At 59.3% G+C, this 57,458-nt stretch carries 52 protein-coding genes and 1 riboswitch (2 of these 53 running past the window's edge); of the genes, 17 read left to right on the forward strand and 35 right to left on the reverse strand.

Translation table 11 applies throughout. From position 1 onward, the window contains the following. The 7 genes from NG895_RS20375 to NG895_RS20405 all read right to left on the reverse strand — a co-directional run. Positions 1-76 carry the beginning of a TRAP transporter large permease gene (locus tag NG895_RS20375; protein ID WP_252854375.1) on the reverse strand. Its footprint begins 1,229 nt before the window's first position, so the window shows 76 of its 1,305 coding nt (coding positions 1-76); the start codon lies at positions 74-76; its stop codon lies beyond the left edge, outside the window. Positions 77-91: 15 nt separating this feature from the next. Beyond that, complete coding sequence (locus NG895_RS20380) at positions 92-634, reverse strand: TRAP transporter small permease (RefSeq protein WP_252854376.1); 543 nt, start codon at positions 632-634, stop codon at positions 92-94. Then, positions 631-1,647, reverse strand: a complete 1,017-nt coding sequence (locus tag NG895_RS20385) for a TRAP transporter substrate-binding protein (protein ID WP_252854377.1) — start codon at positions 1,645-1,647, stop codon at positions 631-633. The genes NG895_RS20380 and NG895_RS20385 overlap by 4 nt, the downstream gene beginning before the upstream one ends. A gap of 165 nt (positions 1,648-1,812) precedes the next feature. Continuing rightward, on the reverse strand, positions 1,813-3,735 hold the full coding sequence (locus tag NG895_RS20390; RefSeq protein ID WP_252854378.1) for a pectinesterase family protein: 1,923 nt from the start codon (positions 3,733-3,735) through the stop codon (positions 1,813-1,815). Continuing rightward, on the reverse strand, positions 3,735-5,018 hold the full coding sequence (locus tag NG895_RS20395) for a tagaturonate epimerase family protein (RefSeq protein WP_252854379.1): 1,284 nt from the start codon (positions 5,016-5,018) through the stop codon (positions 3,735-3,737). The genes NG895_RS20390 and NG895_RS20395 overlap by 1 nt, the downstream gene beginning before the upstream one ends. Positions 5,019-5,023: 5 nt before the next feature. Then, positions 5,024-6,415, reverse strand: coding sequence for a hypothetical protein (locus NG895_RS20400; RefSeq protein ID WP_252854380.1), 1,392 nt, complete (start codon positions 6,413-6,415; stop codon positions 5,024-5,026). A gap of 209 nt (positions 6,416-6,624) precedes the next feature. Next, positions 6,625-8,022, reverse strand: a complete 1,398-nt coding sequence (locus NG895_RS20405) for a glycoside hydrolase family 28 protein (RefSeq protein WP_252854381.1) — start codon at positions 8,020-8,022, stop codon at positions 6,625-6,627. 693 nt (positions 8,023-8,715) lie between these two features. On the opposite strand from NG895_RS20405, the gene NG895_RS20410 reads away from it, so the two are divergent. Further along, a complete protein-coding gene (locus NG895_RS20410; protein WP_252854382.1) occupies positions 8,716-10,800 on the forward strand; it encodes a beta-L-arabinofuranosidase domain-containing protein in 2,085 nt (694 codons plus the stop codon). Positions 10,801-10,837: 37 nt separating this feature from the next. Here the strand turns inward: NG895_RS20410 and NG895_RS20415 are convergent, their stop codons facing one another. Beyond that, positions 10,838-11,770: a DUF3472 domain-containing protein gene (locus NG895_RS20415; protein ID WP_252854383.1), complete on the reverse strand. Its 933-nt coding sequence runs from the start codon at positions 11,768-11,770 to the stop codon at positions 10,838-10,840. A gap of 427 nt (positions 11,771-12,197) precedes the next feature. Between NG895_RS20415 and NG895_RS20420 the strand changes: the two genes are divergently transcribed. Next, entirely contained in the window at positions 12,198-14,519 is a 2,322-nt protein-coding gene (locus NG895_RS20420) for a GH92 family glycosyl hydrolase (protein ID WP_252854384.1), read from the forward strand. Between the two features lie 111 nt (positions 14,520-14,630). On the opposite strand, the gene NG895_RS20425 is transcribed toward NG895_RS20420, so the two are convergent. Further along, a complete protein-coding gene (locus NG895_RS20425) occupies positions 14,631-15,557 on the reverse strand; it encodes a sugar phosphate isomerase family (RefSeq protein WP_252854385.1) in 927 nt (308 codons plus the stop codon). A 2-nt stretch (positions 15,558-15,559) separates the two neighbouring features. Next, on the reverse strand, positions 15,560-16,321 hold the full coding sequence (locus tag NG895_RS20430) for a PIG-L deacetylase family protein (RefSeq protein ID WP_252854386.1): 762 nt from the start codon (positions 16,319-16,321) through the stop codon (positions 15,560-15,562). A gap of 591 nt (positions 16,322-16,912) precedes the next feature. On the opposite strand from NG895_RS20430, the gene NG895_RS20435 reads away from it, so the two are divergent. From NG895_RS20435 to rpsU, 3 genes are all read left to right on the forward strand, one after another. Continuing rightward, positions 16,913-18,430: a permuted SH3 domain-containing protein gene (locus NG895_RS20435; protein ID WP_252854387.1), complete on the forward strand. Its 1,518-nt coding sequence runs from the start codon at positions 16,913-16,915 to the stop codon at positions 18,428-18,430. Positions 18,431-18,484: 54 nt separating this feature from the next. Next, entirely contained in the window at positions 18,485-19,702 is a 1,218-nt protein-coding gene (locus NG895_RS20440) for a prenyltransferase/squalene oxidase repeat-containing protein (protein ID WP_252854388.1), read from the forward strand. 796 nt (positions 19,703-20,498) lie between these two features. Next, complete coding sequence (gene rpsU, locus NG895_RS20445; protein ID WP_252854389.1) at positions 20,499-20,696, forward strand: 30S ribosomal protein S21; 198 nt, start codon at positions 20,499-20,501, stop codon at positions 20,694-20,696. A 224-nt stretch (positions 20,697-20,920) separates the two neighbouring features. On the opposite strand, the gene NG895_RS20450 is transcribed toward rpsU, so the two are convergent. Together NG895_RS20450 and NG895_RS20455 are read right to left on the reverse strand one after the other, a co-directional pair. Beyond that, positions 20,921-22,126, reverse strand: a complete 1,206-nt coding sequence (locus NG895_RS20450) for an Lpg1974 family pore-forming outer membrane protein (protein ID WP_252854390.1) — start codon at positions 22,124-22,126, stop codon at positions 20,921-20,923. A 684-nt stretch (positions 22,127-22,810) separates the two neighbouring features. Then, complete coding sequence (locus tag NG895_RS20455; protein ID WP_252854391.1) at positions 22,811-23,461, reverse strand: PEP-CTERM sorting domain-containing protein; 651 nt, start codon at positions 23,459-23,461, stop codon at positions 22,811-22,813. A gap of 445 nt (positions 23,462-23,906) precedes the next feature. Here NG895_RS20455 and NG895_RS30350 point away from each other — a divergent pair, with 445 nt between their 5' ends. Beyond that, positions 23,907-24,035: a hypothetical protein gene (locus tag NG895_RS30350; protein ID WP_261361653.1), complete on the forward strand. Its 129-nt coding sequence runs from the start codon at positions 23,907-23,909 to the stop codon at positions 24,033-24,035. A gap of 537 nt (positions 24,036-24,572) precedes the next feature. Here NG895_RS30350 and nadC read toward each other — a convergent pair. Then, positions 24,573-25,505, reverse strand: a complete 933-nt coding sequence (gene nadC, locus NG895_RS20460; RefSeq protein WP_252854392.1) for a carboxylating nicotinate-nucleotide diphosphorylase — start codon at positions 25,503-25,505, stop codon at positions 24,573-24,575. 110 nt (positions 25,506-25,615) lie between these two features. Between nadC and NG895_RS20465 the strand changes: the two genes are divergently transcribed. Next, complete coding sequence (locus tag NG895_RS20465; RefSeq protein ID WP_252854393.1) at positions 25,616-25,990, forward strand: ComEA family DNA-binding protein; 375 nt, start codon at positions 25,616-25,618, stop codon at positions 25,988-25,990. Positions 25,991-25,999: 9 nt separating this feature from the next. On the opposite strand, the gene NG895_RS20470 is transcribed toward NG895_RS20465, so the two are convergent. Together NG895_RS20470 and NG895_RS20475 are read right to left on the reverse strand one after the other, a co-directional pair. Further along, positions 26,000-27,802 (reverse strand): ABC transporter permease, encoded by a 1,803-nt coding sequence (locus NG895_RS20470; RefSeq protein ID WP_252854394.1) that lies wholly within the window; start codon positions 27,800-27,802, stop codon positions 26,000-26,002. Positions 27,803-27,921: 119 nt separating this feature from the next. Next, on the reverse strand, positions 27,922-28,845 hold the full coding sequence (locus NG895_RS20475) for a serine O-acetyltransferase (RefSeq protein ID WP_252854395.1): 924 nt from the start codon (positions 28,843-28,845) through the stop codon (positions 27,922-27,924). A gap of 370 nt (positions 28,846-29,215) precedes the next feature. On the opposite strand from NG895_RS20475, the gene NG895_RS20480 reads away from it, so the two are divergent. After that, positions 29,216-30,637: a DUF1501 domain-containing protein gene (locus NG895_RS20480; protein WP_252854396.1), complete on the forward strand. Its 1,422-nt coding sequence runs from the start codon at positions 29,216-29,218 to the stop codon at positions 30,635-30,637. 12 nt (positions 30,638-30,649) lie between these two features. Here NG895_RS20480 and NG895_RS20485 read toward each other — a convergent pair whose 3' ends face one another. From NG895_RS20485 to NG895_RS20525, 9 genes are all read right to left on the reverse strand, one after another. Then, positions 30,650-32,053 carry an arylsulfatase gene (locus NG895_RS20485; RefSeq protein ID WP_252854397.1) on the reverse strand — a complete coding sequence of 468 codons (1,404 nt, stop codon included), beginning with the start codon at positions 32,051-32,053 and terminating at the stop codon, positions 30,650-30,652. A 91-nt stretch (positions 32,054-32,144) separates the two neighbouring features. Then, the gene (locus tag NG895_RS20490) at positions 32,145-32,975 is read right to left on the reverse strand and encodes an ABC transporter permease (RefSeq protein ID WP_252854398.1); all 831 of its coding nucleotides are present in this window, start codon (positions 32,973-32,975) and stop codon (positions 32,145-32,147) included. A 56-nt stretch (positions 32,976-33,031) separates the two neighbouring features. Beyond that, on the reverse strand, positions 33,032-33,892 hold the full coding sequence (gene ypfJ / locus NG895_RS20495) for a KPN_02809 family neutral zinc metallopeptidase (RefSeq protein ID WP_252854399.1): 861 nt from the start codon (positions 33,890-33,892) through the stop codon (positions 33,032-33,034). A gap of 24 nt (positions 33,893-33,916) precedes the next feature. After that, on the reverse strand, positions 33,917-35,266 hold the full coding sequence (locus NG895_RS20500) for a PDZ domain-containing protein (protein ID WP_252854400.1): 1,350 nt from the start codon (positions 35,264-35,266) through the stop codon (positions 33,917-33,919). Positions 35,267-35,331: 65 nt separating this feature from the next. Continuing rightward, the gene (locus NG895_RS20505) at positions 35,332-35,526 is read right to left on the reverse strand and encodes a hypothetical protein (protein WP_252854401.1); all 195 of its coding nucleotides are present in this window, start codon (positions 35,524-35,526) and stop codon (positions 35,332-35,334) included. A 119-nt stretch (positions 35,527-35,645) separates the two neighbouring features. Then, the gene (locus tag NG895_RS20510) at positions 35,646-36,089 is read right to left on the reverse strand and encodes a phage holin family protein (protein ID WP_252854402.1); all 444 of its coding nucleotides are present in this window, start codon (positions 36,087-36,089) and stop codon (positions 35,646-35,648) included. Between the two features lie 5 nt (positions 36,090-36,094). Then, complete coding sequence (locus tag NG895_RS20515) at positions 36,095-36,277, reverse strand: hypothetical protein (RefSeq protein ID WP_252854403.1); 183 nt, start codon at positions 36,275-36,277, stop codon at positions 36,095-36,097. 28 nt (positions 36,278-36,305) lie between these two features. Next, positions 36,306-36,758 carry a hypothetical protein gene (locus NG895_RS20520; protein WP_252854404.1) on the reverse strand — a complete coding sequence of 151 codons (453 nt, stop codon included), beginning with the start codon at positions 36,756-36,758 and terminating at the stop codon, positions 36,306-36,308. An 18-nt stretch (positions 36,759-36,776) separates the two neighbouring features. Continuing rightward, the gene (locus tag NG895_RS20525; RefSeq protein ID WP_252854405.1) at positions 36,777-37,196 is read right to left on the reverse strand and encodes a CsbD family protein; all 420 of its coding nucleotides are present in this window, start codon (positions 37,194-37,196) and stop codon (positions 36,777-36,779) included. 244 nt (positions 37,197-37,440) lie between these two features. Here NG895_RS20525 and NG895_RS20530 point away from each other — a divergent pair, with 244 nt between their 5' ends. The 3 genes from NG895_RS20530 (at position 37,441) to NG895_RS20540 (ending at position 40,740) form a co-directional block, all read left to right on the forward strand. Next, entirely contained in the window at positions 37,441-38,625 is a 1,185-nt protein-coding gene (locus NG895_RS20530; RefSeq protein WP_252854406.1) for an AI-2E family transporter, read from the forward strand. Positions 38,626-38,879: 254 nt separating this feature from the next. Then, complete coding sequence (locus NG895_RS20535; RefSeq protein ID WP_252854407.1) at positions 38,880-40,058, forward strand: TIGR03364 family FAD-dependent oxidoreductase; 1,179 nt, start codon at positions 38,880-38,882, stop codon at positions 40,056-40,058. Beyond that, on the forward strand, positions 40,051-40,740 hold the full coding sequence (locus tag NG895_RS20540) for a phosphonatase-like hydrolase (RefSeq protein ID WP_252854408.1): 690 nt from the start codon (positions 40,051-40,053) through the stop codon (positions 40,738-40,740). Before NG895_RS20535 ends, NG895_RS20540 begins: the two co-directional genes overlap by 8 nt. On the opposite strand, the gene NG895_RS20545 is transcribed toward NG895_RS20540, so the two are convergent. Together NG895_RS20545 and NG895_RS20550 are read right to left on the reverse strand one after the other, a co-directional pair. Then, positions 40,737-41,801, reverse strand: coding sequence for a sialate O-acetylesterase (locus tag NG895_RS20545; RefSeq protein WP_252854409.1), 1,065 nt, complete (start codon positions 41,799-41,801; stop codon positions 40,737-40,739). The genes NG895_RS20540 and NG895_RS20545 overlap by 4 nt on opposite strands. Positions 41,802-41,862: 61 nt before the next feature. Beyond that, positions 41,863-42,375: a GNAT family N-acetyltransferase gene (locus tag NG895_RS20550; protein ID WP_252854410.1), complete on the reverse strand. Its 513-nt coding sequence runs from the start codon at positions 42,373-42,375 to the stop codon at positions 41,863-41,865. 379 nt (positions 42,376-42,754) lie between these two features. Here NG895_RS20550 and NG895_RS20555 point away from each other — a divergent pair, with 379 nt between their 5' ends. The 4 genes from NG895_RS20555 to NG895_RS20570 all read left to right on the forward strand — a co-directional run bounded on the left by NG895_RS20555 (position 42,755) and on the right by NG895_RS20570 (position 46,423). Continuing rightward, positions 42,755-43,666, forward strand: a complete 912-nt coding sequence (locus NG895_RS20555) for a DUF1559 family PulG-like putative transporter (protein WP_252854411.1) — start codon at positions 42,755-42,757, stop codon at positions 43,664-43,666. After that, positions 43,663-44,442, forward strand: a complete 780-nt coding sequence (locus NG895_RS20560; RefSeq protein ID WP_252854412.1) for a polyphosphate polymerase domain-containing protein — start codon at positions 43,663-43,665, stop codon at positions 44,440-44,442. Before NG895_RS20555 ends, NG895_RS20560 begins: the two co-directional genes overlap by 4 nt. 13 nt (positions 44,443-44,455) lie before the next feature. After that, positions 44,456-45,112: a DUF4956 domain-containing protein gene (locus tag NG895_RS20565; protein WP_252854413.1), complete on the forward strand. Its 657-nt coding sequence runs from the start codon at positions 44,456-44,458 to the stop codon at positions 45,110-45,112. Positions 45,113-45,763: 651 nt separating this feature from the next. Next, a complete protein-coding gene (locus tag NG895_RS20570) occupies positions 45,764-46,423 on the forward strand; it encodes a nitroreductase family protein (protein WP_252854414.1) in 660 nt (219 codons plus the stop codon). An 87-nt stretch (positions 46,424-46,510) separates the two neighbouring features. Here the strand turns inward: NG895_RS20570 and NG895_RS20575 are convergent, their stop codons facing one another. Together NG895_RS20575 and NG895_RS20580 are read right to left on the reverse strand one after the other, a co-directional pair. Then, complete coding sequence (locus NG895_RS20575; RefSeq protein ID WP_252854415.1) at positions 46,511-47,155, reverse strand: hypothetical protein; 645 nt, start codon at positions 47,153-47,155, stop codon at positions 46,511-46,513. A 123-nt stretch (positions 47,156-47,278) separates the two neighbouring features. Next, positions 47,279-48,100, reverse strand: a complete 822-nt coding sequence (locus NG895_RS20580; protein WP_252854416.1) for a toll/interleukin-1 receptor domain-containing protein — start codon at positions 48,098-48,100, stop codon at positions 47,279-47,281. Between the two features lie 311 nt (positions 48,101-48,411). After that, positions 48,412-48,593: riboswitch (cyclic di-AMP (ydaO/yuaA leader) on the forward strand. Between the two features lie 200 nt (positions 48,594-48,793). Here NG895_RS20580 and NG895_RS20585 point away from each other — a divergent pair. Together NG895_RS20585 and NG895_RS30355 are read left to right on the forward strand one after the other, a co-directional pair. Further along, positions 48,794-50,974: an SPFH domain-containing protein gene (locus NG895_RS20585; protein ID WP_252854417.1), complete on the forward strand. Its 2,181-nt coding sequence runs from the start codon at positions 48,794-48,796 to the stop codon at positions 50,972-50,974. Between the two features lie 285 nt (positions 50,975-51,259). Next, complete coding sequence (locus tag NG895_RS30355; protein ID WP_261361654.1) at positions 51,260-51,385, forward strand: hypothetical protein; 126 nt, start codon at positions 51,260-51,262, stop codon at positions 51,383-51,385. A 9-nt stretch (positions 51,386-51,394) separates the two neighbouring features. Here NG895_RS30355 and NG895_RS20590 read toward each other — a convergent pair whose 3' ends face one another. From NG895_RS20590 to NG895_RS20620, 7 genes are all read right to left on the reverse strand, one after another. Continuing rightward, positions 51,395-53,053, reverse strand: coding sequence for an ABC1 kinase family protein (locus tag NG895_RS20590; RefSeq protein ID WP_252854418.1), 1,659 nt, complete (start codon positions 53,051-53,053; stop codon positions 51,395-51,397). A gap of 222 nt (positions 53,054-53,275) precedes the next feature. Continuing rightward, the gene (locus tag NG895_RS20595; protein WP_252854419.1) at positions 53,276-53,773 is read right to left on the reverse strand and encodes a HEAT repeat domain-containing protein; all 498 of its coding nucleotides are present in this window, start codon (positions 53,771-53,773) and stop codon (positions 53,276-53,278) included. A gap of 72 nt (positions 53,774-53,845) precedes the next feature. After that, the gene (locus tag NG895_RS20600) at positions 53,846-54,508 is read right to left on the reverse strand and encodes an ABC transporter ATP-binding protein (RefSeq protein ID WP_252854505.1); all 663 of its coding nucleotides are present in this window, start codon (positions 54,506-54,508) and stop codon (positions 53,846-53,848) included. A 5-nt stretch (positions 54,509-54,513) separates the two neighbouring features. Further along, positions 54,514-54,939 (reverse strand): acyl-CoA thioesterase, encoded by a 426-nt coding sequence (locus NG895_RS20605; protein WP_252854420.1) that lies wholly within the window; start codon positions 54,937-54,939, stop codon positions 54,514-54,516. Positions 54,940-55,041: 102 nt separating this feature from the next. Continuing rightward, complete coding sequence (gene rpsR, locus NG895_RS20610) at positions 55,042-55,317, reverse strand: 30S ribosomal protein S18 (protein ID WP_252854421.1); 276 nt, start codon at positions 55,315-55,317, stop codon at positions 55,042-55,044. Positions 55,318-55,461: 144 nt separating this feature from the next. Next, complete coding sequence (locus NG895_RS20615; protein ID WP_252854422.1) at positions 55,462-56,748, reverse strand: glycosyltransferase family 4 protein; 1,287 nt, start codon at positions 56,746-56,748, stop codon at positions 55,462-55,464. Positions 56,749-56,843: 95 nt separating this feature from the next. Beyond that, on the reverse strand, positions 56,844-57,458 hold the 3' end of the coding sequence (locus NG895_RS20620) for a sodium:solute symporter family protein (RefSeq protein ID WP_252854423.1). Its footprint extends 1,011 nt past the window's final position; 615 of the gene's 1,626 nt are visible here — the last part of the coding sequence; the start codon falls outside the window, past its right edge; the stop codon is at positions 56,844-56,846.

Below are 57,458 nucleotides of genomic sequence, written 5' to 3' on the forward strand. Positions count from 1 at the left end.
GCGCCACGGCGATCGGTACATCGATCAGCAGCAGCACGACGAATGTCAGGATCAGGATGAGTAGTTGCGGGTCCACGATAAATTCCGTGTCTCAGTCGATGTTTTCGGCAGGATCTTCGTGGGTTTGCGTGTACGATGCTGCGGGAGGTTGGCTGCTGGCAACCACTTCGAGCAAGTCGATAACAGAAAACAACAGAATGCATGCCCCGGCGATGGGGGTGGCCAGGTACACGGCGCCCATCGGAACGCCCAGAGCTGCAGTGGTTTGCCCCGAGGCCAGCACCTCGGCCACCAAACGGGTACCGCCACCAAGAAGGACCCAACTGGCAAATGCGATGATCACCAATTGGCCCAGAATCTCCACTGGCTGTTGTGCATCGGAGTGGAGTTGTTGTCTAAAATAATCGAGCCCCAGGTGCTCGCGCCGCGCAAAACCAACGGCGGTGCCCAGCATGGCGAGCCAAATCATCAGGTACCTGGCCAGTTCCACGGTCCACTTGCTCGGGTCATCCAAGACGAAACGCGTTGCCACCTGCCACAAGACGTCGAGCACGAGGGCCACGATCAGTAGGATGACCGCCCACTCCAGCACGCGGACAACCACCTGTTCGAAGCTTTTCAGACTTGCGATCATTGTTCACCCCCCATGGCTTGAATCTTCTCAATCAGGTCGCCGGTGGGGGTGCCTGCGTACGACTCGACCATCGACGAGACGCTCTGCCGGAAAGGCTCGAGGTCGGGGTGGTGAATCGTCACGCCACGCTCCTCAGCACCGGCCAGAGCTTCCTGCGTTTTCTCCTGCCAGAGCTTGCGCTCGTACTCGGCCGATTCTTGCGCGGCCTCGGCGAGCCACTGCTGCTGCTGCGGAGTAAGTCGCTGCCACCAGCGTTGGCTGATGATCAACACGTCCGGAGTCCGGGTGTGCTGGTCGAGCGACAAGTGCTTGCAGACCTCGTAGTGCCGGTTGGTGTAGAAGCTGGGAGGATTGTTTTCCGCCCCGTCCACCACACCTTGCTGCAGAGCGGTATAAAGATCACCGAAGTCGACCGGCGTGGGTGAACCTCCGAGCGATTCGATCATCGCAATCGAAGTGGGACTCTCCTGAACTCGGATCAGCAGACCCTTTAAATCCTCCGGCGTCATGATGGGCCGCGAAATCGTGTAGAAGCTGCGAGCGCCGGCGTCATAGTAGGATAGTCCTCGAAGACCGCTGTCGGCGCCCGCTTCGAGCAAGTCGTTGCCCAGGTCGCTATGCAGCACTCGCCAGAAATGGGCTTCGTCTTCGAATAAGAACGGAATGCCAAAGACGGCCATCTCCGGCACGAAGTTTTCCAGTGGGGCGGCCGAGGTCTTGGTCATAGCCAGCACGCCACGTTGCACCAGGCTCAGACATTCGGTCTCTGCGCCTAGTTGTCCGTTGGGACGTATTTCGAGAATCATCGTGCCGGACGATTTCTCGGCCAGACGTTCTTTCATGAACTCCATGGCCAGATGGACCGGGTGATTCTGGTCGAGCGAGTGCCCCAACTTCAGTTCCACTCTGTCCGCGGGAGCCATTGCGGCACCGGTGGCAACTGCAACGGCCGCAATGGCCAATAGAAGGCAGGTTGCACATCCGACTAATAGCAGCGAGACAGTCTTGCTCATCTTTACGTACGGGGTTCCAGGTGGCTGAACCGGTCGTTGCACATAACCGCCGCGGAGCGGGAAGAGACCTTCAATATAACTGGCTGCCGCGCCGCGAGATAGATGCTGCTCGGAGAGTGGTACCCCACCACCCGATGTTGCGAGCTGAGACGAGTTCAATGCATGTCAGGGTCTAACCAACTCCTCCTTGATAACGAACCGACCTAGTGGTTCGACTTGACGTTCCACGCTTGCGGCGACAATCTGGGCAATGCGGCGACTGCCCTGCGGACTGAAATGAGTTCGATCGCCAACGGCTTGTAGCCAATGACTGTGGCTCTCCTCCAGTCGATTGAACAACTGGCGAGTTTCCATATTCAAATCCACCAAAGCACAGTCCATCTCCTGCGCGACTGCCTTGGTGGCTTCGGCGTAGAGGACGTTGCCTTCGTGCGGGTCGATCTGCCCATCGGCCAGATAGAATCGGCGGGTGGGCGGGCTCACCAGGATTGGCACGGCTCCGATTTCGCGCGTTTCGCGGACATACCGTCGCAGGTTTGCCCGATAGTCACCTCCCGCAGAAGGATTGGTGTGGCGTGCTGGACCTTTGCCCGGATTGTCGTTGTGTCCGAATTGAATGAATACGAAGCCCGGCTCGGTCTTCAAAGCTTCGTCCCAATGGCCTTCATCGCGGAAGCTTTTGGAGCTTCTGCCACCCCGCGCACGGTTGATTACCCGAATTCGGTCGTCGAAAAACTGATGGAGCGAAGCTCCCCACCCTTGGTAGGCGTGCTTGACGTCGTAGTCGGTGACCGTCGAGTCGCCGATGAGCAGCACTTTGGAGACCTGGCGTGGCGCGGCGTCGGGCAGCGCGAGTTCTTCCAGGTAGCGTGGTGCGAGCGTTGACGTCACCGCGTGAATGGCGGCACCGGTGGTCTGCAGGCGGGTGGCGGCGGCAGAAGGTGTACCACCTTCGAACACCAGGTGCGATGTGCCCAGACCTCGGACCAGTTTTGCCTGGCTGCCATCCTGCCGCACGACATGCATGGCATCCGGGCATGAGACTGGTTCGGAAAAGTACACGTGGATGTGGCCGCCATCCGTTTCTACTTCCGCAATCGTGGGCGGGTCGGTCCGCTCGGGATCCCAGCCATCGTCGAACGTCCACTCTGGAGTGATCTCATCCGAAGAGGGGCTACCGGGGGCGGACTGCAGGTTGTCGGCAAACCACTGGTAGTCGCCTCCGGCACGGTGACAGTTGTGGAAGTACTTGCGCCGATAAACGTGAGAGGCGTAGTAGGGCTTCGACTCACTGACCACCCCGATCGGTTGCTCCGCCAGCGACTCGGCGAACTGGCAATCGAGCAAGTAAAACTGTGAGGGGTATTGATTGCGACCGAGCCAGAAGTCATCGGGGCCAGCGAACTTGCAGTTGCGGAGCACCAATTTCATGTCCAGGTCCATGTGGCCGTCATGCCAGAGCGAGGCGCTGCCGTTGGTGGACTCGAAACTCGAGTCGCGGATGAAGCACCAACCACGTGGGAAGACAAAGTCGACACCACCTCGGAACTTGCAGTTGCGATGATAGTACATGCCGTAAGAAGTGTTCCACAGGGAAAGGGTATCGCCGCCCTCGCCCAGCACATGGCAATCATCCAGAATGAAACGCTGCGGCTGGCCATAGATGGCGAAGGCGTGTTCGTCCTGGTTGGTTTGCGTGTTCTCCACCGTCAACTGCTCGACGATCACGTCCTCACCGAATACATTCAGCACACCCGGCCCAAACCGGTCGTAGCGCCGGTTGTACTCTTCGCGCGGAAAGAAGAAGGCAATCTTGGTTTCGGCTGGACTGCTGCCACGAAGGGTGACGCAGTTGTGATCGACGCGGACTCGTTCGTTGTACAGCCCGGGAGCGATCTGGATGACCCTGCGGCGGGCATTGGCGATTGGGATCGAATCGAGTGCCGCTTGGATGGAAGTGAAATCACCGGAACCATCTGCCGCCACGAGGATATCGGCAGGGAAAGCCTCCGTGGCCAGCGTAGCAGTCCACTGGCAGAACAGCAGGGCAAAGGTCGCTAGGCAAATCCTGGCAAGAGAAGGTCCCATCAACGAAGCGCCTGCAGATGCCGTACGAAGTGGTCGCGGAGGACCTCGGTGTAGACGTCCGCATGCGACTCGAGCAGGGCTTTCAGTCGTGGGCCTAAGTTGGGATCTGTCACCACCGAACCAAAGGTGCAGTGCAGCACCTGTCGCCCGGGATTGGTAAATCCCTTGCCTGCGGGCACATCGCACCAACGCTCCAGGTAGACCACTTCCACCTGGGTATCGTTCAGGTCTGCACTGACGGGCAGTTGGTCCACCTCGGCCGACACGTGGTAGGTGGCTTTGTCATCGTCGTAGCGGGCACGCGAGAAATCGACGATCTCTCGGAAGAAAGCGGGGTCCTTATGAGCCGCCACGCGCAAGGCTTCCAGGTAACTGGTGCCCGCCGTCTTGACGTGGAATCGTCCCTTGGTCGTGCGGGCGAGCAGGGGGTACATGGCCAACTTGTCAGAGCCCGAATGCAAGGACAGCTTGTAGGGCCCCATTCGCTCGGCGATTTCGGCGTGCACCTGCAGCGACTTTTCGAGTTCAGTCAGGTCGCCCTTGAAGTCGACGCCCTTTTCGAAGTCGCCCACGAAGCGTGGTGCGAGGCTAACGAGCTTTACCCCGGCCTGACGCAATTGATCGGCAATCAGATAGTGTTCGGCCGCCGTAGTGGGTTGGGCCGTTTCGTCGACGCTGAGTTCGAGCTCGAACGGCTTGCCTAGACGCTCGGCTTCGGACTCGACGAACTTGGCAAGCTTGATGGTGGCCTGAATCGACTTGCCGTACTTGACTGCCGCCCTACTGAGAATGTCCTGATTGAACTCGATGGTCGTCGAATCGAGCTGAACTGTTTGCCCCAAGTAGGAGTCGAACCAGGGGGCCCATTCGCGGGCCGCGGCGAACTTTTCGGCCAGTTGCGAAGCATTGTAGTTGTCGGCTTCCTGATCGACATCGCCAGAAGGGTCGAGCGTGAAGAACACGAAGCCCGAGGCCATCGTGTTGCGGACGTCGTCCTCGGTCTTCAAGTGGTCCGCATCGGCTCCCCACTTGTCGGCAAACGACTCGGCGGCCAGCGCATCGACCGCGCAACTCATCACTTCGTCCGCCGTGCGACTCGTCCGCGTCATCTCGCGGATAGACTGTTGGGCGAAGATGCCGCGGATGGCGCCCCCGGCTTCCCGGAGGGCCGCCAGATGGCCAGGAGTGGCGGAGCCCAGCCGGTCGCCAAATCCGAAACTAGGTTCCAGTCCGAGTGGTTCAGGAGTCAACGTCGCCTGCTGCGTGGGGGATGATTCTGCCATGGAACTCAAGGAGTTAAGAAGTCTGCAAACGCACCGTGGAGCAAATGTTGCACATCGCGCTGGATGTCGCCCTCGCTCACCCGCCTGCCGGTGGCTTCGACGTCAGCATATTTGTCAACCAGGACCTTGGCAATGATGTTGCGGCTGTGGTCCCATTTGTATATCAGTTGATCCAGCACGCGGGCGTCGGAGTGTTGGGGGACAAAGGTCGTTCCCAAGAGCTCCAATCGCATGCGAGTGATCTCTTCGACCAACGAAGGATTATTCAGGAACCACCAGCAACCAAACACCATCAGGTTGCCAAATTTTCGTGCAGCCACGGCCAGCTCGTGCTGGTTTTCGCGAGCGAGCATCGTGCACAGGAAGCGGTTTTCGGGGAAGTCGCTACAAATCTGCACCACTGAAGCGACATCCGATTTCTCTACCGTATCGCCCGCGTCTTTCAGGGAGGGATTCACCTGCAGGCGGGAGCCAATCATCATCGCCATCGGCAGGCCCAATTCGGCCAGCGTCGGCAGCACCGCTTCGCGAAGCACTGTGCTGCCGGCCGAGTGGTCGTCGGGGCCCCCGTAGTGGAAGCTGGGCGGCAGGCTCACGGCACAATAGATGGCGTTGATCCGGTTGATCCAGTTGTGCAGGAAGCGGCGTATTTCGGCGATTGTCTTGTCGTTCAAGTCTTCGCTGACGTCGTAACCCCATTCGCGAAGTTGGGGGCCCGCCGATTGCCAGTCGCGCAACAACGGATCGAAACGCAGCACGGCGCGGAAGCGATCGTCGGCCCCAGCAGCAGGATCGGCCAGCCAGCGGTTGCGTTCGTTATCGTCGAACACCGCATTGGTCATCGTGATGCGGGACACGCCCGAGACTTCCATCACCCGGTCGATGTGACTGTCGAGCGTTTGCGCGGCGAACCATTTGCGATGACTTTCCAAATCGCGTTCATTCGGGTCCAGCCCCAGACGGGCGAGCGTGGTCAGCACGCCACGGCAAGCTTCGCTGAGGGGGGTTCGGTCGACGAACAGGTGTTGCCAAATGTGGTCCGCCTGTTGCGTCTTGCTCATTCGCCAGAACTGTTCATACGGCAGACGCGTCGCCGGTACGACTCGATACACCTCGGCCACCAGGTAGTGGTAGGTGAGTAGTTCGTCGATGCCCCACAGCGAAAGACCCTGGGGGTCGACGGCTTCCATAGCCGCAGGTACCGGCGACCCAAACGCACTGGGATACAGGTGTGTGTGAAGGTCCCACACGGGCGTAGATCTCATCGCCGAGTAGACGACATGTTCCAGTTCTGCGGACCGTTTGTCCGTGAACGAGGAATGGTGAGAGTCGACGCGCAGCGAATGGGGACGCTTCGCGGCGGGAAGGGCAGGGTTCGAACCTATTGCTGGCTCCATGGATCCAATCCACATGGCGTGGTAAGAGGAGAAGCGTAAGTGCGAGGCACGTTACGAGTTGTAACTATGCAATGATGTCATCCATGGTAGGACTACCCTCGAAATGCTTCAACGATGCAATCACGCAATAACTGGTTCCTTTTCCGCATTCACGACAAACGGCCATGCGGAAGCTGCAACCTTGCATTCAACCGTACCCAATGGCTGGCCTATTTCAGTGGCATCATGACCTCTTCCAGGCTCAGTTCCTTCACATGTTCGATGATGCTCGGTTTAGCGGCTCCAGCGAACGTGCAGTTGCGAATCGTAATCGATTCAATCGGGTGGTCTTCCAATCCCCGGAAGTAGAACGCGTACTTCGATTTCTCGGAAGTAAGGTTCTCGATGTAGATGTTGCGAACCACAGGAGGATAGTCGCCGGTTTCATCGGCATAGTGAAGATTCACGCGGAGTACGGCGTCGCTAACTTGTCCGACCTTCACATTCCGCACAAACAGATTCTCCAGATAGCCGCCTCGCATTGAGTTCGACTTCAGGCGTATGGCCCGTTCCAGGTTGGGGCTGTCCATCTCGCAATCTTCGACAAAGATGTTGCGCACGCCGCCGCTCATTTCGCTGCCCAGCACCACGCCGCCGTGACCGTCGCGCATCCGGCAGTTGCGAATGACGTAGAACTCGCTGGGGGTGTTGAGTCGGCGACCATCGCTGTTGCGGCCCGACTTGATCGCGATGCAGTCGTCGCCGGTATCGAACGTGCAATCTTCAATCAACACATAGCGGCACGACTCGGGATTGCAGCCATCGTTGTTCGGACCGTGGCTATCGACGGTCACCCCACGCACCACCACGTTCTCGCATAACACCGGATGCAGGCACCACATGGGCGAGTTCTTGACGGTTATGCCCTCGATCAGCACGTTCTGGCAGCGGTACGGCTGGACGAAGTTGCTCCGCAGCAGCGATTTTTCGCCGTACACGCGTTCCTCGGGTGCGACGCCTTCGGCGGCCTGCGAAAGCAGTTTTTCCAGTGCCGTGCTCTGGTCGGGATCGCCTTTCTTCCAGTCCGACTTGGAGGATCCGCTCCAACGCCCTTTCCATTTCCACCAGTTGTCGTGACTTGCCTGACCATCGATGGTCCCTTTGCCGGTGAGACCGATGTTCGATTCTCCGAAGGCGTAAATCGGCGGCGAGTAGTTCATCAACTCCGTGCCCTCGAAGCGAGTGAACACATTAGGCAAGTAGTCGCTGGGTTGGGTGCTGAACAGCAGCGTCGATTCGGCCGCCAGATGCAGGTTGACATTGCTCCGCAGGCGAATCGGTCCGTCGACGCGGTATTCGCCGGCGGGAACTAACACTCGCCCACCACCTGCGTCGTGGCAAGCGTCGATCGCTTTGTTAATCGCCACCTGGCTATTCTTCTTGCCTTTGCCATCGGCGCCGTAGTCCGTGACGTCGAACTCTCGATCGGCGAAGCGTGGCGCCGAAATCTTCGCCACGATCTCGTCGACCGAATGCCAGCCGATTGTTGCCTCGTCGGCTCGTAATGAACTGGAAGCCATGGTGCAAAACAAGAAAAACGCGGCAACATGATGGGTGTACTTGAGCATGGGTAGAAGTCCTTGAGAAGAGCGGTGAGACGCGCTTCGGCGCCGGGCGACCTACTGACCGAACTTAACCGACCCGCGCGTCGCGAGCTATAGTCCGACTGCCGATTTTCCGGTGCGAGCGAGTCGAGGGCGTGGCAGGATCAGGACGTACTAGTCGGCTAAAGCCAAATTAGTGCAGCGTCTGCGTGGGCGGCGATTGCAAACGCAACGTCATCTTCTGCAATGTCGCGGCCTGGTGGCGAGCTATCTTGAGTAGCAATGTCGCCACTGTGCACAATGAAGGGCTTCTCATCACGCCCCGCCTGTCGCTGAATCTTCGCGAAGAGGTTTGCAGGTCGACGCCTTCCGTTTATGTCGATGCGTCGCTGTAGCGCTGCTGTTGGTCACAAGACGGCAGCGATTGCTACATTGCCGGGTCCGGTCAACGAAGGGGATGGCGGACGGAATGCCGCTGACCGTCGAATGGCATTGCTGACCCGTTGGTCTTTTAATCAAGAGAGGTTCACCCCACGCCGCTGGAAGAAAATATTTCCAGGCGACGCACTTCTTGTCCCGCGACGCCATGCTGAACTTGCGGCGTGCGAATGCCAACGGAGATAATGGTCGTGCGAAGTGTTGCTCGACACCAGGCGGTGGCAGAGTAACGTACGCAGCTACGAAGTACTCTACGTGTTTGCACTTGGGAGCATGGCTATGAGCGAGCGTCGTTGTAAATGGATTTGTCTTTTCACTCTGGTGGCCAGCTTGCCGCTTGTTGCGGTGCCGCGACTGATGGCGGAGGAGAGCCGATACGTTTTCAACCGTGCTCCGCTGGCAGCAAAGCAATACTGTGAGTTGCCTTTGGGGGCCATTCAGCCTGAGGGCTGGCTGCGGGACGAACTCGAGCGGATGTCACAAGGCATGACGGGCCACTTGGATGAGTGGTATCCCGAGGTGTGCGGGCCGCGCAACGCGTGGCTGGGTGGCGATGGCGACACCTGGGAGCGGGGACCCTACTGGATCGACGGTCTGTACCCACTGGCCAAGTTGCTTGAAGACGATGCCCTCGATGCCAAAGCCATGAAGTGGATCGAGTGGACGTTGGCAAATCAGCGTCCCGATGGACAGATCGGCCCGCGGACACTTCGCAAGGAAGATCGTACCCAGCCGCCTCCTGCAGGTGTGCAGATCCACAAGCCGGATGATTGGTGGCCTCGCATGGTCATGCTCAAGATACTTCAGCAGCACTATCTGGCGACGGGCGACCAGCGCGTACTGGAGTGCCTCGACCGGTACTTTCGGTATCAGCTAAAGGAACTGCCGAACCGGCCCTTGCACGATCCGCAGAATCCACGGTCGGGGTCATGGTGGGCGGCCCAGCGCGGCGGCGACAACCTAATGATCGTATTGTGGTTCTACAACATCACCGGCGAGCAATACCTGCTGGACCTGGCTGAACTTCTCAGCGAGCAGACGGTGCCGGTGGCCAGTTGGTTCGGCCCTGGTGTCGACAATGTCATCCGCTTCCGGGGCGACCAAGGGCCAGCACTGCACTGCGTGAACGTGGCCCAGATGATGAAGACTCCCGTCATTCGTTGGCAGTTGGATCAGAGTCAGCAGCGCCTCGATGCGGTGGAGAATGGCTTTGCCGACCTGCGCGTGTTTCATGGCCAACCGCACGGGCTATTTGGCGGCGACGAAGGCTTGCACGGCGACGGACCCGATCGCGGGTCGGAATTGTGTACGGCTGTAGAGATGATGTTCTCGCTGGAAAAAATGTTCGAAATCACTGGCAATCCCATGTTCGGCGACCGACTCGAGCGGGTCGCCTACAACGCCCTGCCCACCCAGGCGACGGACGACTATCGCGGTCGACAATACTTCCAGCAGACGAATCAGGTACAGGTAACGGAAGGAGAACGCGACTTCTTTAACGATGGCGGAGAACGCCAAGTGTACGGGCTACTCAACGGCTATCCCTGCTGCACCTGCAACATGCACCAAGGCTGGCCCAAATTCGCCCAGCATCTCTGGATGGCCAGCCGCGACAACGGATTGGCGGCCATCGCCTACGCGCCGTCGACCGTCACGGCACAGGTGGCCGACGGTCAGACGGCCACGTTGAAGATGGAAACCGGCTATCCGTTTGAAGAGGTTGTTTCTATTACCGTGTCGGTGAGCGAGCCGACCGTGTTTCCTTTGAATCTGCGGATTCCTGGATGGGCCGCGGCGGCGCGCGTCGAAGTCAACGGCGAGCCGACCGGCAAGCCGAACGCTGGCTGCATGCATGAGGTCGCCCGGGAGTGGAAGGATGGCGACGTCGTCACGCTGATTCTGCCAATGGACCTGCGAACTTCCCAGTGGTTCGCCCGCGGTGTGGCTATCGAACGGGGGCCACTGGTGTATGCCTTGGATGTTGGTGAAGCGTGGTCGGAGGTCGAGCGAGCCCGCCCGGACGGCGTGCCCGACACGGCCATGCATCGTGGCTACATCGAGGTGCGACCAACGAGCCCTTGGAACTACGCGCTACCGGAGCGCGTGGTGCAGGATCCCCAGCAGCACATCGAAGTGGTGCAGGGTGAGGTGCCGAATCGTAACCCATGGACTCGTGAGGCGGCCCCGGTCCACCTGGTGACCAAGGGAATTCGACTTCCGTACTGGACCCTCAACCGCAACTCGGCAGCAGTGCCGCCGCTCAGCAGCGCGCCGCGACCGAAGGACGCTCAGGAGGAAGAAATTACTCTGATTCCGTACGGCGCCACCACGGTTCGCACCGCGGTGTTCCCGTGGGTGAAATAGTGACGTAAGCAGGCGACAAGTTCCGTCTCGCAAGACGCTAGCGAATTTGGACTTCGTGTCGGCGTTTTGATTCTTCGCGCTGGAAGATGGGCCCGACTTCCACCACGCAGCTATCGCCCTTGGCGCGGATGTGCGCGCAGTCGGGCGAGGAGGTGGCGCCGCTTTTTTCACCAGGATAGAACGCCGAAGTTCCCTGGATCGCTACCTTCTCGCCGTTGATCCGAGGCCAGCCAAACGTGATGTTGACCTTGGGGATCGACGAGCGGGGAATTTCGCGGGTCGAGTAGACTTCGACAAACGCTGAATGCCGGCCCCAGAAGGTGAACTCGTCTCCTTCGAACAGCAGGCTGCCGACGTCGAAGGTCGAGTCGTCGGCATGGTCCTTTACCTGGCAAGCAAACCAAGTAGCGGGTTCTCCGTTGCGCTCGATTGTGTCGCCCTTCGTGACGCTCCACGTGTAGGAGCCTTTCTTCCATTTGAAAGGGCGGCGGACGCTGGCAAATTCCCCTTCGTACCCGGCGCTCTCGACCAGGCAATCGTCGGCCGCCATGCGGACGTGGTCGAGGCCGATGGGAGTCTTCTTATCGGACGACCATCGCGAGAAAATCGCGCCGCGGCCCCGAGACACTCGCTCGCGATCTTCCTTGCTGGCCCAGCCGTTGATGTTGGTCTGGATTCCGCCGTAGAACTGCAGGCCATTGATTTTGGCGATGCCACACGGCGAAATGTAAAGGTTGTAGGTCTCGGGGACGTCGCGATCAATGGCGACGTCCATCTCCAGCGAGGTGAACTTCTCTACCGGCCCCGCAAAGTTCCACCAGATGTTCGCCACGTGCCAGGGGCGGCGCGGAAGCTTCACGCCAAGTTCCTCGGCCATCGCCTCGGGAGAAGGCTGAGCACACGGATCGTCCGCCAATGCCAAGGTATTCAAAGTAGCCAGTAACATCATCGTCGCAATCACCAAACGCATCGCTGTGTTCACCTCAATGTTTCGGAAGGGGCAGCACTCGCGCGAACGGTAAACCGCAGTGCTGCGTCGAAGTCGTGCGAGACAGTATATCCGCGGTGTTGTTGCGACTCCAAATGGGCTAATCTTCGCAGACCTCGTCACATTCGATGAACTGGAGGTATTAGTCGTATGGGTTTGGGTGCAGATGGGCGCCGGCGTGGGCTTGTTGGTCGGCTCACGTCGCTTCAACGTACTACGGAAAGATGCCATCTCGGTCCCAAAAGTTCGGAACTCGAGACAGACAAATGACCCGAGGTGCGTATTCATCTATACTACGTTCAACCTCGACCTCGCCGGTCACTGAGACGCTTGAGACTTATCGTTACCGCGGCGGACAGGCCATTGGGCCAGCTTGATTTTCCACATCACCTATTCAGCCAATAACATCATGTCGACTTTTCACCACCAGTCTTCGCATCGTGTGCCGAATGCTTTCACTTCTTGCGGTTTCGCGGTGATGGTGCTGCTTCTGTTCGGCTCCCTTGCTGCCGTGGCGGAGGACTACACCAAGCTGGTGAATCCATTCATCGGTACCGGCGGCCACGGCCACACTTTTCCTGGGGCGACAACGCCTTACGGCATGGTTCAACTGAGTCCCGACACACGCACCGATGGATGGGATGCTTGCGGCGGCTACCACTACTCAGACCATACGATTCGTGGCTTCAGCCACACCCACCTCAGCGGCACCGGCATCGGCGATCTGGGTGACGTGCTGTTCATGCCGGTGGTGGGCGAGGCGCACGTGCAACCAGGGGCGGGCGAGAACCCCGACACTGGTTATCGCGCCCGCTTCCGTCATGAGAGCGAGCAGGCCGAACCCGGATACTATCGCGTGCACCTGGACGATTACGATGTCGACGTCGAACTGACGGCCACCCCTCGCGTTGGATTCCATCGATACACCTTCCCGCAGAATACCGCTCCGCAGATCGTGATCGACCTGGGACACACCATCCACAGTCATCAAAATCCCGAGACCGAGTTGAAGGTCGTTGGCGACCGGGAGATCGCCGGGCTCAAGCGAACCCAAGGCTGGGCGCAGAATCACTTCGTTTACTTTCATGCCAAGTTCAATCGGCCCTTCAAGTACAAGCTCTATAGCGGTGGCAACGAGCAGCAAGGCAACACGGTGACCAATCGCGGCGGCACTCAGGCCGTGCTGACATTTGACGAGGGCGACCAGGAGACGCTGCTCGCCCAGGTCGCCGTCTCAGCGGTCGATTACGAAGGGGCTCGCAAGAATCTGGAAGCCGAAGCCACTGAAACCGATTTCGACACGGTCCGCCAGCAGGCTCACCAGGCGTGGGAGAAGCAGCTCAGTCGCGTCGAGGTGAAGGGTGGCACCGCGGACGATCGCACCATCTTCTATACCGCCATGTATCACACGGCCATCAGCCCCAATCTGTTTTCGGATGTCGATGGTCGCTACCGTGGCATGGACCAGCAGATTCACCATTCGGACCAGGGGCCCGTCTACACCGTCTTCTCGCTGTGGGACACCTTCCGGGCATTTCACCCGCTGCTCACGATTACCGATCCGGACCGCAACGCCGCGTTTATTCGGACATTGTTGACTCAGTACGAGCAAGGGGGCTCGCTGCCGAAATGGGAACTCGCCGGCAACTACACGGGCACGATGATCGGGTACCACTCGGTGTCCGTCATCGTAGACGCCTACGAGAAGGGCTGCCGCGACTTCGACATCGACAAGGCCTACGAGGCCGTTGTCTATGCGTCGAATTACCACGAGGGAGAGCCGCAGATTGCTTCGCAAGGCGCTCGCGACAAGTTGAATCCCAGGGCCAAAAAGCTCAATGCGGAACTTGGGTTCGTTCCCTCCGATCGGGAAAACGAGTCGGTTTCGAAGGCGCTGGAGTACGCCTATAACGACTGGTGCATTGCCCAGTTCGCTGAGAGCCTGGGCAAGGCCGAGGACGCCGAGCAGTACCGCCAGCGGGCCAAGCGTTACCGAGAGTACTACGACGCTGAGACCGGTTTCATGCGTGGTCGCAACGCCGACCGTTCGTGGAAGACACCCTTCAACCCCAAGTTTTCCGAGCATCGTCGCGACGATTACACCGAAGGCAACGCTTGGCAGTGGACCTGGTTTGTGCCCCACGACGTCGATGGCCTGGTGGACCTGATGGGTAGTACCGAGTCGTTTACCACGAAGCTCGATCAACTGTTCAGCGAGGATTCGACCATCGAAGGCGAGAACTCGTCGGCCGATATCTCAGGCTTGATCGGACAGTACGCCCACGGAAACGAGCCCAGCCACCACGTGACTCACCTGTATAACTTCGTTGGTCAGCCATGGAAGACCCAAGCCCTGGTCGACCAGGTGCTGCACACCCTGTATCACAACGACCCGGATGGCCTGTCCGGCAACGAAGACTGTGGCCAAATGTCGGCCTGGTACCTGCTGAACGCCATAGGCTTCTACCAGGTATGCCCCGGCAACCCTACCTATTCACTGGGCCGGCCGCTGTTCGACGAGGTGACGATCCACCTGCCCAGCGGCAAACAGTTCACCGTGCGGGCGAAGAACAATTCGCTCGAGAATCTCTACATCCAGTCCGCCAGCCTGAACGGCCAGCCGATGGACTCGCCTTTCTTCACGCACGACGAGATCCTGGCGGGCGGCGTGCTCGAAGTGGTCATGGGGCCGGAGCCGAACAAGGAGGCGCTGGTGCCGAAGGGGAAGTAATGGGCTGCTTCGCACCGTCGTCAGATGGGAACCTTCGTTCTTGAGGACGGCCTCAATGTTCAAGGGGGTAGTAGTATCTTCGCGAGGCCAGTATGCAGGCCCGCAATTTTCCTAGTGAATGTCGACCTCCACGCTGCCAATCCCGCCGCGATAGTAGCTGAACCGCACATTCGGGTGTCGGGCGAGCAGCGACATCGGCACCGCGGTATCGGCGATATTTTTGGAGATCATCAGGGCCGTCAGGCGAATGCCGAACACGTTGTCGTGGTGGCCGGGGTGCCAGATCGAGACGCAGTCCGATTTCCAGGTCTCCAACGGTCCTACCGTCGCGGCCTGTGTCGGTACCTGAGAAACGTACCCACCGCCCGACGTGCGGGCGTTCTGAATGATGGTCAGTGGATGCAGGTCGGTAACCCTGGTGCCCAGCTTCAGGTACTCTTCGGGCGGTGGTGGCTCGTCCAGAAACGCTCCTTCGCGTTTGGGCGGGTCGTTAAAGGCCCAGTGTTTCACTTCGCCTTGGCCTCCCTGCATTAGCAGGCACCGCACCTGGTCGTAGCTTTCGGAGTAGGCTTTCAGATCCACGGGGAAATGGATGTTCTCCTTCGGCATCTCCAGTTCCGGCCGGATGCGATCGAAGCAGAGCTTCATGTCGGCACGAGCAAACGACAGCGGGTGGTCGGAGGTCACTGGCTTTCCGTCTTCGATCCACTCGTCCATGCCCCAGAAATGGGCGTGTCGCAGGTCGATCTCCAGGGCATTGACGATCTCCGCCACCAGCGGCAGTTGTTCGGTGGGGCCGATGGGACCACAGATGCCAACGGGATTGTCCGCCGTGGCCTGCTGCCAGGTCTGCACGTACTCGAGTGCTTCGGCACAGTAGAACTCTTCGAGCGTGTCGTACAGTTTGACCTCAAAACCTGGCCGCGACAGCCCGGCGAGATCATCGGCGGTAAGGCGCGCGGCATCCGCCAGGATTTCGGGGTCGAGCGTGGTGTAGTCCCACCAGTCGGCGGCGACTTTGCTGATTGGGCGTGCCATGGCTACGATTGGTCTCCAAGTAATTCGCTAAGCAGGTCGTTCTGCGGAAACGGGTGTCCCCGATGCTGCTGAAACGCTTCGGCATACGCGGTTCCGGCTTGTTCGCCCCGCATGACGCCATGCCGCCGCATCGCCTCGATGTATTCATCCATTCCATGGTGCGCCCGCAACCAGTCCCGCTGCGAGGCGTGGCAGGCAAGCATCTCAACTTTGCGGTCGATCACGCTCGAAACGTCCACCAAGGTAGAGCAGGGCGATTCGGCCCCAGTGTAGGGATTGCGGCCTTCGATGGGGTCGGAGTAATAGAGCCATGGGATCGTGGCGCCCTCGGGACGCGGCTGATCCGAAACATTCGGCACCGGGAAGGCAAAAGCCGCAGTGCGGGCAAGCAGGTGAACCTGCTCGTGGTCGAGCATGTAGTCTTCGCGCGGATGCGTCAGCACCAACGTGGGATTCACCTGGCGAAACAGATCGATGGCCTTTTGGATCGCTCGCTCGTTGAACACGACTTTCACATCACGCTCGCCAAGGCAGTGATAGGTCCCATCGATCAGCCGGGCAGAACTGGCCGCCTCGCGCTGGCGAACCTCGGCAATCTCGTCCGCCGGCAAGGTCATCGAACCGCCATCGCCCGCGGTGGCCGTGGCAATGTGAATCTGCCACCCCAGGTCTTTCAGCCGCAATAGCGTCCCTGCACACAGGATCTCGGCATCGTCAGGGTGGGCGAAGAAGGCCAGGGCAACCGTGCGTTCCGGAGTAGTCATAAGGTGCTTGAATTGCGGGCGGTAGCAATGGGCGGTTCTGACGAAATGTGTCCTACCACCCCATCACATGGTGGTATCGAGGTGAGTATAGCGGCAAGCTCCCCGGGGTGCCAAATGCTCGTGGACTCAAGGTGGCCGCCGTTACCGCCCGGATTGAACTGCACCGTGGGCCGCCGGCGAGACGACGGATCTTTCGCGGCATCGCTGACGTTCGCAATTCGGGTCTTCACCATCTGTACGAACTTGTACAGATGGCATGTTGGAGAGATATCGGTGCCTTTGGGACAGGTGCGCACCCTACTGCATTATTGTTCCATCGGCGGGCACTTTCGCTGGAGGGCACAACGGTTGAGAGATTTGGGCCGGCAATCACGGGGCTCAACCAGGCGGGGCATGGTTGCCGGCTGATCAAACTTGGAAATACATCTCAAATTGCCGTTGCTCTGCCTCCGAGTGGCATCCGGCGGAAGGATCCGAATCTGGCAAGGGTTGCAACCGGCGCTCACAGCAATGAAAATTGGTTTTTGAAAGGGTTTTGCTTTCACTGTTCCAACTATCCATTGATACAAGTTATCTTGACGAGGTGTCGTGATGCTACAACGTGCTGCAATACTGAGCTTTCTGCTTTCGCCCTTGCTTCTAGTTGCCGTAGCCTCTGCCCAAGACAAGGCGTCGCCTGGCGACAAGGCATCCGACAACGTGGCCGCCGACGGGAAAGCGTCGCATAACGGCGAAGCAAAGGCCGCCAAGACCCTGGTCGTCGAAGCAGTACCTCTGAAGGTTACCACCGATGTAGAAGGGACCTTTGTCGCCCGCGAAGCGGCCGAAGTTGTCTTGCGACCTAAAGAGTGGAAGAAGTTTCAGATCGTCGAGATCGTGCCACACGGATCGACCGTCAGCAAGGGGGAAGTGCTGGTAAGATTCGAGAGCAAGGAACTCGATGAACAAATCGAGGACGTCGAACTAGAGTTGCGACTGAGCGAACTCGCCATCTTGAAGGCCGAGCAAGAGTTGCCGCGGGCGACCGAGGAGATCGAAAGGCAACACAAACAGGCACAACGGGCATTCGAAGAGGCCAAGGCCGACTATCAGAGGTATCGAGAGGTCGAACGCAAGATGTCGCTCAAGTCGGCCGAGATGAGACTCAAAGCCATCAAGCAAAGTGTCGAGAACGCGCGTGAGGAGTTACGTCAACTAGAAAAAATGTATGAAGCCGACGATCTGACCGAGGAAACCGAGGAAATCATTCTTCAGCGGCAGCGCAGCGATGTCGAGCAGGCTGAATTCCGACTCGAAAATGCCAAGCACGATCACAAGGTGACCGTCAACATCGACATCCCGCGTCGCGATATCGCTCGCAAGGAGAGCCTTGATCAAAGCGAACTGGCGCTCCAACGCGCCAAGACGGCACTCGAAACCGATCGAGCACGTGCGAAGTACGAACTCGAGCAGCAACGGCAGTCGCGTTTGGAAGCCATCGAACGGCACGCCAATCTGGTTCAGGATCGTTCGCTTCTTGAGGTTCGATCGCCGGCCGATGGGGTGGTGTACTACGGCGGCGCCGTCGAAGGGAAGTGGGACGACACTTCGAAGCTGATCGGCAGCATGCGGCCGTTTGGCGATGCGCCGATCGACTCGGTGATGATGACCATCGTCAAAACGAGACCCCTGTACGTGATTGGCAGCGTAGAAGAGGGCGCCCGACCAAGCATCAAGATTGGACAAGCAGCGACCATCGAGACAGCCGCCGAAGAGGGGCCGAAACTCTCGGGTAAACTCAAGAAGATTTCGAAAATTCCGCAAGGCGATAAGAAGTATCGAGTCGAATTGTCCGTCGAATCGAAGGGAATTCCCGACTGGGTTGTGCCCGGGCTTTCGGCCAAAGCCGAGATAACTACCTATGAGAACTCCGAGGCGTTGATGGTTCCGAAATCGGCCGTCAAGACAGATGACCAGGATCCTGACGCCAAGTATGTGATGATCGCGTCACCCGAGATCGACAAACCTCAGAAGAGAGCCGTCAAAGTCGGCAAGAGCAAAGACGGCAAGGTCGAAATCGTCGATGGCCTGAAGGCAGGCGATAAGGTTCTCCTCAAAAAAGACCAATAACAACCTGTCCCTGAGGCGACTGGCCTTCGTATAACCGAATCGCGCGAGGATCTCATGCCGAAGTTATGTCTCGTTGTTGCCGTGATGGTGTTGGCGGTGCCGGTGCATCTGCTGGCGCAGGAGACAACCGCAGAAGTATCGCTTTCGCCGTTGGCGACCACAGGTCCCAAGCCAGCGCCGATCACTCCTCCGACACAGGCCGACGTGAAAGCATCCATCGCTCGCGGCGTGCGGTTCCTGCTGGACGACCAGCGTCCGGAGGGGGCGTGGGGCAGCGCCGAACAGACCAAAGACCTGAATATTTACGCGCCCGTACCCGGTGCCCACCAGGCATTTAAGACGGCCGTCACGGGGCTGGTGGTAATGGCCCTTGTCGAAGCGTATCCAACGCTCGACGAAGCGACGCAACATGAGGTCGACGCCTCGCTCGACCGCGCCCAAGCTTGGATGCTGAAGCACGCGGGCGGCGTTCGCCGAGCCGAAATGGACGCCATCTACAACACGTGGGGACACAGCTACGGACTGCAGGGGCTCGTGCGGCTTTACGATCACACGCCAGAAAGCGACACCGAAACCCGCGCCCGACTGCGTGAAGCAATGCAATTTCAGGTCGAGAAACTCGATCGTTACGAGTACCTCAACGGCGGCTGGGGCTATTATGATTTCGACGCCCATACTCAAGTGCCCGGAAGTAGTCCCAATAGTTTCACCACGGCCACAGCGCTCGTGGCACTCAAGGAAGCAGAGGACGTCGGCGTCGAGGTTCCACGTGCGATGGTCGACAAGGCAATTACATCTGTGGAGCGGCAACGCTATCCAGACTTTTCGTACGCCTACGGTGAGTATCTGAGAATGCGGCCCAGGTATCCTATCAATCGACCTGGGGGCAGTCTGGGGCGTTCGCAGGCATGCAACTATGCTCTGGCCGTTTGGGACAGGCCTGAAGTTACCGAAGAGGTCATCAAGACGTGGCTCAATCGTCTGTACGCCCGCAACGGCTGGTTAAGCATCGGCCGAAAAAGGCCCGTGCCGCACGAGTCGTACTTTCAAGTAGCCGGCTATTTTTACTACTACGGTCACTTCTACGCCGCCCTGTCGATCAAGCTCTTACCAGAAGATGATCGGCCCTACTTCCAGGATCATCTGGCCCACATTCTCCTGCCTCTTCAGGAGAAAGACGGAAGCTGGTGGGACTATCCGTTCTACAATTACCATCAGCAGTACGGCACGGCGATGACCGTGGTAGCGCTGACGCGATGCCTGCACGAATAGCTGCTGACTGGGTAGCAATGACGTTGCCTGTATTCTGAAAGCGGCCGGGCGACCATGTGAGTCCGACGAATTATCGAACTCTCTCCTACGTCGCATGGGTGTCGCATTTGGCCGATACCGATGCACCGTCGCTGGGGACCCAATGGCCGTTCACTGCCCACCTGGCCTTCGCTGGTCGCTCGCCAGAAGTCCTGCAAATCTGCCCGGTGTCCAATCTTCGCCGTTGAAATGGCTTGCGATTGCGGTCCAATAGGTAGAGGGCAGGGTGTACCTGCATCGTGAGGGGGCCGCCAGCCTGCTGGTGGCGGATTGGAGATCGGAGGAGTTGGGGACCTGGAGGGAAAGTCTAATTCCGGCTCTCAGCCCGAAGCACCGCGCGATCTTTCGGCTGGGGTTCGCCTCAGCGGGATTCAAGGACCACAAGCTGGAGTTTTGGGCCACATTGGAGTTTTGCCGCAACTGTGGTGAACCGAAGGGACAAAACTCTCGGGTGGATTGAATCGCTGAGTGCCGTAAGTTGTTTTCAGGGAAGGGGTTGCGGGAATTTTGGTGGCCGTGGCGGCGGGAGTTTTGGGCCCATAAACCGCGCTGTGCGGAACTGGGGAACAACTGGGACCCAACACCCGGTGCATCCCCGTGCCTTGGACGAGACGCTTTCCCCCGATTGGGGCAGGGAAATGCTTTGGGCCGGCTGGACGGAGAAAAGCAGGATAGACTATACTACGCGACTCGGTTGGCCGCGGCTTGGGCCACCGTAGATGCTTAATATCCCCATCCCAGGAGTATCGGAGTACCCGTGGTAAAGTTAACGCTTCGCGAACGAGAGACAGCCCAGGAAGCCGTGCGTCGGTTCCGCAAGTTGGTGGAACGCAGTGGTATCAAGAAGGAAATCCGAGTTCGCGAGTTCTACGAGAAGCCCAGCGAGACGAAGCGTCGCGCCCGCCTTCGCGCTCAGCGCCGCAACCGCCGCGAGCGGATGCTCGGCCGCATCTAGAATTGGCCAAGCCAGACTTTTCGCTTCTGTGATCGATCCTTCAATCGCAGGTGTTCTAACCCCTGCCCGGATCGCAAATCCGCAAAGATCTGTTTGACCGAAGGCGTATCGACTTTGCGTCGCCCTACTGCGCGGCATGCTGAATCGATCAACGCAAACAGCCGACCCCAAAGGGGTCGGCTGTTTTGCTGTCTGGAAGGTGAGGACTCGGGTCCCCCTGTGTTCTAGAACGAGGTTTCCATTCGCAGGAAGAAGCCGTCGAAGCCCAGGATGTTGGCGTCGTCGTAGCTGTTCTGCAGCAGGAAGTTGTACTCGTCGCGGAAGCCAAGGTCATGCCAGGCCGAGAAAAAGTAGCCGCCCGTGAGGCTCGTATTGCAGGTGACGAACACGGTGCCGCCCGCTTCGATTTCAGTAACCGGAATCAGTGCACGGGAGCTAATCGACTGGGTGCCAGCGTCAACCGGTACCGTGCCGGAGTTGTCGACCGAGTGCTGCACCGAGTCGTAATCGCCGACCAGCAGCGACAGGTCACCCTTCATGTAGACGCTGCACACACCGCGGCGACCGAGATACCGCCGGCCCAGCACTCCAACGCGGCCACCAACGCCCTTGAAGTTCGAGATCGAAGTACCTTGCTCAAGCAACTCGTCGCCGGCATCGATGGTGTTGAACGTGCGGTTAGTGGACAGATCCGCGGCCCGAATGGCACCGGTGAACGTGACATCCCAAGCCGGGCACCAGCCGCCACAAGGATCGCAGCAATCGGTGCAGGTATCGCAACAGCCATCGTCGCAACACAGTGGCGAGCCGAGCGGGATGGTCTTCGACCAACCGAGATCGAACGAGTTGAGTTCAACGTCGGCGGTGCCGGTCACCCGAGAACCGTCGATGATCGGGGTTTGCTCCAGCGGCGAGATGATCTGCGTGGTGGAGGTTTCGGTGGGGCTGATGAAGCTACTGCCTGTGTCGAAACGGCTGTACGTAAATCGAATTTCCTCGCCACAGCAGTTGCGGAAACCGCCGTAAACGCGGAACGAACTGTCGTAATCGAAGTCGAATTGATTGAACGTGTCGGTCAGGTTGGTAAGGTCGCGTTCGAGGTACGACACCGCTTCACTCGGGTTGGCCCGCAGGTACAGGTACTCGCCACCGACGAACATCCGAGTACCTCGTCCCAGCGGCAACAGGTTTAGGGAGGTGCCGCCAGGAGCACATCCGCAGTCGCCCATATCCATGCAGGTGCTGCAACTAGCCAACTTGACGTTGTTGTCGCCTTGTCCGTCGAGTTGCTGAAGCGCCTGGGCCCAGGAGACGTCGTCCTGGGACTGCTGGCCTTGGTAGCCGGCTGTCTGCACTAGCTGGGCAGAGGCACCGCCGGCAAGAAAGAGTACCAGCGTCATGCTGGCACACATAGAGAATACGCGTGACATGTGTAGATTCCCCCCAGAATCGTAATCAGCCCGCCCAGTCGTCTCCCCGGAGCGACCTTGGCGAGGCACCGTGCTGTATTGTTGTCGAGGCTGTGCCGTTGCTCGCTAGCACCTGCTAGCCGCCTGCAGGACACACCCCCCGCGCCCCGAAATCTTTCGGAACATGAAAGGTAATCGGTATCGCGATGATCGCTACTTTGCTTTTTCTCCGTACAACTGGCGAATCTGGCAGCACCCGTAGAACCGCCAAAGTCGCCTGAAACGTCAGCCATTGCCAGCGACCGCGCAGCAAGAAGCGGCATTGTGGCTTGAGGGAAGGACCACAATGCCGCCGAGAGGTGTCTTCGTTACAGCGTTTGCTACGACCTGCTAGCGTCTTGGCCGCCGGCAACGTGGTCGCTGGCGACGTCGACAGGGAGTGGCGCGACAGCGTCGGCGAGAACTGCCAGCATGGCCACGGGACCTGCGCCCTAGGCATGCACTGACCATTCCCCGGTCGCGGTCGCAACCCACCAGTCTGGTTTGAACCAACATGACGAATACCTCAAGTACGTCGACAGCACAGCGTTTGCCTTGTATGCAATGCATGCGGCAATTGCCAGCGGGGCAGCGGCGATTAGCCGTGCTCGTATCGAATCTGTCCGTAGCAGCGGAAACTGGTAACCGGAAGGTCCGCCGAGCCTCTTAGCGTCGACGACGCAGTACACCAGCGCCGACCACAGCAGCCAAGATGGCAGCCACGCCCGTCGATGGTTCGGGAACCACGGTAGTTGTCACGTCCGTGCCGAAGATGTCGACACCTTCCATCACGCCGTATGGGCGGATGAACTGGTTGAAGTAGTTGGCTTGATTGCCGGTGACCTCGTAGTCAGCAATTTGAGTCGAGACGGACTCCGTCAACGCGTTGTTGTTGGGATCCACAAACGTACCCGTGACGACGGAGTTGTCCTCGGTGCCATTGCCATCCATGTTGTTCATATCGAACAACACCAGGCGGAAGTCGGGATGCGGAAAGAGACCTTCAACGTCGTCATCTGGGGCCAAGTCGATGCCGAAGCGAACCGTTTCACCTGGGGCCAAGCCGCCGTTGCCGAAGGTGACGGTCAGCAAGTCACCAGTGGATACTACCGATTGGATCAGGACATCCGGCGTGGAATCGCTCAGCAGGGCGAACGTACCGTAGGTGGCGTCGGTGAAATTGTAGTCTTCGTCGCCAATCGTCATGCTAAACTCGGTCAGGTTGCCGGTCGAGTCCGACAGGTTTTCAACTTCGACCCAGGGCATGCTGCGATTGCGGATTCTCTGGTAAGGAGTGTCCCACATGGAGTATTTCATGACCTCCATTTCGTCTGGATATTCCAGAACCATTTCCTTTTCGCAGAGCAAGAAATTGAATCCAACTTTGTCGAGTACCGCGTGGGCGGGACTCGCCGCAAGGATCGCAACGAAACACGCGCCGAATGCAAGCCCGATCTGGCTTGCCGTGCGCGCACTGATATGTGCAGAAATCATAGAAGTTTCCCTCAAATGGATATGGACGCTCGCGCACTTGGGGAAGTGAGCGATCGCAGTGTCGATACGGTTTAAACGAGGGTCGAACCACCTCGCGCGACAGCGCACGCTGCGCGCAGTTGTTCAACCGCTTCTGTTGGCCCATGCAGAATTGGCCGCTCGCGACTTGGCGAGTGCCCAAAAATTGCCAGGCTTGCAGTGTTTAAGAGAGCGGCGAAGCGAATCGTCGGAGCCGCGTACTCTGCTGCCATCGCAGCCGGTACGGCTCATGACACTGCCACCAATCGATTACCTGAGCATTCGTACCCTTCGCAGCTATGTCGGCTCGCACGACGTCATGTGGAAACACAACGGTGGCGAACACCTCGCTGCCGCATCAGTGCGAAGGTGCTTTTAAGGCTACTGCGAACACCGAGTTGCACGCTGAGCAAACCGTCCCTAGCGGTACAGTCGTGCAAATCGGCAAATCCAGAATCCCGGAGAGACAACCAGCAACCAGAGGGAAGCCGGGGAATGCTACTTGAGGACTCGGGAGCCGCAGCAGGTGAATGCCAAGCAAGCGATGTGGCAACGCCACCTAATCGCCGCTTTATGGACATTCATGAGGACGGCTCCCCGTAGCAGAGTGAAAGGAAATAAACCTGGCCGCGAACCCATTACACGGCCACATTTGTACGATAATCGCCGCCGAAAATGATGTCAACGAGCTTTTTCGATAATTTCAACAAATCCGGTTGGGCGGACTGGGAAAGCCGACAGACCTCATAACGAGCGGGGCGCATAAAAGGACGCGACGGGGTCCCCTCTAGCTCCCAGCTAAAAACCCGCCGCGTCGGCGATTGACGACCCCTCCCCGGAGTTCGTCTTTCACCGCAAAGCTAGGCCAGGATTAGGGGCTGTCAAACGGCTTCTAAGCGGGCTGTGTCAGCCGATTTCAGCCTGCGGCAGGACTGCCCCGCCAGTCCAGCCCCACGTCGAGCGCCACGGCAGAGTGGGTCAAAGCCCCCACGCTGATGCGGTCGACTCCAGTACGGGCAATATCGCCAATCGTGTCGAGATTCACTCCGCCCGATGCCTCGAGAGCGACGGTGGGGGCAAGACTGTCTCGCATGGCAACTGCCCGTTGCAACTCATCGAGCTTCATGTTGTCCAACAGCACAATATCGGGGCTGGCCGCCAGGACCTGTTCGAGTTGTTCGAGCGTGTCGACTTCCACTTCCAGCGCTTCCACCTTGGCACCGGCAGTTGCCAGATTCTCTCGCACCAATTCGATCGAGTGCTTTAAAGTCAGCCCTTCCTGAGCAGCCAGGGCGACGTGGTTGTCCTTGATCATCACTGCGCGGTGCAGCCCCAGCCGATGATTCAGGCCGCCGCCACACCGCACGGCGTACTTCTCCAGCATCCGCCAGCCCGGAGTAGTCTTGCGGGTGTCGTACACCGTGGCGCGGGTGCCCGCCACCGCATCCACGTATCGGCGAGTGAGTGAGGCAATGCCCGACAGCCGTCCGAGGAAATTCAAGAATACCCGCTCGGCGGTCAGTATGTCGGCGGCCGAGCCGGAAAGCGTGGCGAGCGTTTGTCCTCGTTCGATTGCGTCGCCATCGGTCGCCGCGGGGCGGTATTCGACTAACGTGCCCATCTCTTCCAACACCAACGGCACAACTGTCAGCCCCGCCACGACACCCACCTGCCGTGCGACGATGGCCACGCTGCCCTGCGCTTCGGGCGGTACCAGACAGCGGGTGGTCCAGTCGCACGCATCGCCCACGTCCTCACGGATGGCCAACGAAATCAACTGCCGGGCGGCGCTGGCTACTTCTTCGGACCAGTCGACTTGGGTGAAGTTGGTGTTCACAATGGGATCCATGCGGGAAGGTAGTGATGAGAGATGGCAGGAGTATTGCGGCGAGGCTCGCCGCCTAGCGATTCTGCTAAACTGAGAATCGTCCATTCTACGGTTAATGCTAAGAACGTAGTATGCCCCAACCCCTTCTGAAACCCACCGAACAAGGAACCGTCGCCACGGCTATCGCCGTGTTGCTGGCGGTGGCTTTGGTGGCGTGGATGGTGGCCGGTGGGCGATCGGGGCGACTGATTGAGATCGACGAGGCGGAGCCCGTGCCGTACGCCTTTATGGTGGATGTGAACTCGGCTACGTGGCCGGAACTTGCCCAGTTGCCTGAGATCGGAGAAATCCTCGCGCGGCGCATTGTCGAGACGCGCGAACAGCGGGGGCCGTATCGCACGCGAGAGGACCTGATGGAGGTCAGCGGCATTGGAAGGGTGAAGCTGTCGCGGATGGCGCCGCATTTGTTGCCACTGCCGGACGAACGAGCAGTGGCGGGGCCGTGAGTCTCTTGCTCAATCCGCTGGATCCATATTCGGAGGGGTGAATCGCTTTGGCGGTTGGAAACTGCCGGCGGCCGTCGAAGCGGTGGCATCGGAACGCCCCGCCAGATGTTCGAAGCGGGTCACCAACGAGGAGAGGATGACCAACGAGGCGACAGAATAGGCGCCCAGTCCCAGGACGTAATCTGCCACCATCCAAGGCTCGTGGCTGATCAGGTCTTCGAAGAAAAAGAAACTGGGCACGCTTTGCAGGAATGGAACGCAGGGAATCATGGCGATCTTGATGATCTCGTCATCGCCGCTACCGAACATCATAGGAAGACAGCAGCAAAAGAGGTAGCCGCCACCGACAAAAAACAGGGTGCCCATCGTCGCACCGATCGACTTGAGCGATGTGGATAGACTCAACGAATAGGAGAGCCCCACGGCCGTCGCGAATAAGCCGGAGATGCCGATGGCCAGCAAGTGCAGAACTATGGCGAAGAAGTATTCGGGGGTCAGGGTGGTTTGCAGCAGCCAAACCACGGCCAGGGGGGGGAACATCCAGCGAAACGCGTACAGGTTGCCCAGCGTTTTGGCACCAATGATGTCCTGCCCTGTAAGGGGTGTGGAGATGAGCGAGAGCCAGCAATCACGCTCTTTTTCGTAGGTGATGAGTCCCGCCGCACGTAGCCCCATGAGGATAGCAATGCCGACCCCCCATACCGGCGTGATGATGAACGTGCTCATCAGGTACATTTCGCCTTGTGTGTCCCAGCTTCCTGGACCGGTGGTGCGTATCGATCGATAGACGCCAATCGCCACGGCGATCATGGCGATCATCAAGAGGGCGATGGACATGCGCCCCAGGAAGCCAAGTTTCGTGGCGGCCGATCGAGCGAATAGCTCTTTCCACAGCATGGGGTGCTCGCCGAGGGCCGGTCGGTACCGCAGCGCCGATAGCCACTTCGTCTTACGAGTTTCCTTTTCGCCGCCACTCACCGACCTCAGGTGAACTCGTCGTACGGCGGCCACGGCCAGGATTGCCAGGACGAGGGAAGTGGCCGTTTGCAAGCCGATTGCTTGCCACACTCGAAGGCTACCGACCTGCATGCCCCGGACGTTCATGGTCGTTTGCTCGGTAAGCAGCACGAGGGGATTAATCTGGGAGAAGTATTCCACCGGGTACCGCAGCAAACCGATGAGCCAGCCCGTTGTGCCGCCAGCGCCCATACCCATTAGGCCAAGTCCGAACAGAGGGAGCACAAAAACCAGGGCTTCTACCAGGTAGACGCGGATAATGGCATCGCGTGCCCGTGGCGTCCAAACCGAAATACAGATCGCCCCCACGGTGAGCATCGTCACGGTGCTGGCCAGGCTGGCGAAGTACATCACCAGCAGGTTACCTGGAATGCCACCCAGCAGGCGGAATATGGCCAGTACCGGCAGGGCTACCAGCACCAGTTTGCCAACCAGCAGGAGTTTGCCGGCCAATTTGGAAAGCACGATCTCGGCATTGGACAGATCGGTGGCGAACAAATACTCAATCGTGCGGCGTTCGCGCTCCGAGGCAATTGCCCCTGCGGCGATAGCTGGGGTGACCACTAACGCCGCGATCATGGTTAGCCAGGCAAAAGTCCAGAAGAACGACGAGGCGAGATTGGCCGCCTGCTCGATCGATAGTCGTCCGGTGCGATTGTTGTAGCCTATTGCTTCGGAATAGCAGAGCCATAAGCACATCAGCAACACCGAGGCGAACAACACGCGCAGCGCGAAGTACCTTTTCCGCCGCCCGTTGGCGACCATTTCGGCATTGAATACTGGCCCGAGTAACATGCGGGTCAGTGTAGCAGGTGCCGGCGCGCGGGACCATCATCGCCAACCGAATTGAGGGCGGTGCATTTGGCCCCCAGTCACGGACCGCGCGGCGGTCTGGCTACTTTATTGGCCAGCTACTAGACCTCGGCCCGCATACGGAGTTGGGGCTTTTCGAGCAGTACTGTCGTGCGGGGGGCGACGCTGCGAGTGATCCAGACACTGGACCCGATGACCGCATCGTGGCCGATGACCGTCTCGCCGCCCAGGATCGTGGCATTGGCGTAGATCACCACGCGGTCTTCGATAGTCGGGTGGCGTTTCTGCCCACGAACCAGATTGCCCTCGCCATCGGTGTCGAAACTCAGCGCGCCGAGCGTCACCCCTTGGTAGACTTTGACATGCTCGCCAATGTGGCAGGTCTCGCCAATCACGACGCCCGTACCGTGATCGATGAAAAAATAGTTGCCAATGGTCGCCCCCGGATGAATGTCGATACCGGTACGGCTGTGGGCCCACTCGCTCATCATCCGCGGAATGAACGGAATGTCGAGTTCGTACAGCAGATGTGCCAGACGGTAGACCGTGATTGCCTCGAGACCTGGATAGCAGAAAATCACCTCGTCGCGGCACTTGCAGGCGGGATCGCCGTCATAGGCGGCTTGGACATCCGTGGCCAGCGTGCTGCGAAGCTCCGGCAGCCGGTCGAGGAACAGTAGCGTCTTCGCCTGGCCGAGTGCCTCGTAGTCTTCCTCCTCGGTGCACGAGTCGGTGGCGCCGGCTTCATGCCGCAAAGCCCGGCCAATCTGGCGGGTAAGGCAGTCATGCAGGCGGTCAACCAGATCGCCGACGTAGAATTCGACGTTGCCGCGGTGAAGACCTTCCCGACTGCGAAATCCGGGATAGAGGATCTCGTTCAGATCGTGAATGACGGAGATCACCTCTTCGTAGTTCGGCAACGGGCAGTGGCCCAGGTGATTGATCGTGCCGAGGCTGGCGTAGGTGTCGACCAGACGCTTGGTGAGTTGGGGCAGTTGGTCCTTGAGGCGGAAATCGGTCGCCATGGGTAACGTTCCTTCTGGAGAGTGCGCTGGCAGTTACCAAACGCGGAGGCAGCTAGCAGAGAAACTAGAGCGACGGCAGCCGTGCCGTTTCGCTCGACGGGCGCAGGGTCCGGCGTTTACGCCGGGCTGGTACAGACGCAGCGTGCGAATGGCAAGGAAAGCGGCGGATGGCGGTAAATTTTACCCATTTTGGCGATATTCTACGGGAATCGGATTGTCCCGGCAAACGTCCAAAGGCAAACTCGGCAAACGAGCTGGGCCGTATTTAACCATTCTGCCCCACTTGGTCGCGTTTACCTGCCAACGGGGAAAGCTGTTATAATCGGGTGCACCTTCCCGCCACGCGTTCCGCTAGCCCCTTCCTGGAATCATGCCGAACGACTCCCGACGGACGTTTCTTAAGACCACTTCCCTGGGAATGGGTTCGCTTGCCCTGGGAGAGCTGCTGGCCCGCGACGCCGCTGCTGGCGCTGCTACCAACGTGGGGCAGGGGGTCGTTCAACCTTTGCACTACCCCGCCAAGGCGAAGCGTGTGATCTTTCTGTGCATGGCGGGCGGTCCCTCCCATTTGGAGTTGTTCGATCCCAAGCCGAAGCTCACGGAGCTGGATGGCCAGCCGATGCCCGAGTCGTACACGGCCGGTCAGCAGCTGGCCCAACTGCAGGGGCAGCAACTTCGTTGTTGGGGATCGCAGGCCAAGTTTCGTGAGCATGGCCAGAGCGGCCAAGTGGTCAGCGACTACCTGCCGCACATTGCTGGCATCGCCGACGACATCTGCATCCTGCGTTCGATGAAGACCGAGCAGATCAACCACGACCCTGCCCATACCTTCATGAACACGGGAACGCAGATCTCGGGGCGGCCGAGCATGGGGGCGTGGGTCAATTATGGACTTGGCAGCGACTGCGACGACTTGCCCGGCTTCGTGGTCATGGTGAGCCGCGCAGGCCGCAATCCCCAGCCGGTTGCCTCGCGGCAGTGGCACAGTGGCTTCTTGCCGAGCAAGTACCAGGGGGTGTTATTTCACTCTGCGGGCGACCCGGTGCACTATGTTTCGAATCCAGCAGGGGTCAGTCGTTCGCGGCAACTGGACGTGGTGGACACCATTGGCCAGCTTGATCGAATGCGCGACACGGTGGTGCACAACCCCGAAATCAGCACACGCATTTCGCAGTACGAGCTCGCCTTTCGCATGCAGATGAGCGTGCCGGAGCTGACGGATATTTCGAATGAGCCACAGCATGTCCTGGATAGCTATGGCGTAAAGGGGGCCGATGGCAGCTTTGCGTACAACTGCCTGGTGGCATGCCGACTGGCGGAGCGCGGAGTGCGGTTCGTGCATCTGTATCATCGTGGATGGGACCATCACGATGCGCTGCGGCACTGGTTGGGTATCACCTGTAAGGCCACCGACCAGCCGACGGCCGCTCTCATCCGCGATTTGAAGCAGCGAGGAATGCTGGACGATACCCTGGTGGTGTGGGGAGGCGAGTTTGGACGCACCCCCATGGCTCAGAACAAAGGAGACGTCTCAAAGATCGGCCGCGACCATCACATTCGAGGATTCAGCATGTTCCTGGCCGGCGGCGGCATCAAGCCGGGCGTCACCTACGGCAACACCGACGAGTTGGGCTACAACGCAGAAGAGAACGTGGTGCACGTGCACGATTTGCACGCCACGATGCTCCAGCGGTTGGGCATCAACCACAAGCGACTTACTTATCGCTACCAGGGGCGAGACTTCCGTCTGACTGATGTGCATGGCAACGTGGTGCAGGACATACTAGTCTGAGACACCGTGTGCTTACTTCTTCTTGCGTTTGCCAAACGAGATGATCGGAGAGTCGACGTGGGCCTGGTCCATCATGGCTGCCAATTTGTCAACTACTTCCGGATGCTCGCTGGCGACGTTGTTTGTCTCGCCCAGGTCTTTGGACAGGTCGTATAGCTCCAGTGGACCGTGGCGATCCTTGTTCACGTTCAGCCGCACTCCCTTCCAGTTGCCCCAGCGGACCGCCTGTTTGCCACCCCGCTCGTAGAATTCCCAGTACAGGTACTCATGCTCGGGCTGCTCGCCTGCTCCCAGCAGCGTGGGCAGGTAGCTAATGCCGTCCAGGTCGTCCGGGGTTTCGGCGCCAGCCACATCGCAGGCGGTGGGCAGGAAGTCCCAGAACGCGGATATATGCTCTGATTCAGTACCCGCGGCTATCTTACCGGGCCAGCAGGCAATGGTTGGGACGCGGATGCCACCTTCGTACATGTCTCGCTTGCCGCCCCGCAAAGGGCCGCTGCTGTTGAAATAGTCGCGAGACCAACCACCTTCGGACATGGCCCCATTGTCGCTACTAAAGATGATCAACGTGTTGTCGGCAATGCCGAGTTCTTCCAGCTTCTCGCGAACCTGTCCCACGGTATCATCAAGATAGGTAACCATGCCAGCGAAGGTTGCCTTGGGGTGTTCTTCGGCCCGGTAGCCGTTTCCGGGGAAGGGGACTTCATCGAACTTGCCCAAGAACGGCGCCTTCCACTGGTCCGGCACACTCAGGTCGGCATGCGGTTGTTGCAGCGAGAGATGCAGGAAGAAAGGCTGTCCTGCATGCAACTCAAGGTAATCAAGCGTGTCTTTGAGGAACAGGTCGCCGCTGTACTGCTCGCCCTCTTTGCCTTGGTTGTTCGGGTATAGGAGCTTCGCCCCATCGCGATACAACTCCTTGGGATAGTAGCGGTGGGCGGCGCCGTGGCCGATGTAACCGAAAAAATGGTCGAAACCCTTGCGGTTGGGCAGCGCCCCGTCCTCGCTACGGCACGACAGTCCGCTCTTGCCGATCATGGCCGTGTGGTAGCCGGCATCCTTCAGCACTCGGGCGACGGTGATGTCGTGTGGATCCTCGCGAAACTCGATGTCGCCGTTGAAACGTTGATAGACGTGCCCTGTGTGCGTTCCAGTTAACAGGCAGGCTCGCGAAGGCGCGCAAACGGTGGAGCCGGCGTAGTGCTGAGTGAGCTTCATTCCGTCGCGTGCCATTTGATCGAGGTGGGGTGTCTCGAAATTCTGTTGTCCAAAACTGCCCAGATCGCCGTAGCCGAGATCGTCGGCCAAGATAAAGATGATGTTCGGCCGTTGCGTTTCGCCAAGACATGCCAGGGGAGTCAAGCTCAACAAAGTAGATGCGAGTGCGAGGACGGCATATCGAGATGAAGAGAACATCCGATTCCTTTTGCGGAGACTGGTCAGTGGGAGCAGGGTCGGGAACGTCGCAGAGCCTATAGCGTACCATGATCGGGCACGGATTGCTCGCCTACAGCGCGAGGTAGCGTGAGCCCCATCGCCGGGCGACCATCAACACGGCGAAGGCCATCGCAATCATCAGCAGCGACACCGCCACGGCGCCCGGTAGATTGCCGATACTGAGCTCCAGAAATACGGTTGTCGAGAGCACTTCGGTCTTTCCACGTGTCGCTCCCGCGAACACTAGAAGCGGTCCGAATTCCCCTAGCGCCCGGGCCCACGCCAATGTGCCCGCGGTAATGAGCCCTGGCGCGGTTTCCGGCAGTACCACCAGCGAAAATGCCTGGCTGCGGCTGCAACCAAGCGTGAGAGCCACCTGCTCCAGGCGGGGTTCGATCTGATCGAACGTTGCCCGCATCACACGCACGGCCAGTGCACAGGACACCACGAACTGGGCCAGTATCACGGCCGGAACCTCGTAGACGATGCGCGAACGGATCGACTCGTCGAAATACTGGAACAAGATCAGCAAACTCAGTCCCACCACCAGCGGGGGCAGTACGAACGGGATGTCGAGCATCGCGTCCAGAAAGTTCTTGCCGCGGAATTGATGTCGGGAAAACAGGTAGCCAATTGGCACGGCGAATAACAAAGAGAGCAGAGCCGTGATAGTGGTCGATACCAGACTCAGCCAGATGGAGTACTGAATGCTGGGATCGGCCAGCGAAGAAATTATCGCAGGCCCCGTTCCCGGGGGCTCAAGACCTTCCGCCGAACTGGGAGGACTGATCAAGTAGGCAGCATCCGCCGCCAGCATACCAGCGATAAGCAGCAGGTAGGTGCTGCTAATCAGGATGAGCACGGTGTAAAACGGAAAATCACTTGCAGGTTTGCGAGCCATTTCCTCGTTTCCGACTCAAGCGGTGCCATCTTTCGCGGTAGATGAATGCAGGGGCCTTACAGTTCGTCCGCGTCGAACGTATTGCCACCCAGCATATCACCACTCTGCAGCCCCTTGTAGAACCATCGCACCCGTTGTTCCGAGGTGCCATGAGTGAACGACTCGGGTACGACATAGCCTTGGGCCTGGCGTTGCAGGCGGTCGTCGCCGATGGCGCTGGCGGCATTGATAGCCTCTTTGATGTCGCCCTCTTCCAGAAGTTGCCAGTTTTTCTGCGTGTGATGTGCCCAAACTCCGGCAAGGTAGTCGGCTTGCAGTTCCATGCGAACCGAAAGCCTGTTGTACTCTTCTTGGGTCAGACGAGCCCGTTGCGATTGAACCCGATCGGAAATACCGAGTAGATTTTGCACATGGTGCCCTACTTCGTGAGCGACTACGTAGGCCTGGGCGAAGTCGCCGGGGGCCTTAAAACGCTGCTTCATCTGCTCGAAGAACGACAAATCGAGATAGACTTTCTCGTCCAGCGGGCAGTAGAACGGCCCCGTGGCGGCGCTAGCGAAGCCGCAGGCGGACTGCACGCGATTGGTGAAGAGCACCAGTGTCGGCTGGGTGTATTCGACGTTCTCGGCAGCAAAAAGTTGTGACCACACGTCCTCGGTTTCCGCCAGCACGATACTTACAAACTCCGCCATCTGCTCTTCTTGTGGGCTGAATTCCTGGTCGCCCGCGCGTTGCACGTCTACGCCGAGATTCATGTCGTCCACCACTTTGGCCGCCTGTTGCGGGTCGCCACCCAGCAGGGTGACAGCCAGAATGATGAGCAAACCGATCAATCCACCTCCAACGCCAACAGCTTTGGGTGAGACCCTGCGGCGGTCCTCCACGTTGGTGCTCTTGCGTCGACCTTCCGTTCGCATCTGCCGGCTCCTGAATTGTGATGGCTAGCGGTTCACAGTGATTGAGATTTCACGTCGGCCACTCAGATCTACCAGGCGGAACGCGATGGGACCCCGACTTTGCTTCACGGCATTCTCCAAGTCGTTGGGGTGTAGCAACGCATCGCCATTGGCGGAAAGCAGAATCATTCCCTCTCGAATGCCTGCACGGGCTGCGGGGCTGTCTCGATCGACTCGCGCAACTTTCACGGCGGCTTCCGCATTGTAGAAAGTAAGCTCGCCATGAATGCCGAGTCCGCCTGACGCCGAGCCCGAGCCAGCTGCTGGAGTTCGCCCTAGCTTGGTTGACTGAGCAACACCAGCACTCTTGACCTCGACTGGCACGTCACGCCCAGATCGGATATCCCTCACGACAACCGTCAATCGCCTGGCCGCGTCGGGAACCGCCTTGGCCAGTTCGACGGCGCTGGAGACTTGTTGATTGCCAACACCCACGATCACGTCGCCGGGCTCGATTCCAGCCAGCGCGGCGCCCGATCCCTCTTGAGCGCGCTGCACTGTTACGCCCTCGACTGCGTCGTCCGGCTCTTCCAACACCAGACCCAGTGCCGTCTGGATGCGCTCGGCTGCTACTTGCGATTCGTCCGGTGTATCATCGGTTTCATGGCCGGGCTTGGCCGCTGATCTGTCGACGGGCAAGTCGACGCTGGCAACGCGGCCAGAGTTCACGTCAATGACAATCAGGGCAATCGAGCCATCGTTGCTCTCGGCGTGTCGCAGATCGGCTGCCGAAGAAAGAGGCCGGTGGTTGATGCCCACAATCACATCACCCGGTTGCAAGCCAGCTGCCTGTGCTGATCCCGAGTTGGCAACCTTTTGCACTTGCAGTCCCAGTCGACCTCCCGCAAGCACCGCCTTGCAGGTCATGCCATAGGCATCGACAGTCGAGGGCGTGCGGCCGAGACTGGAGTCATCCACATGGCCGTCCTGACTGGGGCGGAGCACCGTGTACCAGTTGCCTGCAGCGGTCCAAGTGCCGTGGTCGGACGGACTCAGTCGCGCGCGGATCGACTCGCCCACCTCGGGAAGCTGCGGCGTCCTTTGTTGCCCCGAATTCATTCCTACCTGGTTCAAGGTCACGTAGACCACATTGCCAGCCGCGGGCAGCCTAGCGCCGCTGGGTTCTCGATAGCGTTGGCGTGGGGCATTGCTGGTGAGCCGCAGCTCGACAAGTCTTACCTTGTCGTCGCTGCTGTAGACTCGTTGAACTTGTCCCTCGACGGTTTGTGCCGACGGCGCGGAGGGGGCAGTCTGACCGATTGCTGCCAAGCTCGCTATTGCCAGGAGAGCAATTTGGGCGAGCAAGTTCGTGGTCACGCGTCGTAAGCGATCCATACATCCGCTCCTTCAACAACCGATGCGTGGTTGGGCTCGTCTCCATCGACAGACGCGACTTGGGGCTACCAAGGCTTGAGCTTCCAGCCTAGGACAAATCCCACTCCCAAGCACCACAGGGCGACGACTTGGGGCTTCTGTCGGGCGTACTCGTGGAGGTAGTCTACCAGATCGGGAACTGGTTGCATGTCGGAATGCTGGGAATGTTCCATCGGTGAGTGCCCCTGCTGAGCGGCGGATTCTGCTGTAGTCTCATTCATCTCGCAATTAACTCCTAGTGGTGGGATCCAGCGCCAAGAGCAGGTACCACCGCTGCTGTGGCGGACGATTCGATTGTCTAACTCTTGAAATACCGTCGCAATAGTCTGAAGGGGGGCGGCTAATCGTGATCGCCTGGTCCCTGCGGCGTGGCCTCGTCGTGCGGATCTGCCAGTCCCCGCTTGAGGCATTCTATGTTCTGTACTAGTTCGTCGACGGTCTGCGACAGCATGGACAGGCCGCGATTGATGGACGACCTGGCGGCTACCAGCAACACCGCGGCCAGCACTACAGCGCCGCCACCGGTCAGGGCAAGGCTGGCAGATCTGGAAAGCTCCTGCGAGGATTCCAGCCAAGCAGCAGCGGACAATAGCAGCACTGGCGCGGCGGCCAACAGCAAGCAGATGGCTACGGCTACCAGGAGGGCGGCCACGCGTGTCGACTTGCCTGCGGCCGCGGCGTCCGCGCGCAGCAGCATGATTTGCAGTTCGCCCAACTCGAGCAGATTGCGGACTAGATGCCCGGAGGATTTTGGTTTGGTGGAGGTCTTTGGGGCGTTGTTCATGGCGTCTACTTCCTTCGCTTCACTAGCCACCCCAGGGCCACACCGAGGACGACTCCCGTTCCCACCACGACGGCCGGGTGTTTGTCCAGCCAGCCAGCAACCTTGTTCTGCACGGCTGCAAGGTGGCTGTCGGCTGACGAAGCTTGTTGGGCGGGCTCGGTTGCTTTTGGTGTCGGAGTGATGCTCATTGCCATTGTTGCCTGTTGAACTCAATCGCTAATCTTTAGCGTGTCCTTGCTCTCCCAGAAGGTTTCCTACATACGCCACGGCGGCCCTAGCTGCGATTGTGCCAAGCCCCAGCATCGCCTTTTGGGTAAAACTGGCGGTCTGCGCCGGCTTGGGTTCGGAGACGATATGCAGCTTGCCGGCGTCGGCCAGTTCCTTGATTTGTTCGTCTGACACGACGATGGGCCCCGGCTTCTTCGACGGCACCAGTGCGTAGCCAGCCAGCACGGCGGCCCCCAGGCAGGCAAAGGGAAACTTCTTCACGTAGTATTCCCAATGTGTGGCGTCATGAACTCTTTGCGACGCACCGGCAATATCCCGTTCCAGGTCGCCACGTACCGTGGCCATGCGCTCACGGAGCTGCTCGGCGTCCAGGTTGGGGGAAGGGCGACCGTTCGACCCCGGAGTGCCGGGGGTTGGTTGCCCTGCAGGTGGCGTGGCCATCGGGATATTTGCCTTGGGTTACTTCGAGCGAAGGACGAGTGCAACAACCACGCCGGCAACCAGCCCCGCGCCGAAGGCCACGGCGACCGATTCCACTGGCCGGGTGCGGACCAGCTTTTCTGCCCGGGCGTGCTGGGCTTGGAGTTCTCCCTTAACGCGATCGACAGCCTCTCCTGAGGAGTCCTTGGCCTGATCGTAGTATTCGCGTGCCGTGTTGGCGACTTGCTGCAGTACGGGGCGAAACTGCTGCTCAAGATCAGCCAGGCATTTTGCGACTTCGTCGTGGGTTTGGCCGGTCTGCTGCTGAATCCATCCCACGAACTGGTCGAAATTGCCCCGGAAATCGCGGAGCTCGTCGTCGTTCAATTGTCCCCAGGCTTCCTTGACCTTGCCTTTGAGCTCCGTCCAGCCGCCCTGTATCTGGTCTTGTGTAGCCATCTGTAAACTCCACCGCTGGTAAACTGTTAGACTAGTTCTATAGAATCATACCTGTCGTCAGGCCCGCTCATTCGACTAAGTTGTGCGAGCCCCTGATCATCGCCGAAGGGTGGTGCTGGCAACCTCGAATGGGAGAAATTCCCAACAAAATATTATAAGCCCTATGACGACCGGTGGGTATTACTTTTCGTAGCGATGTTGTTTTGCTCCTAAGGATGGGGAATCGAGTCCGAAAGGTTCGGCAATGAATGAAGATTCGGCTACCAATGCGGGCCTAGGCAACGCCGCTGCAACTCATCTCCACCGTGTGGATCAGGCTAAACTACCACCGACCGAACCGGTACAACCGGCGCAATCCGATCAGCCACTGCTACGGAATTTACGCGGAATCCGATACTGCCTGATCGCGCTGGCGGTGCTGGCGTTGTTCCACACCCTGTATTTCGCCCGCGCGATTCTGCTCCCGATGGCGATGGCCGTCGTGTTGGGGCTGGTACTCAAGCCGGTACGGCGAAAGTTGACTCATCTGGGGCTCCCCAACATGGCGGCCGCCGCCGTCGTGTTTGTCACGTTCACTGCGATACTGGCGGTCGCGATTAGCCTGCTGTGGCAGCCTGCAAACCACTGGTTGGAGCAGGCTCCCGAGATTCTGCACGACCTGCGCAAGCAACTTGAGGGTGGCGGGGGACCGCTGGAGAGCCTTGCCGAAGCTGAACAGGAGCTCGACAAACTGACGGCAATGACCGAGAAAGCCGCTCGCAGCGATCAACCGATGGCGGTGCGGGTCGAACAGCCCGCGCTGACCAGCCAATTGCTCAACACCACGGGCAGTCTCGCGACCTCACTGGGCATCACGCTATCGCTGCTCTTCTTCCTGCTAGCCGCCGGCGATCAGTTTCTCGAGAAAGCCGTCCAAGTTCGCAAGTCATGGACGGAGAAGTGGGACACCGTGCTCTTGGTGAAAGAAATCGAGCACAAGATGTCCACCTACCTGGGAACCATCACGCTTATCAACATTGGCCTGGGGGCCACGATTGCCTGCGGCCTGTGGATGATTGGGATGCCACATCCGCTGCTGTGGGGTGTGCTAGCCGCGCTGTTGAACTACATACCCTTCGCGGGGCTCGTGATTGGCGTGTGCGTCGTGTTTATTGTGGCGTTCAAGGATTTTGGCAATGTGCCCCATGCGCTGCTCGCGCCTGCGGTGTACCTGGCGGCCAATGGGCTGGAGGCCAACCTCGTGACTCCTGCCGTGTTGCGGAAGTCGATCAGCCTGAATCCTGTGGTCATTTTGGTCGCCGTGTTTCTCGGCGGCTGGTGCTGGGGAATTGGCGGTATCTTCTTAGCGGTGCCGTACCTGCTGACCTTCAAGATCATCTGCGATGCCAACAAACGCCTGGAGCCGATCGGCGTGTTCTTGAGCCGCTAGAGCCGTTGCCTTGACTTTGGAGTGTTTTCGGCGCCTGGCAGAATGGTCAACTGCGATGCGCTGCAGGTCAAATGGGCGACACCTGCTACGGCCAACCGAGCTACTCTCACACGGCGAAGGTCACCCGCTGCTTTACGGAGCTCACTGAGGTTTGCTAGCCTGCGGGGACGAAGGAGGAACCGCGAAGCCTCGCGACCCTGCGGATGGGCCGATGGGATCCTTCTATTTAACACTCAAAGGCAATCCCAATCGGCATGCAAGACGATCATCCTAGCGGCGAGACCGACCTGCTGGTCATCGGAGGAGGCATCCTCGGCACTTTCTATGCCTACCATGCAGTGCAGCGCGGCTTGCGGGTGGTACTGGTCGAACGCCACGCGGCTCCTCTGGGAGCCACGGTCCGAAACTTCGGTCAGGTAGTGCCTTCGGGCATGAACCACGCATGGCAGCTTCTCGGACGCGAGAGCCTGAATATCTACCAAGCCATCCACAAACAGTTCCCACTGCCGCTGCGGCAACTGGGCAGCATTTACCTGGCGTCGGACCAGGAAGAGATGACCTTGCTAGAGGAACTCCACACCCGCAACCAGTCGGTCGACTATCCGTCGGAGCTGTGGACCAGCGGGCAGTGCCGGGAACGCTATCCGCAGTTGCGCGGCGACTACTGTCATGGCGGGTTGTATTTTCCGGCCGAGCTGTCGGTGACACCACGGCTCCTGATCCGGCGACTGCACGAATACTTGCGGCAGCAACCAGGCTTTCGGAGCTACTTTGGTACCTGCGTCAAGGAATTGCAGCCAACGGGGGGCGGCCCGGTGACCGCGGTCACCACTGCGAGGCACACCCTGCGGGCAGACAAAGTGGTACTTTGCTGCGGTGCCGAACTCCAGCAGTTGTATCCCCAGGTTTTCCAGGCCAGCGACATCGAGTCGGTGAAGTTGCAGATGCTGCGGCTCGCGCCCCAACCGCAGGCCAGTCTGCCGGGTAACGTGCTGACGGGCCTTTCGATTCGTCGTTACGAGAGCTTCAGCGAGTGCCCGTCGTGGGGAGAAATCAAGGCTCGCGAGGCAGCCGACAGTTTCGAGAAGCGATATGGGATACACATATTGCTGAAGCAGGAACCCGATGGTGGCATCATACTGGGCGATTCGCACGAATACGCGCCGGCCGCCGATCCGGCGCAGCTATCGTTCGAGTTGCGCAGCGACATTAATGACTACTTCCTGACCGCAGCTCGGCGGATGTTCGACTTGCCTTCGTGGAACGTCGAAGCGTCGTGGTATGGCATCTACTGTCAGACGAAGCATCCCTCCGGCATTTTTGCCACCGAGGTGGAGGACAACATTCATATTTCTACGGCAATCGGCGGCAAGGGCATGACCAGCAGCGCCGGATTCGCCCAACACGACTTAAGGAGGATCTACCATGATTGAACTCGTCGTCTTTGACATGGCTGGCACCACGGTTGACGAAGACAACGTGGTCTATAAGACCGTTCGAGCGGCGGTGAACGCCGCGGGGTACGACTTCAGCCAGGACCAAGTGCAGACCTTCGGGGCGGGGAAAGAAAAATCGCAGGCTATTCGCGACGTGCTGGCGATCGATGGACAGCCGCACACCGAAGAGGAAGTCCAGCAGATTTTCGCCGACTTCAAACAGCGCTTGGCAACCGCCTACAAGGATCTGAACGTACGCGAGCAACCCGGCGCCAAGGAGACCTTTGCTGCCTTGCGCGAGCGGGGCATCAAGTCGGTACTCAACACCGGCTACGACCGTGCGATGGCCGAATCGCTTGTCGCGAAGCTCGGCTGGCAGGTGGGCCGCGAGATTGATGCCTTGGTGACCGCCAGCGACGTGCCGAACAATCGGCCACATCCCGACATGATCCACAAAGCCATCGAATTGACCGGTGTCAGCTCTCCTAAAGCCGTGGCAAAGGTCGGCGACTCGAAGATCGACATCGAGGAAGGCAAGAACGCCGGTTGCGGCATGACGTTCGGCATCACCACCGGTGCGCAGACCGAAGCCCAGTTGGTTGAGGCTCAGCCCACTGCTGTCTTAAACCGTCTGTTGGAACTGGTCGATGCCGTAGCGACGGAGAACTGCTCCAGCTAACCGCTCTGATGCGACGTGTTGGAACTCAACTCCAACACCGACTCGCCAAAGGCCTGGCCGATTTCGTAAATGATCTTTGGGCTGCCCAGGTAGTGGTACGGTCGGTCGTCGCCGTAGTTGCGCCAGTTCTCGATGTCGTCTTGCCAGGTCTTGAAGGCCTCGGCCGCGGCGGGGTCCCAGTACTGATCGGTCTTCACCACGGCCACGTTGCCCTGGAACTCGGGCAACTCGGCCGCGGCGGCTTGTCGCGCCTTGAACCGCTCGCGCTTGTCGTTCGCAGCATCCTCGCCAGTGTAGGGACCGTCGACTCCAAGCTGCCCAATGACCACCGGCAGCTTGGGGGCGTCGAGGTCGCGGCGAATGTCCTGAATGAAGTGAACCATGTTGTTGGTATAGGCTTGTGAGTACTCGTCCCGCACCATATCGTTCCAGCCTTGAAACCAAACGAACCCAGCCAATTGAAGTTCTTTTCCCTTGAGCTGCGGAAAGAGGTCCTGGTAGTTTTCTTGCACGCGGGCGATCTCCTCGAGCATATCGCGATAGTCTTTGCCGTAGCTCTTGCGAATGTCGTCGAGCGTAGCGTCTGGGGATTTGCGGCGCGCCGCCTCCAAGTCCTTGGCGAGCTGCTGGTGGTTGGGTTGTAAAGCCGAGGGCGAGCGAAAGTCGCGGAACAGCGACCGGCCACCCCAGGCGACTTTGATGATCAGTACGGGCTGGTCGAGCGCGTTGCCCACCGTCCAGCCAAAACCCAACTCGGGCCCGAATCGCCCGCGGCTACCGTAGTCGACTTCCAGCGGGCCGTGCCGGTCGAAGAACGTGATGAAGACATCGTCCCTAGCCACAAAGTTGCCCTCGCCATCGTGCAAGTGAGCGAACTGCTTCTTCGTTCGCTCGGCCTTGATCTGCCTGGAGAGAGTCTCCAGCGATGCCTTGCCTTCCATGTTCGACTGACCGGCGAGAATAAACACCTGGACTTTGTCGGATTCGGCCCGAGCCTGGCCCATCGCAATAGTGGCCACAACCAAGGCGTTCAGGATCACAGCCAGTGCAGGTCTTGTCATTGCTTGCTCCAGGTGGGGTTCGTCCATCGAATCGGTATTGTAGCACTCGTTGTGTCGGCGTTCATGAAGTCGCCGAAAAAGCCTCGTGAAACTGTACGACGCCCCGTGGTTTCGCGTCCTGTAGATGGAGCACGAAGAACACCTCGGGCGGAACGCCGGAGACGGAGAGTTCCGTCGTTGTTTTAAAGCCAAACTTCCGATAGTACGCCGGATGTCCCACCAGACAGCACCCTTGCGCGTTCAATCGCTTGAGCTGCGCGAGCCCGGTCTCGATCAGGGCTTTGCCAATGCCTTGCCGCTGGTAGTCGGGGTGTACCGAGACGGGACCCAGGCCGTACCAATCGGTGGTGCCGTCGGAAATGGTGACAGGCGAGAACGCGATGTGCCCCACAGTGTGGCTGTCCCGCTCAGCAACCAGAGATATAGAGAGCACACCTGCGCTTCGCAGCGCCCGGACGATGAACTGCTCCGTATGGCTACTGATTTGCAACGTTTCAAAGGCGGCGATCGTCACTTTGGTGATAGAGGCTTCGTCCTCAGGCATTTCATCACGGATGGTCAGGGCGGTTGTCACGTTATTGAGGTAGTTAGTCGTCGGCAGGGCGTGGAAGCGATTTTTTGGTCACTGTGCGAATCAGGTGTCCAGTGAACCGTTCTGACACACTTTTGGGTGGCGAATGGGCGTAAGGGTGGTGAAATCGGGTCGGCCTTCCGGTCAATCCCTCTTTTGTAGGGCGATCTTCCAAAAAAAATGAGATAAATCGACCTTTCGACCATGGAACGGTGTTAAGAATCTGTTAAGAATCGGTCTATGATAGGAGTTAGGCGGAGAGGAAGGAGAACAAGAGGCCATCGTCGGTACGACGGACCTCACTCCTTCCGACGGAACTTAGTGAGGAATACACTTGGACACACCTTGGAATTATCGCCGAATATTGCGAACTGGTTTCACCTTGGTCGAGTTGCTTGTGGTGCTGGCCATTATCGGGGTGCTTGTGGCCCTGATGCTGCCCGCGGTGCAAATGGCACGCGAGGCTTCGCGTCGCTCCACGTGCCAGAATAATCTCCGTCAGGTTGGCGTCGCCACCCTGAACTTCGAAACCGCCCACGGCAAGTTTCCCCCTGGCAAGAAGTGGTCGGGACCACGTACCGATCCCAACACGTTCGACTACGCCTGGGCTTGCATCATCCTCAATCATCTCGAGGAAGAGGCCATCTACGACAAGATCGACTTCAACTACAAATTGGTTTCGCCAGAGAACATTCCGGCGACCAGCCAGATCATCTCTACCTATCTCTGTCCCAGTGCCTCGACCTTGGAGCCGCATCGCTCGCCGGGCGGATTCATTCAGGGACTCGGCGGTCAGCCAGGTGAAGGTCTTGGCTGCATCGACTACTTGGGAATCTCGGGACCCGACAAGAAGAAGCCCAACCCCGTTACCGGTGTCGACTACGGACCGCAGCGTGGCATTCTGCTCGGCACCAAGGGGCTCGAGAAAGAAGACATCCTGATCGAACCACCGTCGGTTACCACGGCAAAAATCACCGACGGACTTTCCAACACCTTGATGGTGGCCGAGTGCACGGGCCGCGGCGCAGACGTGAATAGTCAGGGCGAGATAAAGGGGCTGACCGGTGCTTGGGCGCTCGGTGGCAACATCACCCATATCAAGAAGGGCGTCAACGACGAAGAGCCTCCCAAAGTGTGGGAAGACGAACGCGTCTTCTCCGACCACCCCGGTGGGGCTAACTCTCTGGCCGCGGATGGTTCGGTTCATTTTCTCACCGACGACATGGAACCTCAGGTGCTTCGCAGCTATTGTTCTCGAAACGGCGAAGAGATCGTTGAGGCGTTGGGCAAATGATTAGTGCTATCGTGCGAGATGCTCCTCTGGATGACGAGATCGATTCGGAGCTTGCCAGGTTCTCCCCCGTCACGCTCCGCGAAATCGAGTCGGTGAGCTTGATGAATCGGGTCGACACCAAATACGTGGCCAACGACCAGTTGCTGCCATCGTTGCTGGCGATGCTCCGCGATAGCTACAAAGTGCTCGAAGTCGAAGGGATGCGTCGCTCGCCGTACGAGTCGCTCTATTTCGATACTGCCCGCCGCGACTGCTACCTCGACCACCACAACGGCCGGGCCACCCGCCTCAAGTTTCGCCAGCGCCGGTATAAAAGCTCCGGCGTGACCTTCTTCGAAGTCAAGCAGAAGACCAATCGAGGCCGGACCGTCAAGACACGGATCCCCATTCCCGCCATCGAAGACCAGCTGAACGAGGACTCCAAGGAGTTGCTCGGAACAACTCGCTCCAAATACACTCAGTTGGAGCCGCAGATTTGGACTCTCTTCTCTCGCCTCACGCTGGTGGGCATCGACATTGCCGAGCGGGTTACCATCGACACCAACCTGGAGTTCTGCGATAGCCAGCAAGATCAGCCGCTCGAAGGCGTGATGATCATCGAGGTCAAGCAGGAACGCAACCAGCGTGGTTCGCCGATCCGCCAGTGCCTCCGGCAATTGGGAGTCCGCCCCATGCGATTCAGCAAGTACTGCATCGGCAGCGCCATGCTCGACCCTAATCTCAAACGCAACCGGTTCAAACGCAAGTTGATGGCTGTCGGTTCGCACACCTTGTGAAAGATTCAACTCCATGGAGCTCTTCGAAGTCCCCCTCTACGACGACGATTTCATCAAGATGATTGGTCGCTATGCGATCAATCTCTTCGTGGTCACGATTCTGGTGCGGGTGGTTTACTACAAGCGGTCTCGCAGTAAGGACTATCTGTTTACGTTCTATATGCTGAGCACGGTGGTGTTCTTCATCTGCTTTACGATGAAGAAGCTGGAGCTCGAACTCGGCATGGCGATGGGGTTGTTCGCCATCTTTGGTGTCTTGCGGTACCGTACCGACACGATGCCCATTCGCGAGATGTCGTACCTGTTCACGGTCATTGGCCTCGGCGTCATCAACTCGCTGGCCAACCTGAAAGTAAGCTGGCTCGAACTGATCACCGCTAACGCAGTGCTCACGGCGCTGCCCGCCTGGCTCGAGTCGCTTCCGCTGCTGCGGCAGGAGAGCCAGGAGGAGGTGCTGTACGAGAAGATGGAACTCGTGCATCCCGACCGATACGACGAACTGCTGGCCGACCTGGAGCAAAGGACTGGTTTGTCCATCGCCCGGATCGAGATCGGCAAGATCGACCTGGTTCGCGATTGTGTGACCATCACCATCTTCTACCATCCTCATCAGCAATCGGTGCAAGACGTCAACGGCGTGAACGTCTCCCGCCGCGGCCGCCGACTGTAGTTCCCCACCGGTAGTTTCCGTCGCCAGACGGACGATCACCCACCCGCCTCGGCTGCTTCGCGGACCGCGTAGCAGTCCCGCTATTCGTAGCCACGGTTGCCGAACGGTGGACCTCGACCCGATGGTTTTGGGCCAGTTATGGGGGATATACATCCATGGGCCCAAAACTCCGGCCGTTTTGGTCCCCCCCCGCGCGTTAAACCCCTTGTTTTCTCGGTAAAACCATTCGGTGGGTGCGACAAAACTCTCCGTGTTGTTCTCCGCATGTTGGTTGAGTAAGTGTTGTACCAAAACCCCGTTGTTGGTCGTTCACGCCGCACAGCCCCCGGTGGCGGTGCCCCAGGCTACGGTGCAGGGAGGCCTTCGGCCAAGTGAGTGCTATAAGCTTTTTGGCCAAAGGCCAACGGTCACCGTAGCCTAGAGCAACGCCCTAGGATCTAGGGTTACAGCCCCATGTGCCACCCCGCATTGTCCCATAGTGCGTGTAAGATTCCTACAACGAACTCCGTAGAACGGAAATCACTGCGTTGCTGTCACAGCCGGATTCGCAAGAATTGCGACCGACTACCACCACGTCCGAATTCTTGCGAATCCGGCTACCATCTCCTGACGGACCTACATGTCGCCACCTCATGCGGCTATCATGCCCGCATGAATCTTGAATCTCTCCAATCGACCATCGCGGCCCGGCATACTCTCAAGGTCCTCGCGGATCCGGAGCAACCTTGGGACCTACCCGCACCCGAAGTCCGCACGCAGGTGGCGGAGCTATTGGAAGCGGCCAGCTGCGCGCCATTCCACTACCCGGCCGACAAGTCGCACCGCACCGAGCCCCTCTCGTCGCCCGTGCCGTGGCGGTTTCACGCGCTCGATGGGGCACACTGCCGGCAACTGCTTGCGCGGCTCAAGGCCGAACAAATCGAGTCGGGTAACATCGCCAAGATGCTGGCGGCGGCCGACGCGGTGGTGGTGGTCACCTGGCTACCCGACCCCCAGGACCCGCCGCTGGAGATCCAGCAGTACGCGGCGACCCAGCGGAACATGGAACACATCGCCGGAGCCTCCGCCGCTACGCAGAACCTGCTGCTGCTGGCCACCGCCGCGGGTTGGAATTCCTACTGGTCGAGCGGCGGAGTGTTCCGCACCGAACAGGTCTACCAGTGGACCGGCATTGACCCGCGCGAAGTGCTGCTGGGCGCCGTGTTCCTGTTCCCTGAGGACACGCAGTCGGTGCCGACCAAGGCGGGGGCAAATCGGGACTCCAAGGGGCCGGCGGAGGCTTGGTCGCGGTGGGTGGAGGTGGAGGGGTGAGCAAGTGCTCGCTTGGTCGTCTTCGAATTGGCATTCACGCGGCACCCGATGGCAATCTTGAGGTTGTCACTCTGTCGTGCCCGAATTTCACGGTGCCCCCACCGATTCCATAAATGCTACGTTTGGCACCTCAACTAGTGCCTTCAGCGACGAAGGGTCTTCCTGAAGGTCGTAGTAGTGGTGTAGCATCCGTGCAAGCGACTTGCGCAGCAGTAGAACCATATGTTGGTCGAGCTTTGGCAAGGAAGTCTGAACCACTGCTAGCCAAGTATGAAGTGATTGATTGGGATAGGCGACCATGGGGACGGATGTGTGTATCGACCTCATTGTTTCGCTCATCAATCCTAATGTGGCCTCAACCTTCCTTCCACTTTGGTCCATCGACTCTTGCACCGTTATTGGCTCAAACTCGATATCGTGCAATTTAGTTTTTGGGGTTAGGCTGGCGTTTCCAATGTACTCCATCCATTCCATAATGCGTTTTGCCTCCAGAGGTGGTTTCTCGACCGCCGTATTGAAGATCATTTTGGCGGCCAACAGTAGAGCCAACCTCACATACTCAACCGGCTGAACATCCGGGTGAAGTTTTTTGTAGCTGACGCTGAAGCGTTGGCCATCACTGGTAGCAATTGTCGCCGAGAGTAGTGGTTGGCCTGCGGCACGTTTACTCATGTACTTCATGCCCAGGAATAGCGCTGCAGCAATTCCCAAAATCCACAAAATCCACGCCACGCTTCAGTCCCCTCATGCTAAAGTGTTGCTCCGCCAAGACTGGGTAGGCCAGAGTATGGTCGGCGCCGGTTGGGCTGCGCAAGGCAACGAGGAATTCAACGAAGAAAGTTGGGCCAAGTGCGGTTAGTCTTCTTTTGCAACTTTAATGGCAGCAGCAAGCTGTTCTGCGATTTCTTCTATACTGTAGATCGACGTGTTCAACGCTACTTTGTCCACCAACGTTGGACTAAACTTCATTACGTCGTCCTTCGTGATCTTGTGCCACAGGGGAAGGATGACTTTTTGTCCCTCCATCTCTCTGGATACTAGGCCGTTCAGCTCATACTGAGTCCAGTTTTTTGCAAAGAAATCCGAGGAGAGAACCACTAGGCCAAATCGAGAGTTGGCAAGTCCGTGGTCGATCGATTTTCGTAAGCTGTCGCCGATTGTCAGCGTGAATTCGTCATACCAAACAGCGATGCTAAGTGCTGTAAGTGCGGTAGCAAGCGGGCGAACAAGGCTTTCCTTATCTTCCGTGGCATGAGAAACAAACAAATCGAAATGTGTTTGTTCTCCTGACGTGTGCCGTTCATGTAGTGCCAGCTTGGACTTTGACATGCTTCCGAGTAATGTGCTTTGCTCACGCAACTCTCGAGTGATATCGCGATTGATGGCGCGTCTAGTAAGTTCGCGTTTGCGATTTCCATTGAGAAGTCTTTTGCCTTCCTTCTCTACCCGATACTTTGCCTTAAACAGCCTGTTTAGTCGTTGTTTCGTTCGTTTGATGTCCCGCTCTCGATCTGTCACAGATCGTGATAGACGTATGAAGCTCTTGCCTTTGGGATCGGCACGCCTGAGCTTGCACGCAGTTTCTTGGCAAAGCTGCTCCTTTTTTCTCACTTGCTCCTGTAACTTGACAATCTTGGATTCAATTCGAGCGGCATCTTCGTATGGATTGCTTTTCATCGGTGAGAACAGGCACGAGGGCAGTATTGCTTCACTTCAAGCATAAACCAATCTAGTGAGATTCTACCCGAGATTACTAGCTGCGTCATCCAGCCATTCTGATAAGCGCCTAGCTTGTGAAATCCCTTGCCCGGTATTGTAGTGCCCAGCGAGCTTCAGGCGTGTCTACTAGTTACTTTCTCTGGTGAACCGGACTCGCCCAAGGTCCATACATCCAATGGATGTCCAAAATCCCCCGCGATTTTCCCCAATATTCCCAAACCAAAATCCGCCCCACACCCACTTGTCGCCCGCCCCAGATCGCTATAATTAAACTCATGCAGCCTAATTCTGCGTCGCCAGGACGCGGATACGGGGGACCCAATTGGAAGCGGTCGATGTGGTGCGTTTACCTCATCAATGCTTCCCGGGGCGCAGATTCGCCTTGTGCGAATCGGAGCACTTTCCAGCTCTAGCCCGTCAGCTAACCTCGTCGGCCGGTCGGGCACGTGTCCCGGCCAACGGAAAGGTATCTTGGTCGCCCACCGCGGGCGACGAGGCACCATTCTCTGGCGCTTCGTATATTTTTTGTTGCTCCCATGTTCGGTGCGTCGCAATTGCGGCCGTCGGTGCGTGGACTCATGCAGTCCGCCAGCGATAAAGCTGCGCGCATGCTCCGCAACGTTTGGTGCGAGCAACGGAAGGGAACGTAAGATGTCTCTCGTTGGTGCTGTTCAAACTTCTGTGTTGCTGGCGGTTGGGGAAGGTGCGCACTGGCTCGCCTGGTTCAACCCGTGGTACCTGTCAATTCTGCCGGTGCCGCTGTTCGTGCTGTTGTTCTTGTGGCTCACCGTGCGGTACATTCCCAACGACCGCGTGGGTATCGTCGAGAAGCTGTGGTCCAGCAAAGGCTACGTGGACGAAGGCCGGATCATCGCCATGCATGGCGAAGCGGGGTATCAGGCTCGGCTCTTGCGCGGTGGTATCCACTGGGGCTACTGGCGGTGGCAGTACGCCGTGCACAAGGTGCGGCTGGTGACCGTCTCCGAGGGCAAAATCGCCTACGTCTATGCCCGCGACGGCCAGCCATTGCCATCCAGCCAAACGCTCGGCCGTGTAGTGGAGTGCAACGACTACCAGGACGCCACCGCGTTCCTGACGGGTGAAATCCGTGGCCAGCGCGGTCGGCAGCGGGCCATCCTCCGCGAAGGGGTGTACGCCATTAACCTGGCGGTGTTCACGGTGATTACCGAGTCGAAGGTGCAAACACTCGACCATCTGCTCGACCGCAACGAAATGGCCGCCATCCACGGGTGGCGGGACGCCCTGGCCGACGTAAATGGCTTCCGCCCGGTGGTGATTGGCCGCGGTGTGCAGTTCGTCGTCGAAGGAGAGGAGGGCGAGTGCCAAGAAGTCGACAGCATCGGCATCGTCACCGTGCACGATGGTCCGTCGCTGCCGCCTGGGGAGATTATCGCCCCTGCGGTCGGCACCACGGCTACCGACTCGCACTACCACAACAACTACCAGGACCCCGAGGCGTTCCTGGCAGCGGGTGGACGTCGCGGCCGGCAGTACGTGCCGCTCACGGATGGCACGTACTTCATCAATCGCTGGTTTGCATCGGTGGAATTGATCGCGAAGACCGTCGTGCCGATTGGCTCGGTGGGTGTGGTGGTCAGCTACTACGGCCGCGAGGGACAAGACGTAACCGGCGCCGGCTTCCGGCATGGCGAGCGCGTCGGCGAAGGCGAACGTGGCGTCCGCGAGCGTCCGCTGGGGCCCGGAAAGTACGCGTTCAACACGTCGGCGGGTAGCATCGTACTGGTGCCGACCACCAACTTTGTGCTGCACTGGATTACCGGCAAGACTGAGACGCATCGCTACGACGAAAGTCTGAAGTCGATCGACCTGGTGACCAAAGACGCCTACGAGCCGCTGCTGCCGCTGTCGGTGGTGGTGCACATCGACTACCAGCGAGCGCCGGGCGTGATCCAGCGGTTTGGCGACGTGAAGAAGCTGATCACTCAGACGCTCGATCCGATGCTCAGCGCATTCTTCCGCGACATCGCCCACACCAAGACGATGCTCGAACTGCTGCACGATCGGCAGTCGATCCAGGAAGAAGCACGCTTGAAGCTGCGTGACAAGTTCCACGAGTTCGACATCGAGTGCGTCGACGTACTGATTGGCAAGCCCGACCCACGTGAAGGGGATGACAAGATCGAGACGCTGCTGGAGCAACTGCGCTTGCGGCAGCTGTCGGTCGAGCAGATCGACACCTTCGCCCAGCAGCGCGTGGCGGCCGAGAAGCGTCGGGTGCTGTACGAGGCCGAGGCTTTGGCCGACATGCAGACCGAGATCACCAATTCCCGCTCGCGGGTGCAGGTGGCCGAGAGCCAGGGCGATGCCGACCTGGCCCTGGCGCGGAAGAAGGCCGAGCAGACGCTGGTGGTGGCCGACGCCGATCTGGCCCGCTCGCGCCGCGAGGCGGAGCAAACCGTGGTGGTGGCCGAGGCGCACTCGAAACGCGACCAGCTCGCCGGCCAGGGGCGTGCTCAACGAGTCGCCCAGGTGGGTTTGGCGGAGGCCTCGGTGCTGCTGAAGCGGATTGGCTCATTCGGCGATCCCCGCCTGTACGCCCTGACGCAGGCCGCCGAGCACCTGTCGCACAGCGCCCAGCCGCTGGTGCCCGATCGACTGTTTGTGACCGGCGGAGGAGCTGAACCGGCCACCGGAGGCAACCCGGCTGGCGGTTTGTTGGGCACGCTCGTTGAGCTGTTGGTGGCCGAGCGATCGGGATTCGAACTGAGCGGCAACGCCAGTGACTTGAAGGACTTGGAGTCGTACGCAGAGAAGCTGGTAAGTGAGATTCCAGCCGAGTCGAAGGCGTAGCGAATGGCCTATGGGGAGGCACCCTGCACCAGGGTGCCTCCCGCGGGTTTAACTTTTCTGGTGGGTACTTCACTCGGTTGTCCGATGGCCGACAAGACGCACTGCTCTCCCTCTCGGCAAGGTTTGCCTAAACCCCAGTGCTAGCAGCGGCGTTTGCGGGAAACGGGCCGGCAGCCGCCGGCATCAACGGCCGATTTACTAGGCTGTCCCCCGCGTCGCGCGGCAGCTTGACGGTCTGCAAGGCCGCGCGACGCTCCCCCCGCCTGCCTCACCTGCGATACCGTTATGGCCGACGTCACGGAAATGTTTGACGATCTAGATCGTCGGCACACGCAGCTCCTCTCCGAGCTCGATGAGCTCAACCAGCGCATCGAAGCGGCTATTGCGGAGCATGGTTCGCAGCAGGTCTAACGCCCAGGCTCATTGCCGGCGGTCGAGGTGTCCCGACTTGTTGATGGCCCGCAGCAGACGGATGCCGAGCATGGCGCTGAGCGTCATGCCGAGCGTACCCGGGATGGAGATGCCGTGGATGGGCCAGACGTCGCGACTCAGAAGTAACGAGGAGCCGAGAAACAAAGCGCTGGTCATCATGCCCAGCACCAAGCGATTGACCGACGGTTCGAGTCCGCGATGGTCGAGGTGAACATCGAACTTGCCTCGTTGAACCTGTTCGAGAATCTCACGCAACCGCCGCGGCGCCACTTCGGCAAGTTGTTCCAGCTCGCCCAGCATGCTACGGAGCTTGCGGGCCTGGCGTTTGGGAGAGATTCGACGGCGGAATATCTTGCCGCGGTAGGGCTCGACCAGTTCCATCAGCGAGAAATTGGGCTGCATCATCCGCGCCATGCCTTCGAGCATCAGTAGCGTTTTGATGAGCAACGCGACCGAGCTGGGGAGCATGATCTCGTAGCGGCGGACGATTTCGATGAATTCGGTGAACGCCCCGGAAAGATCGAATTGGTTCAGGGACTGGTAGGCGTATTGGTCTACAAACGCCGTCAGATCGGTCGCCAGGGCGACGTCGTCCAGGCCTGGAGGTGTCGCACCTATACGCATCACCACGTTGGTCAGTCGCTGCGAGTCTCGCATCGACAAGGCCACAAGCAGGTCCTCCACTTGCTCGCGAAGCGGATCGCCAAGTCGGCCGACCATGCCAAAGTCGAGCAGGCCAATTGCTCCATCGGGCATCAACACCAGATTGCCCGGATGGGGGTCGGCGTGATAGAAGCCGTGCTCGAAGATCATCTTCAGGTAGATCTGCGCGCCGCGATGGGCGTACTCGGGCAGTTTGTCATGGGCGGCCGGTTCCTCCACCAGGTTCGAGAGTTTCTCTCCGGCAAGCCATTCCATGGTCAGCACGCGTTTGCTCGATAGGTCGTAGTAGACCTTGGGAATCCGCACCCGCGAGTCGCCCTCGAACATGCGAGTGAATTGTTGCTGGCTGCGGGCCTCGCGGCAGAAGTCAAGTTCGGCCCGCATCATCCGCCGCAACTCGGTCATGGTTGCGCCGAGGCGATAGGGTTGCAGTTCGGGCATTCTCTCGGCGAACTGGGCCAGTCCCGAGAGGATCTCGAGATCGACGTGCACCTGCCGCTCGATGCCCGTGTGTTGCACCTTCACGGCTACCGGCGTTCCGTCGGCCAGCGTTGCGCGGTGTACCTGGCCAATCGAGGCCGAGGCGACGGGCTCATGGTTGAATGTAGCAAAGCAGTCGGCCAGCGGCCGCCCCAACTCCGCTTCTACCACCTTGATCACATCGTCGGCCGAGTCGGCGGGCGTGTTCTGCTGCAGGTTGCTCAGCTCGTCGGCCAGGCTGAAGCCGACCTGATCGGGGCGGGTGCTAAGCACCTGACCAAGCTTGATGAACGTGGGGCCGAGCTCTTCGATCGCCAGTCGTACCCGCTCTTCATGCCGGGCGTCGACGAGTGTCTTGCCCTGGCGATTGCGAAGCAGGCTGGAGCCGAATGTCAGGCCCCAGCGACTCGCCCACCCCGCCAAACCGTACTTGCTGAGCACCGACAAGATTTCGCGCCACCGATTGATGTTGCGAGGGATCTGCGGAATGGTGGTGATCTTCATCGCAGTCGGGGGGCGCAGAAGGAGGGCAGGGCGATTCCTCCATTCTAGTTGGCCGGCTCCGCTGGACAAACTCACGCGGCAGAGACGCGGGGCGTAGGGATTGTGGCGGATTTACCGTCTGCAGAGATCTGAAAAGCGTGGCAACGGCATCCGCAGCGAACTGTCGACGTTCGTCGCCGGCAGCAGGACTCTAACACCTAAAGACGCGTATGCCCGGCCTGCTCACTCGCTATTCTCAATGGCGTCCAGGGCCTTGGTTGCGGCACGAGCCACGCTGTCGGGCTCGGCGTCCTGACAGCTTTCGAGTTGTGGCACGGCAACCACGGCCGCCGGACCGATGCGGCCCAGGGCCCAGGCCGCCCGCTCGCGGACCTGTGACTCTGCGTCGCTGGCGACGATGTCGCCCAGCAGCATCGAGTGCTCGGCACATGTTACGCCCGCCCGGCCCATGAGGGTAACGGCCCAGTAGGCGACGTCGGCATTGTCGCTGGTGGCAAGTTCCGAGAGGGGTTCGAGGTGGCTGGGGGCGGGTTCGCCGAGTTCCTCGAGCGTCGCCACGCAGTACTCGGACACTTGCCGATCGGCGTCGCCCACGCCACGAACCAGTTCGACGGCCACATCGGCAGCCACGTCGGCGTTCTGGCTCAAGAGTTCCGCTGCCCGTCGCCGCTCGGCAACGTCGTCGGAGGAGAGCATGTTACCGAGATCGGAAATGTGCATCGCGGGAGCAAGGGGTTGAGGGGGGAGGGGCGAGCAGGACGTTCGGAAAACTCACTCCTGCAACTTCGCCTCCTAAAGTAACTGACCGTCTTCAATTCGCTTCTGCTGTTGCATGGCGTCGGCCAGTGATTGGCTGTGGGTGACCACCACCAAGATTGAATTATGCTCCCGTTGCAGTTCGACTAGCAAGCGGGAGATGGCATCGGCGGTGGTCGAGTCGAGATTGCCGGTCGGCTCATCCGCTAGCAGCAGAGCCGGCGACCGGATCAGGGCACGGGCAATCGCCACTCGTTGACGTTCGCCACCCGATAGTTCGGCAGGGCGGTGTGTCACGCGGTCAGCCAAGCCGACGCGGCTTAGCAGAGTTTCGGCCCGCTGGACGTCGTCGGCAGCGGGTTTACCGTCGGCCAGGAGCGGCACCAGCACGTTTTCGAGCACCGATAGCTGCGGCAGCAGGTGGTGGTCCTGGAACACAAATCCCACGCGGTCGCGGCGGAACTCGGCCAGTTTGCCGTCGTCCAGCTGAAAGGGATTGACTGTCCCTAATTGCACCTTGCCTGACGTGGGGCGATCGAGTGCCCCGAGAATGGCCAGTAGCGTACTCTTGCCCGATCCGCTGGGCCCGACGATGGCCAGGCTCTGCCCGCGGTCGAGCGTGAGCGATACACCGCGAAGCACCTCCAGCGGTTCAGCCGGAGTGGGGTACTCCTTGGTCACATTGTCGACTTCGAGCATCTCCATCAGGCTTCGACCAGGTAAGGCTTGAGCAGCTGAATCACGTCCGGTGGCAGCGGGATCGATTCAGGTGGCCGGTCATGATAAATGTTGCAGCAGACGCAAGTCACTTCGCCATGGGCCACGGGCTTGCCGCCCTTGGAAAAGTCGATCTGGTACGTGATGCTGGTGCGACCGATGTGAGAGATGGTAAGCTCCGCGTCCATCACGTCTTCGCACATGGCGGGCGATTTGAAATCGCACTTCGCTGCTACGCGAGGGAAGCTGATGGGCTGACCATCGATCTTGGTGTAGATGCTCAGTCCCAGGCTGCGGATAAACTCATGCTCCACCGATTCCATGTAGTGGAAAAACGAGGCGAAGTGCATGATGCCGGCCATGTCGGTATCGCAGAATTCGACCATTCGCTGCGTGGTGAACGTCTTAGACATCGTGGCAAGCTGGCTAGAGGGCTTCGTAAAAGACGATAGCCCTCGACCGGCGGCCAAGGGCTAACGTGGTTTGGTTCGGTTTGTCGGCAGCTTCAGCCGCTCTCAGTCGCCGACGTACGGCATGAGGGCCATGAAGCGTGCTCGCTTGATGGCGCGAGACACCGCGTGCTGGCTGGCAGCGTTGCAGCCCGTCTTGCGACGGCTGACGATGCGGCCATGGCGGTTGGTGAGCTTGGCCAAGAGCTCCAGGTCCTTGTAGTCGACATACATCGGCCGTGGCTTTACGCCATCGACGTAGATGGGATCCTTCTTGGCTGCCTTTTTAGCGGAGCTGCGTCGCTTGGACGGACGACCTGGTCTGCGGTTGGGTGGGGGCAAGGTGGTAACCTCGACTGTATAAAGATTGATTTGGGATTGGGTTGAGCCCCACATTTTACCGCAAAACGTATAGCTTGCAACCCGTGCCTGGCAGGCAATTTACAGCAATTTGTCGGGGCGTATGTCGGCCTTGCCACGCCCCGCCTACGGAGCCGCCAGCGAGCGGTACAGGTCCATGTGGGCCTGGGCCATATGAACGGCCTGGTAACGCTGCTCGACGGCCCTGCGGCCCGCCTGGCCCAGCTCGGCTCGCATTTCGGCATCCAGGAGCAAATTGGCCAATTGGCCCGCCAAATCGTGCGTATCGTGCGGCACATGCAGTACGCCGGCGGAGGTATCGGCCACCATTTCGGGAAAACTGCCATGATCGGGCAGCAGCACTGGCAGCCCGTTGGCCCAGGCTTCGAGCACTGGCAGGCCTTTGCTCTCGGCATACACCGTTGGCAGGGCGAAGACCGAGAGCGATTGCAGGAACGCGATCTTGCCCGCCCGATCGAGTTCGCCCAGGTATTCGAACCGCCCGGCCAGCGGCCCTGTGGCCACCCGCTGCTCGATTTCCCTCAGGTAGGGTTCGTCCGACTTGCCCAGGTAGCCGGCGGCCTGCAGACGGAAGTCGATCTCTGGTGCGGTTTCCCTGAGGTGCTCACACGCTTCGACTAGCAGATGGAGTCCCTTGTCGTGGCAAATGCGGGCCAGACATCCGACGATCAGTTGGGGCGGCGGCTTACTGGCAGGTGCGTGGCCATCGAGGTCGAGTCCGTGGGAAATCACGTGGACTCGTTCTGGCTCCACGGCCAGATAGTCGCTCATAAAGTGGGCGTAGTACTCGTTGAGCGATACGAAGGCCTGGCAATCGGTGGCCCGCTCGCGGAGTAGTGCTCTGGCCTGTTCGTAGTAGGGAGGGGTCAGCTTCTCCAGGAAGATGTCCTCGCCCGATAGCGAGCAGACCACCGGCGGCCCGCACCGCTGGCTGATGAGTCCCGCAAACCCCAGCAACATGGAGTTGGAAAGATGCACCACGTCGGGCTTGATGTCCTGCAGTAGCCAATCGACCAGCCTGTCGAGTTCTTTGCGCTGATGTCCCTTCTCGCCGGAGAGCATCGAGACGGTCATGTCGCCCAGCTTCGACGGATCGACACTCGGCCCGCCGCGGGTGGCAAGGTTAAGCATCCACCGCTGGTCGAACAACCAATCAATCCATCGCGGCGTGCGGCGAAACAGCGGGAATTTCTGCTGCAGGTAGACGTTGATTCCACCATAGAACACTTGCTGGTGACTGACGTCGACCTCGTCGGTACGGATGGGCGTATAGGTGGGCACCAGCACGACGTCTTCGCCCTGGTCCATGAGCGCACGAGCCAGCGTATTGTCGTGCAGGCAACTGCCGCAATACATTCCAGCGGCCCCGGCGGCGATGTAGGCGATGCGCATGTTGGCTGTGGGCGGTAAGCTTCAGGCTCCAGGCCATTGAGTTGTCACTCCAGCTGTTTCTGGCTGACAGCCAAAAGCAAGCAGCCTTTAGCCCTCTAAGCGAAGAACTTCTTCAGCGTCTCCTCCGAGGGCTTTCGGGTGACCAGCGAGACCACGACCAGGGCAACGGTGGAGGCCAGGATCATGAAGGTCACCGGCATGACCTCGTAACCCGACGGCGCGAAGGGTAACTGCACACCGTAAGTTTCGTCTGCGGCGTAGCCCGAGGCGCGGAACAGATAGAACCAGGTGCCGATCGCGGTGAGCACGCAGGCGTACGCACCGGCCTTGGTCAGCCCCCGCCAGTACACGGCGGCCAATACCAAGGGGAACAAACTGCTGAACCCGCTGAAACTCCAGACTCCGAGCGTGAAGACTTGCCGAGGTTCGAACAGGCTGAAGAAATAGGTGAGCGAGACGATCGCTACGATGAACAGCCGAGCGGACCAGATGACCTGCTTGTCGGTGAACCGCTGGCGTCCGCCGTAGTGCACCAGCATGTCTTCGGTAAACATGGTGCCCAGACACAGGAACTGACTGTCGAGGCTCGACATGATGGCCGCCAGAATGCCCGCGGTGAGCAGGCCGGCGAGTGCGGGGATCCTGAGCTGATTTACCATGAACGGCAGCACCGCGTTGGGATTCGCCGCCACGGGACCTGGGACGTCGAC

The organism is Aeoliella straminimaris (genome assembly GCF_024054565.1).
In the GTDB taxonomy this organism is placed as follows: domain Bacteria; phylum Planctomycetota; class Planctomycetia; order Pirellulales; family Lacipirellulaceae; genus Aeoliella; species Aeoliella straminimaris.

Bases quoted from the DNA above. Each gene is read 5' to 3' on its own strand.
- NG895_RS20455 (WP_252854391.1), bottom strand. From the start codon at position 23,461: ATGAAATACTCCATGTGGGACACTCCTTACCAGAGAATCCGCAATCGC.
- NG895_RS20595 (WP_252854419.1), bottom strand. From the start codon at position 53,773: ATGCACATTTCCGATCTCGGTAACATGCTCTCCTCCGACGACGTTGCC.
- NG895_RS20585 (WP_252854417.1), top strand. From the start codon at position 48,794: ATGTCTCTCGTTGGTGCTGTTCAAACTTCTGTGTTGCTGGCGGTTGGG.
- NG895_RS20470 (WP_252854394.1), bottom strand. From the start codon at position 27,802: ATGTTACTCGGGCCAGTATTCAATGCCGAAATGGTCGCCAACGGGCGG.
- NG895_RS20500 (WP_252854400.1), bottom strand. From the start codon at position 35,266: ATGGATCGCTTACGACGCGTGACCACGAACTTGCTCGCCCAAATTGCT.
- NG895_RS30350 (WP_261361653.1), top strand. From the start codon at position 23,907: ATGACACTGCCACCAATCGATTACCTGAGCATTCGTACCCTTCGCAGC.
- NG895_RS20515 (WP_252854403.1), bottom strand. From the start codon at position 36,277: ATGAGCATCACTCCGACACCAAAAGCAACCGAGCCCGCCCAACAAGCT.
- NG895_RS20400 (WP_252854380.1), bottom strand. From the start codon at position 6,415: ATGGAGCCAGCAATAGGTTCGAACCCTGCCCTTCCCGCCGCGAAGCGT.
- NG895_RS20425 (WP_252854385.1), bottom strand. From the start codon at position 15,557: ATGGCACGCCCAATCAGCAAAGTCGCCGCCGACTGGTGGGACTACACC.
- NG895_RS20530 (WP_252854406.1), top strand. From the start codon at position 37,441: ATGAATGAAGATTCGGCTACCAATGCGGGCCTAGGCAACGCCGCTGCA.
- NG895_RS20525 (WP_252854405.1), bottom strand. From the start codon at position 37,196: ATGGCTACACAAGACCAGATACAGGGCGGCTGGACGGAGCTCAAAGGC.
- NG895_RS20440 (WP_252854388.1), top strand. From the start codon at position 18,485: ATGCCGAAGTTATGTCTCGTTGTTGCCGTGATGGTGTTGGCGGTGCCG.
- NG895_RS20520 (WP_252854404.1), bottom strand. From the start codon at position 36,758: ATGGCCACGCCACCTGCAGGGCAACCAACCCCCGGCACTCCGGGGTCG.
- NG895_RS20540 (WP_252854408.1), top strand. From the start codon at position 40,051: ATGATTGAACTCGTCGTCTTTGACATGGCTGGCACCACGGTTGACGAA.
- NG895_RS20565 (WP_252854413.1), top strand. From the start codon at position 44,456: ATGGAGCTCTTCGAAGTCCCCCTCTACGACGACGATTTCATCAAGATG.
- NG895_RS20385 (WP_252854377.1), bottom strand. From the start codon at position 1,647: ATGAGCAAGACTGTCTCGCTGCTATTAGTCGGATGTGCAACCTGCCTT.
- NG895_RS20380 (WP_252854376.1), bottom strand. From the start codon at position 634: ATGATCGCAAGTCTGAAAAGCTTCGAACAGGTGGTTGTCCGCGTGCTG.
- NG895_RS20510 (WP_252854402.1), bottom strand. From the start codon at position 36,089: ATGAACAACGCCCCAAAGACCTCCACCAAACCAAAATCCTCCGGGCAT.
- NG895_RS20535 (WP_252854407.1), top strand. From the start codon at position 38,880: ATGCAAGACGATCATCCTAGCGGCGAGACCGACCTGCTGGTCATCGGA.
- NG895_RS20405 (WP_252854381.1), bottom strand. From the start codon at position 8,022: ATGCTCAAGTACACCCATCATGTTGCCGCGTTTTTCTTGTTTTGCACC.
- NG895_RS20420 (WP_252854384.1), top strand. From the start codon at position 12,198: ATGTCGACTTTTCACCACCAGTCTTCGCATCGTGTGCCGAATGCTTTC.
- NG895_RS20390 (WP_252854378.1), bottom strand. From the start codon at position 3,735: ATGGGACCTTCTCTTGCCAGGATTTGCCTAGCGACCTTTGCCCTGCTG.
- NG895_RS20435 (WP_252854387.1), top strand. From the start codon at position 16,913: ATGCTACAACGTGCTGCAATACTGAGCTTTCTGCTTTCGCCCTTGCTT.
- NG895_RS20560 (WP_252854412.1), top strand. From the start codon at position 43,663: ATGATTAGTGCTATCGTGCGAGATGCTCCTCTGGATGACGAGATCGAT.
- NG895_RS20490 (WP_252854398.1), bottom strand. From the start codon at position 32,975: ATGGCTCGCAAACCTGCAAGTGATTTTCCGTTTTACACCGTGCTCATC.
- ypfJ (WP_252854399.1), bottom strand. From the start codon at position 33,892: ATGCGAACGGAAGGTCGACGCAAGAGCACCAACGTGGAGGACCGCCGC.
- NG895_RS20590 (WP_252854418.1), bottom strand. From the start codon at position 53,053: ATGAAGATCACCACCATTCCGCAGATCCCTCGCAACATCAATCGGTGG.
- NG895_RS20570 (WP_252854414.1), top strand. From the start codon at position 45,764: ATGAATCTTGAATCTCTCCAATCGACCATCGCGGCCCGGCATACTCTC.
- NG895_RS20430 (WP_252854386.1), bottom strand. From the start codon at position 16,321: ATGACTACTCCGGAACGCACGGTTGCCCTGGCCTTCTTCGCCCACCCT.
- NG895_RS20475 (WP_252854395.1), bottom strand. From the start codon at position 28,845: ATGGCGACCGATTTCCGCCTCAAGGACCAACTGCCCCAACTCACCAAG.
- NG895_RS20615 (WP_252854422.1), bottom strand. From the start codon at position 56,748: ATGCGCATCGCCTACATCGCCGCCGGGGCCGCTGGAATGTATTGCGGC.
- NG895_RS30355 (WP_261361654.1), top strand. From the start codon at position 51,260: ATGGCCGACGTCACGGAAATGTTTGACGATCTAGATCGTCGGCACACG.
- NG895_RS20415 (WP_252854383.1), bottom strand. From the start codon at position 11,770: ATGCGTTTGGTGATTGCGACGATGATGTTACTGGCTACTTTGAATACC.
- NG895_RS20395 (WP_252854379.1), bottom strand. From the start codon at position 5,018: ATGGCAGAATCATCCCCCACGCAGCAGGCGACGTTGACTCCTGAACCA.
- NG895_RS20580 (WP_252854416.1), bottom strand. From the start codon at position 48,100: ATGAAAAGCAATCCATACGAAGATGCCGCTCGAATTGAATCCAAGATT.
- NG895_RS20545 (WP_252854409.1), bottom strand. From the start codon at position 41,801: ATGACAAGACCTGCACTGGCTGTGATCCTGAACGCCTTGGTTGTGGCC.
- NG895_RS20450 (WP_252854390.1), bottom strand. From the start codon at position 22,126: ATGTCACGCGTATTCTCTATGTGTGCCAGCATGACGCTGGTACTCTTT.
- NG895_RS20465 (WP_252854393.1), top strand. From the start codon at position 25,616: ATGCCCCAACCCCTTCTGAAACCCACCGAACAAGGAACCGTCGCCACG.
- NG895_RS20485 (WP_252854397.1), bottom strand. From the start codon at position 32,053: ATGTTCTCTTCATCTCGATATGCCGTCCTCGCACTCGCATCTACTTTG.
- nadC (WP_252854392.1), bottom strand. From the start codon at position 25,505: ATGGATCCCATTGTGAACACCAACTTCACCCAAGTCGACTGGTCCGAA.
- NG895_RS20505 (WP_252854401.1), bottom strand. From the start codon at position 35,526: ATGAATGAGACTACAGCAGAATCCGCCGCTCAGCAGGGGCACTCACCG.
- NG895_RS20480 (WP_252854396.1), top strand. From the start codon at position 29,216: ATGCCGAACGACTCCCGACGGACGTTTCTTAAGACCACTTCCCTGGGA.
- NG895_RS20600 (WP_252854505.1), bottom strand. From the start codon at position 54,508: ATGCTCGAAGTCGACAATGTGACCAAGGAGTACCCCACTCCGGCTGAA.
- NG895_RS20605 (WP_252854420.1), bottom strand. From the start codon at position 54,939: ATGTCTAAGACGTTCACCACGCAGCGAATGGTCGAATTCTGCGATACC.
- NG895_RS20410 (WP_252854382.1), top strand. From the start codon at position 8,716: ATGAGCGAGCGTCGTTGTAAATGGATTTGTCTTTTCACTCTGGTGGCC.